The sequence below is a fragment of the Actinoplanes sp. NPDC051537 genome (assembly GCF_055586105.1).
The window spans coordinates 334940-390909 of the sequence record NZ_JBVJIU010000008.1 but is presented as its reverse complement, the minus strand read 5'-3'; the positions used below and the strand labels follow the sequence as shown (position 1 = coordinate 390909).

Annotated in this window: 57 protein-coding genes and 1 other RNA gene (2 of these 58 running past the window's edge); 39 read left to right on the top strand and 19 right to left on the bottom strand. The window is 70.8% G+C overall.

Features of this window, described 5'->3' with window-relative positions:
• Window positions 1-162, top strand: the 3' end of a protein-coding gene (locus tag ACZ6TB_RS22090) for a hypothetical protein (RefSeq protein WP_465556418.1). Its footprint begins 1356 nt before the window's first position; 162 of the gene's 1518 nt are visible here — the last part of the coding sequence; the start codon falls outside the window, past its left edge; its stop codon occupies window positions 160-162.
• A gap of 204 nt (window positions 163-366) precedes the next feature.
• Here the strand turns inward: ACZ6TB_RS22090 and ACZ6TB_RS22085 are convergent, their stop codons facing one another.
• From ACZ6TB_RS22085 to cofD, 3 genes are all read right to left on the bottom strand, one after another.
• The gene (locus tag ACZ6TB_RS22085; RefSeq protein WP_465556417.1) at window positions 367-927 is read right to left on the bottom strand and encodes an NUDIX hydrolase; all 561 of its coding nucleotides are present in this window, start codon (window positions 925-927) and stop codon (window positions 367-369) included.
• Between the two features lie 73 nt (window positions 928-1000).
• A complete protein-coding gene (locus ACZ6TB_RS22080) occupies window positions 1001-2071 on the bottom strand; it encodes a coenzyme F420-0:L-glutamate ligase (protein ID WP_465556416.1) in 1071 nt (356 codons plus the stop codon).
• Complete coding sequence (gene cofD, locus ACZ6TB_RS22075; protein WP_465556415.1) at window positions 2068-3024, bottom strand: 2-phospho-L-lactate transferase; 957 nt, start codon at window positions 3022-3024, stop codon at window positions 2068-2070. Before cofD ends, ACZ6TB_RS22080 begins: the two co-directional genes overlap by 4 nt.
• Window positions 3025-3137: 113 nt before the next feature.
• On the opposite strand from cofD, the gene ACZ6TB_RS22070 reads away from it, so the two are divergent.
• Window positions 3138-4139, top strand: a complete 1002-nt coding sequence (locus ACZ6TB_RS22070) for a hypothetical protein (RefSeq protein WP_465556414.1) — start codon at window positions 3138-3140, stop codon at window positions 4137-4139.
• Between the two features lie 152 nt (window positions 4140-4291).
• A complete protein-coding gene (locus ACZ6TB_RS22065) occupies window positions 4292-6799 on the top strand; it encodes a bifunctional FO biosynthesis protein CofGH (RefSeq protein WP_465556413.1) in 2508 nt (835 codons plus the stop codon).
• Window positions 6800-6888: 89 nt separating this feature from the next.
• Here ACZ6TB_RS22065 and ACZ6TB_RS22060 read toward each other — a convergent pair whose 3' ends face one another.
• The gene (locus ACZ6TB_RS22060; RefSeq protein WP_465556412.1) at window positions 6889-7638 is read right to left on the bottom strand and encodes a TetR/AcrR family transcriptional regulator; all 750 of its coding nucleotides are present in this window, start codon (window positions 7636-7638) and stop codon (window positions 6889-6891) included.
• An 85-nt stretch (window positions 7639-7723) separates the two neighbouring features.
• On the opposite strand from ACZ6TB_RS22060, the gene ACZ6TB_RS22055 reads away from it, so the two are divergent.
• Complete coding sequence (locus ACZ6TB_RS22055) at window positions 7724-8563, top strand: SDR family oxidoreductase (protein WP_465556411.1); 840 nt, start codon at window positions 7724-7726, stop codon at window positions 8561-8563.
• Between the two features lie 714 nt (window positions 8564-9277).
• Window positions 9278-9535: a WhiB family transcriptional regulator gene (locus tag ACZ6TB_RS22050; protein ID WP_043522029.1), complete on the top strand. Its 258-nt coding sequence runs from the start codon at window positions 9278-9280 to the stop codon at window positions 9533-9535.
• 6 nt (window positions 9536-9541) lie between these two features.
• Here the strand turns inward: ACZ6TB_RS22050 and ACZ6TB_RS22045 are convergent, their stop codons facing one another.
• Window positions 9542-9907, bottom strand: coding sequence for a metallopeptidase family protein (locus ACZ6TB_RS22045; RefSeq protein ID WP_184999260.1), 366 nt, complete (start codon window positions 9905-9907; stop codon window positions 9542-9544).
• 294 nt (window positions 9908-10201) lie between these two features.
• Here ACZ6TB_RS22045 and ACZ6TB_RS22040 point away from each other — a divergent pair, with 294 nt between their 5' ends.
• Window positions 10202-10567: a DUF3499 domain-containing protein gene (locus tag ACZ6TB_RS22040; protein ID WP_020515641.1), complete on the top strand. Its 366-nt coding sequence runs from the start codon at window positions 10202-10204 to the stop codon at window positions 10565-10567.
• 17 nt (window positions 10568-10584) lie between these two features.
• Here the strand turns inward: ACZ6TB_RS22040 and ACZ6TB_RS22035 are convergent, their stop codons facing one another.
• On the bottom strand, window positions 10585-11403 hold the full coding sequence (locus ACZ6TB_RS22035) for a polysaccharide deacetylase family protein (RefSeq protein WP_465556410.1): 819 nt from the start codon (window positions 11401-11403) through the stop codon (window positions 10585-10587).
• A gap of 172 nt (window positions 11404-11575) precedes the next feature.
• On the opposite strand from ACZ6TB_RS22035, the gene ACZ6TB_RS22030 reads away from it, so the two are divergent.
• Window positions 11576-12091 (top strand): GNAT family N-acetyltransferase, encoded by a 516-nt coding sequence (locus ACZ6TB_RS22030; RefSeq protein WP_465556409.1) that lies wholly within the window; start codon window positions 11576-11578, stop codon window positions 12089-12091.
• On the opposite strand, the gene ACZ6TB_RS22025 is transcribed toward ACZ6TB_RS22030, so the two are convergent.
• The 3 genes from ACZ6TB_RS22025 to ACZ6TB_RS22015 are packed head-to-tail and all read right to left on the bottom strand — an operon-like array spanning window position 12088 to window position 15325.
• A complete protein-coding gene (locus tag ACZ6TB_RS22025; protein WP_465556408.1) occupies window positions 12088-12474 on the bottom strand; it encodes a DUF779 domain-containing protein in 387 nt (128 codons plus the stop codon). The genes ACZ6TB_RS22030 and ACZ6TB_RS22025 overlap by 4 nt on opposite strands.
• A gap of 2 nt (window positions 12475-12476) precedes the next feature.
• On the bottom strand, window positions 12477-14000 hold the full coding sequence (gene adh, locus ACZ6TB_RS22020) for an aldehyde dehydrogenase (RefSeq protein WP_465556407.1): 1524 nt from the start codon (window positions 13998-14000) through the stop codon (window positions 12477-12479).
• A 38-nt stretch (window positions 14001-14038) separates the two neighbouring features.
• The gene (locus ACZ6TB_RS22015) at window positions 14039-15325 is read right to left on the bottom strand and encodes a GAF domain-containing protein (RefSeq protein ID WP_465556406.1); all 1287 of its coding nucleotides are present in this window, start codon (window positions 15323-15325) and stop codon (window positions 14039-14041) included.
• A 163-nt stretch (window positions 15326-15488) separates the two neighbouring features.
• On the opposite strand from ACZ6TB_RS22015, the gene ACZ6TB_RS22010 reads away from it, so the two are divergent.
• The 16 genes from ACZ6TB_RS22010 (at window position 15489) to hpf (ending at window position 33590) form a co-directional block, all read left to right on the top strand.
• Window positions 15489-16868 (top strand): phosphomannomutase/phosphoglucomutase, encoded by a 1380-nt coding sequence (locus ACZ6TB_RS22010; protein ID WP_465556405.1) that lies wholly within the window; start codon window positions 15489-15491, stop codon window positions 16866-16868.
• A 44-nt stretch (window positions 16869-16912) separates the two neighbouring features.
• Window positions 16913-17098 carry a Trm112 family protein gene (locus ACZ6TB_RS22005; RefSeq protein ID WP_465556404.1) on the top strand — a complete coding sequence of 62 codons (186 nt, stop codon included), beginning with the start codon at window positions 16913-16915 and terminating at the stop codon, window positions 17096-17098.
• Window positions 17099-17109: 11 nt separating this feature from the next.
• The gene (locus ACZ6TB_RS22000; protein ID WP_465556558.1) at window positions 17110-18327 is read left to right on the top strand and encodes an SIS domain-containing protein; all 1218 of its coding nucleotides are present in this window, start codon (window positions 17110-17112) and stop codon (window positions 18325-18327) included.
• Entirely contained in the window at window positions 18324-19283 is a 960-nt protein-coding gene (locus ACZ6TB_RS21995) for a cation diffusion facilitator family transporter (protein ID WP_465556403.1), read from the top strand. Before ACZ6TB_RS22000 ends, ACZ6TB_RS21995 begins: the two co-directional genes overlap by 4 nt.
• Before the next feature lie 21 nt (window positions 19284-19304).
• A complete protein-coding gene (gene manA / locus ACZ6TB_RS21990) occupies window positions 19305-20447 on the top strand; it encodes a mannose-6-phosphate isomerase, class I (RefSeq protein WP_465556402.1) in 1143 nt (380 codons plus the stop codon).
• A 1054-nt stretch (window positions 20448-21501) separates the two neighbouring features.
• On the top strand, window positions 21502-22974 hold the full coding sequence (gene ahcY, locus ACZ6TB_RS21985; RefSeq protein WP_465556401.1) for an adenosylhomocysteinase: 1473 nt from the start codon (window positions 21502-21504) through the stop codon (window positions 22972-22974).
• Between the two features lie 183 nt (window positions 22975-23157).
• Window positions 23158-24018 (top strand): helix-turn-helix domain-containing protein, encoded by an 861-nt coding sequence (locus ACZ6TB_RS21980; RefSeq protein ID WP_465556400.1) that lies wholly within the window; start codon window positions 23158-23160, stop codon window positions 24016-24018.
• A 43-nt stretch (window positions 24019-24061) separates the two neighbouring features.
• Window positions 24062-24259: a DUF397 domain-containing protein gene (locus tag ACZ6TB_RS21975; RefSeq protein WP_465556399.1), complete on the top strand. Its 198-nt coding sequence runs from the start codon at window positions 24062-24064 to the stop codon at window positions 24257-24259.
• Between the two features lie 147 nt (window positions 24260-24406).
• On the top strand, window positions 24407-25246 hold the full coding sequence (efeU, locus tag ACZ6TB_RS21970; RefSeq protein ID WP_465556398.1) for an iron uptake transporter permease EfeU: 840 nt from the start codon (window positions 24407-24409) through the stop codon (window positions 25244-25246).
• 9 nt (window positions 25247-25255) lie between these two features.
• Window positions 25256-26383, top strand: a complete 1128-nt coding sequence (gene efeO / locus ACZ6TB_RS21965) for an iron uptake system protein EfeO (protein ID WP_465556397.1) — start codon at window positions 25256-25258, stop codon at window positions 26381-26383.
• A gap of 5 nt (window positions 26384-26388) precedes the next feature.
• On the top strand, window positions 26389-27663 hold the full coding sequence (gene efeB, locus ACZ6TB_RS21960; protein WP_465556396.1) for an iron uptake transporter deferrochelatase/peroxidase subunit: 1275 nt from the start codon (window positions 26389-26391) through the stop codon (window positions 27661-27663).
• A gap of 67 nt (window positions 27664-27730) precedes the next feature.
• Entirely contained in the window at window positions 27731-28420 is a 690-nt protein-coding gene (mtrA, locus tag ACZ6TB_RS21955) for an MtrAB system response regulator MtrA (RefSeq protein ID WP_203728298.1), read from the top strand.
• A 53-nt stretch (window positions 28421-28473) separates the two neighbouring features.
• The gene (gene mtrB, locus ACZ6TB_RS21950; RefSeq protein WP_465556395.1) at window positions 28474-30141 is read left to right on the top strand and encodes an MtrAB system histidine kinase MtrB; all 1668 of its coding nucleotides are present in this window, start codon (window positions 28474-28476) and stop codon (window positions 30139-30141) included.
• Entirely contained in the window at window positions 30141-31946 is a 1806-nt protein-coding gene (locus ACZ6TB_RS21945; RefSeq protein WP_465556394.1) for an LpqB family beta-propeller domain-containing protein, read from the top strand. The genes mtrB and ACZ6TB_RS21945 overlap by 1 nt, the downstream gene beginning before the upstream one ends.
• A complete protein-coding gene (locus tag ACZ6TB_RS21940) occupies window positions 31947-32747 on the top strand; it encodes a ComF family protein (RefSeq protein WP_465556393.1) in 801 nt (266 codons plus the stop codon).
• A gap of 222 nt (window positions 32748-32969) precedes the next feature.
• Window positions 32970-33590, top strand: coding sequence for a ribosome hibernation-promoting factor, HPF/YfiA family (hpf, locus tag ACZ6TB_RS21935; protein WP_465556392.1), 621 nt, complete (start codon window positions 32970-32972; stop codon window positions 33588-33590).
• Window positions 33591-33594: 4 nt separating this feature from the next.
• Here the strand turns inward: hpf and ACZ6TB_RS21930 are convergent, their stop codons facing one another.
• Window positions 33595-34728, bottom strand: a complete 1134-nt coding sequence (locus tag ACZ6TB_RS21930) for a GNAT family N-acetyltransferase (RefSeq protein ID WP_465556391.1) — start codon at window positions 34726-34728, stop codon at window positions 33595-33597.
• 176 nt (window positions 34729-34904) lie between these two features.
• Here ACZ6TB_RS21930 and secA point away from each other — a divergent pair, with 176 nt between their 5' ends.
• The gene (secA, locus tag ACZ6TB_RS21925) at window positions 34905-37811 is read left to right on the top strand and encodes a preprotein translocase subunit SecA (RefSeq protein WP_465556390.1); all 2907 of its coding nucleotides are present in this window, start codon (window positions 34905-34907) and stop codon (window positions 37809-37811) included.
• A gap of 186 nt (window positions 37812-37997) precedes the next feature.
• Here the strand turns inward: secA and ACZ6TB_RS21920 are convergent, their stop codons facing one another.
• From ACZ6TB_RS21920 to ACZ6TB_RS21910, 3 genes are all read right to left on the bottom strand, one after another.
• Window positions 37998-38786, bottom strand: a complete 789-nt coding sequence (locus ACZ6TB_RS21920) for an Rv3235 family protein (protein ID WP_465556389.1) — start codon at window positions 38784-38786, stop codon at window positions 37998-38000.
• Window positions 38787-38916: 130 nt separating this feature from the next.
• A complete protein-coding gene (locus ACZ6TB_RS21915) occupies window positions 38917-39132 on the bottom strand; it encodes a helix-turn-helix transcriptional regulator (protein ID WP_465556388.1) in 216 nt (71 codons plus the stop codon).
• Between the two features lie 21 nt (window positions 39133-39153).
• Window positions 39154-39648, bottom strand: coding sequence for an Lrp/AsnC family transcriptional regulator (locus ACZ6TB_RS21910; protein WP_465556387.1), 495 nt, complete (start codon window positions 39646-39648; stop codon window positions 39154-39156).
• 93 nt (window positions 39649-39741) lie between these two features.
• On the opposite strand from ACZ6TB_RS21910, the gene ACZ6TB_RS21905 reads away from it, so the two are divergent.
• Entirely contained in the window at window positions 39742-40185 is a 444-nt protein-coding gene (locus tag ACZ6TB_RS21905) for a rhodanese-like domain-containing protein (RefSeq protein WP_465556386.1), read from the top strand.
• Between the two features lie 109 nt (window positions 40186-40294).
• Window positions 40295-40804 (top strand): DUF6912 family protein, encoded by a 510-nt coding sequence (locus tag ACZ6TB_RS21900; protein WP_465556385.1) that lies wholly within the window; start codon window positions 40295-40297, stop codon window positions 40802-40804.
• Between the two features lie 6 nt (window positions 40805-40810).
• On the opposite strand, the gene ACZ6TB_RS21895 is transcribed toward ACZ6TB_RS21900, so the two are convergent.
• Window positions 40811-41749, bottom strand: a complete 939-nt coding sequence (locus tag ACZ6TB_RS21895) for a hypothetical protein (protein ID WP_465556384.1) — start codon at window positions 41747-41749, stop codon at window positions 40811-40813.
• Window positions 41750-42071: 322 nt separating this feature from the next.
• On the opposite strand from ACZ6TB_RS21895, the gene ACZ6TB_RS21890 reads away from it, so the two are divergent.
• The 6 genes from ACZ6TB_RS21890 (at window position 42072) to smpB (ending at window position 47356) form a co-directional block, all read left to right on the top strand.
• Window positions 42072-42587: a PadR family transcriptional regulator gene (locus ACZ6TB_RS21890; protein ID WP_465556383.1), complete on the top strand. Its 516-nt coding sequence runs from the start codon at window positions 42072-42074 to the stop codon at window positions 42585-42587.
• A gap of 57 nt (window positions 42588-42644) precedes the next feature.
• A complete protein-coding gene (gene prfB / locus ACZ6TB_RS21885; RefSeq protein ID WP_465556382.1) occupies window positions 42645-43757 on the top strand; it encodes a peptide chain release factor 2 in 1113 nt (370 codons plus the stop codon).
• A gap of 143 nt (window positions 43758-43900) precedes the next feature.
• Window positions 43901-44581, top strand: a complete 681-nt coding sequence (gene ftsE, locus ACZ6TB_RS21880; RefSeq protein WP_465556381.1) for a cell division ATP-binding protein FtsE — start codon at window positions 43901-43903, stop codon at window positions 44579-44581.
• 72 nt (window positions 44582-44653) lie between these two features.
• The gene (ftsX, locus tag ACZ6TB_RS21875) at window positions 44654-45529 is read left to right on the top strand and encodes a permease-like cell division protein FtsX (protein WP_465556380.1); all 876 of its coding nucleotides are present in this window, start codon (window positions 44654-44656) and stop codon (window positions 45527-45529) included.
• Between the two features lie 226 nt (window positions 45530-45755).
• Window positions 45756-46871 carry a M23 family metallopeptidase gene (locus tag ACZ6TB_RS21870; protein ID WP_465556379.1) on the top strand — a complete coding sequence of 372 codons (1116 nt, stop codon included), beginning with the start codon at window positions 45756-45758 and terminating at the stop codon, window positions 46869-46871.
• A gap of 8 nt (window positions 46872-46879) precedes the next feature.
• Window positions 46880-47356 carry an SsrA-binding protein SmpB gene (smpB, locus tag ACZ6TB_RS21865; RefSeq protein ID WP_465556378.1) on the top strand — a complete coding sequence of 159 codons (477 nt, stop codon included), beginning with the start codon at window positions 46880-46882 and terminating at the stop codon, window positions 47354-47356.
• A gap of 27 nt (window positions 47357-47383) precedes the next feature.
• Here the strand turns inward: smpB and ACZ6TB_RS21860 are convergent, their stop codons facing one another.
• Window positions 47384-47752, bottom strand: coding sequence for a hypothetical protein (locus ACZ6TB_RS21860; protein WP_465556377.1), 369 nt, complete (start codon window positions 47750-47752; stop codon window positions 47384-47386).
• Between the two features lie 19 nt (window positions 47753-47771).
• Between ACZ6TB_RS21860 and ACZ6TB_RS21855 the strand changes: the two genes are divergently transcribed.
• Both ACZ6TB_RS21855 and ssrA read left to right on the top strand, forming a co-directional pair.
• A complete protein-coding gene (locus tag ACZ6TB_RS21855; protein WP_465556376.1) occupies window positions 47772-48062 on the top strand; it encodes a cellulose binding domain-containing protein in 291 nt (96 codons plus the stop codon).
• A 23-nt stretch (window positions 48063-48085) separates the two neighbouring features.
• Window positions 48086-48461: a transfer-messenger RNA gene (gene ssrA, locus ACZ6TB_RS21850) on the top strand.
• A gap of 208 nt (window positions 48462-48669) precedes the next feature.
• Here ssrA and ACZ6TB_RS21845 read toward each other — a convergent pair.
• From ACZ6TB_RS21845 to ACZ6TB_RS21835, 3 genes are all read right to left on the bottom strand, one after another.
• Window positions 48670-49098 carry a hypothetical protein gene (locus ACZ6TB_RS21845; RefSeq protein WP_465556375.1) on the bottom strand — a complete coding sequence of 143 codons (429 nt, stop codon included), beginning with the start codon at window positions 49096-49098 and terminating at the stop codon, window positions 48670-48672.
• A 76-nt stretch (window positions 49099-49174) separates the two neighbouring features.
• The gene (locus ACZ6TB_RS21840; protein ID WP_465556374.1) at window positions 49175-49549 is read right to left on the bottom strand and encodes a type II toxin-antitoxin system VapC family toxin; all 375 of its coding nucleotides are present in this window, start codon (window positions 49547-49549) and stop codon (window positions 49175-49177) included.
• Window positions 49549-49800 (bottom strand): type II toxin-antitoxin system Phd/YefM family antitoxin, encoded by a 252-nt coding sequence (locus tag ACZ6TB_RS21835; protein WP_465556373.1) that lies wholly within the window; start codon window positions 49798-49800, stop codon window positions 49549-49551. The genes ACZ6TB_RS21840 and ACZ6TB_RS21835 overlap by 1 nt, the downstream gene beginning before the upstream one ends.
• 124 nt (window positions 49801-49924) lie before the next feature.
• Here ACZ6TB_RS21835 and ACZ6TB_RS21830 point away from each other — a divergent pair, with 124 nt between their 5' ends.
• The 5 genes from ACZ6TB_RS21830 (at window position 49925) to ACZ6TB_RS21810 (ending at window position 53701) form a co-directional block, all read left to right on the top strand.
• Window positions 49925-50719, top strand: a complete 795-nt coding sequence (locus ACZ6TB_RS21830) for a rhomboid family intramembrane serine protease (protein ID WP_465556372.1) — start codon at window positions 49925-49927, stop codon at window positions 50717-50719.
• Window positions 50720-50781: 62 nt separating this feature from the next.
• Window positions 50782-51309: an RNA polymerase sigma factor gene (locus ACZ6TB_RS21825; protein ID WP_465556371.1), complete on the top strand. Its 528-nt coding sequence runs from the start codon at window positions 50782-50784 to the stop codon at window positions 51307-51309.
• Window positions 51290-51937 carry a LytR C-terminal domain-containing protein gene (locus tag ACZ6TB_RS21820; RefSeq protein ID WP_465556370.1) on the top strand — a complete coding sequence of 216 codons (648 nt, stop codon included), beginning with the start codon at window positions 51290-51292 and terminating at the stop codon, window positions 51935-51937. The genes ACZ6TB_RS21825 and ACZ6TB_RS21820 overlap by 20 nt, the downstream gene beginning before the upstream one ends.
• Window positions 51938-52001: 64 nt before the next feature.
• Complete coding sequence (locus ACZ6TB_RS21815; RefSeq protein WP_465556369.1) at window positions 52002-52937, top strand: ATP-binding cassette domain-containing protein; 936 nt, start codon at window positions 52002-52004, stop codon at window positions 52935-52937.
• Window positions 52934-53701 carry an ABC transporter permease gene (locus ACZ6TB_RS21810; RefSeq protein WP_465556368.1) on the top strand — a complete coding sequence of 256 codons (768 nt, stop codon included), beginning with the start codon at window positions 52934-52936 and terminating at the stop codon, window positions 53699-53701. The genes ACZ6TB_RS21815 and ACZ6TB_RS21810 overlap by 4 nt, the downstream gene beginning before the upstream one ends.
• On the opposite strand, the gene ACZ6TB_RS21805 is transcribed toward ACZ6TB_RS21810, so the two are convergent.
• A protein-coding gene (locus ACZ6TB_RS21805; protein WP_465556367.1) for an ATP-binding protein crosses the window boundary here: on the bottom strand, window positions 53660-55970 show its 3' portion. 710 nt of this gene lie beyond the right edge of the window; only the last 2311 of its 3021 coding nucleotides appear in the window; the start codon falls outside the window, past its right edge; the stop codon is at window positions 53660-53662. The two genes, ACZ6TB_RS21810 and ACZ6TB_RS21805, sit on opposite strands and share 42 nt — an antisense overlap.

Genomic DNA, 55970 nt, shown 5'->3' with positions numbered 1-55970 from the left:
CCCAACTTCGCCGAGGACCCAACCAGCCCGATCATCCCGCCCCACCGCCGCCGCCCGGCCGAGGAAGATTCCGGGAAGCGCTCGATGACCGTGATGAAGATGGAACGCCCCCCGGAGGCGGAAATCCCCGCCCAGCGCCGCCCCACCGACGACGAGAGCTGATCAGCCCCGGCCGGCGGACAGCGAACCGCGCAGGGCGAGCCGGGGGAGAGCTGGCCCGCGCAGGGCGAGCCGGGTGCAGGGCGAGCCGGGTGCAGGGCGAGCCGGGTGCAGGGCGAGCCGGGTGCAGGGCGAGCCGGGTGCAAGGCGAGCCGGGTGCAAGGCGAGCCGGGTGAGGCGCGTCCTGTCGGAGGGTGAGCCGGCGGGTCAGGCGAGCCGGCGTAGTGCGGGTGGGATCTGCCGGGCGGTGGCCGAGGCGAGCGGCGACGGCAGTGCGTCGGGCCGGAACCACTCCAGCGCCGCCGACTCGTCGCTGATCTGCTCGGTGGCGCCGGCCGGGCAGTGCACCAGGAAGCGCACGTCGTAGTGGGTCGATGGGCCGGCCGCGGAGCCATCGCCGGCGCCGCAGCGGACGTCGTGGACGTCCACGTCGATCGGCTCGGGGTCGATCGTCAGCGCGGCGATGCCCGACTCCTCGGTCGCCTCGCGCAGCGCCGCGGCCGCCAGCGTCGTGTCGCCCGGCTCGCAGTGGCCGCCGAGCTGCATCCACTTGCCGAGGCGCCCGTGCAGGCAGAGCAGTACGCGCCCGTCCCCGTCGACCACCAGCGCGCTCGCCGTGACGTGCCCGGCCCGGTGAGCGCGACTCATCGCCACCGGGCCGTCGCCGAGAAGCTCGAGCGCCCGCTTTCGCGCGAGGTCGCCCTCCTCGGTCGTGGCCCGCCACTCGCCGAGCACCCGCACGGCGTCGGCATGCAGCTCCGCGCTCATCGCCCGCCCCCGCTGTGCCGGACCCGCATCGCCTCGACGCTCACCCGCCGGAGACGGCCGGCGCGGCGGGCGCTCACGGGGCGGCCTGCGGGGCGGAGAGGTCGAGCCGGATGCCGTCCTCGTGGGGGAGCGCGATGCTGAGAATGCCCTCGGCCGCCAGCGCGGCCCGCAACCGGTGCGCGTCGGCGCCCAGGCGCATCAGACCCTCGGGCCCCCGCTCGAGCGACGTCACGTGCAGGGCGGCCGTGGCGTCGTTGTGCGGGAGGACCTCGGCCGGGCTCACCGTCGTCGTGCGGCCCAGGACGTCGGCGACCGCGGCGATCGCGCGCTGCACGGCCTCGGGATCGACCGGGACGCCGGGCAGGCGGGCCTCGTCGGGCAGGCGGGCGGCGTCGCGCAGGCCGGCGGCGCGGGCCTCGGCGGTGCCCAGGCTGAACATGTCGCTGGCGGCGTCGCGCAGCAGGACCGTGGCGCCGGGGTCGGGGGCGGGCGGCGCGGCGGGGGAGAGGCCGCGGACCACCGCCACCGGCACCTGGTCGCATTTGCCCTTTACCAGCTCGCCCGCGGCGGCCAGCTCGTCGATCACCGCCATCTGGGTGAGCTGGAGCTCGTTGCCGTACGGGTCGGTCTCGCCCCGATGGTCGCGGAACGCCGCGATGCCGGCCGCGCCCAGCGCCACGTCGGTCAGGCCGTTGCGCCAGGCCCGGCCCATCGTGTCGGAGACGACGATCGCCACGTCGAGACCGCGCGCGTGGAAGCCGTCGCGCAGCCGGCGCGCCGAGGCGTCGGAGTCGGCGGGGAGCAGCACGAGGTGGGTCTTGTCGACGTTGGACGCGTCGATGCCGGCCGCGGCCATCACGAAACCGTGGTGGGTCTGCACGATCGTGGTCGGTCCGCGGCGGGCGACCACCCGGCGGGTCTCGGCGACCAGGGTCGCGGCCCGGGCCGCGTCGCGCTCGGGGCCGTCGGCCGGCACCTCGACGAGGCGGCCCTCGGCCTTCGACACGATCTTGCTGGTCACCACGAGCACGTCGCCGTCGGTGAGCCAGGGCGCGGCGGTGGCGATCAGCTCGACCAGGTCGTCGCCGGCCGTGACGTCGCCGATGCCGCGCACCGGAAGGATCTCGAGGCTGTCGGGAATCATGCGACACCGGCCAGGGCCAGCGCGTCGGCGACCATCCGCGCCGTTTTCTCCTCGGACGTCATCCAGAGCGGCACGGCCCGGGTCGGCACCCCGGGCACCGAGGCGCCCTCGTCGGTGGTGTCGACCAGCCAGCCGTCGAGCAGGCCGCCGTCGCCGCGGGCGCCGTACAGCCGGCCGACCCCGGCCGCGCTCACCTCGGCGCCGACCGTGGCCAGGCACTTGTCGGCCATGCCGCGGATCGGGGAGTCGCCGATGATCGGGGAGACGCCGACGACCGGCGCCGGACCGCCCGTGACCGCCTCGCGGATCGGGTCGACCGCGAGGATCGGCGCGATGCTGACCACGGGGTTGCTCGGGGCGAGCAGCACCACGTCGGCCGCGGCGATCGCGTCGACGACCCCGGGGGCCGGCTTGGCCGCGTCGGCGCCGACGAAGACGAACCGGTGCGTGGGCACGTCACCGCGGTAGCGGACCCACCACTCCTGGAAGTGGATGGCCTTGCGCTCGCCGTCGACGTCGACCACCACGTGCGTCTCGAGGCGGTCGTCGGTGGCCGGCAGCATCGTGAGCCCGGGTTTCCAGCGCTCACACAGGGCGGCGGTGACCTGGGACAGGGGATAACCGGCGGCGAGCATCTGCGTACGCACGAGATGGGTTGCCGTGTCCTTGTCGCCCAGGCCGAACCAGGTCGGCTCCACGCCGTACGCGGTCAGCTCCTCCTTGACCACCCAGCTCTCGCCGACGCGCCCCCAGCCCCGCTCGGGGTCGTGCGCGCCGCCCAGCGTGTACATCACGCTGTCGAGATCGGGGCAGATCTGCAGGCCGTGCATGCGCACGTCATCGCCTACGTTCACCACCGCCGTCACGTCGGCGCCGATGGCACGGGCATGGGCGCGCACACCGACGAGGAACTTGGCGCCGCCGATGCCACCGGTGAGGACCACGATCCGCATGTCGTTCATCCTCCCGCACGGGTACGACAGAACCTGGGCCTGGGTAACCGGCGACACATGCGAAGGCGGTCTACGCTGGGCCGACCTCACCCACCATCCGTCAGGGAGAACCAGTGACCAGCCAACCGCAGCCCGCGCCGGGCGAGGGCAAATCGGCCGGCCAGTTCCTTCGCCCGCTACGCGATCTCGCCGCGTATGCCCTGGTCGGGGCGACCGCCGTGTTCCTGTTCTTGGCGCTCATCGACCTGATTCCGGACGGGGCCAACCAGTTCGGCTACCGCACGCAGGGCAGCTTCGGCAACTTCATCAACCTGGAGACGATCACCTTCCCGATCGCCGCCGTGCTGTTGTCGCTGATGATCCAGCCGCGGCACCCCAAGGCCAACCTGATCGTCCTGGCCGCGGTGATCGAGTACGCGGTGATGGCCGTCTTCGGCCTGCTCTTCGGCGTGCTGATCGGCCTGATCAACCAGGCGAGCAACAACGGCGCCCGCAGCGCGTTCGAGGGCCTGCTGGCCCGGGTGGCCTGGCTGGCCGTCTTCGCGGTCGCGGCCTACGGGACGTTCCTGATCTGGCGCAACATGTTCTACACGGCGAAGCCCAAGCCGCCGCCGGGCACGTACGGCCAGCCGTCGTACAACCAGCCCGGCACCTACCCCGGTCAGCCGGGCTACGGCCCGCCCCCGGGGCAGCCGGGCTTCCCGCCGCCCGCCGGTGGTGGCTACCCGCCGCAGCAGCCGCCGCCCGGTGGTGGCTACCCGGCGCAGCAGCCGCCGGCCGGCCCGCCGCCGCAGCAGCAGAACTACGGCCCGGGCGTGTACGGCCAGCCGGCCCCGCCGCCGTCGTGGAACCAGGCCCCGATGTCGATGCCGGCCGGCAACGCGCCGACCCAGCCCGTGCCGCAGGGCCCGTACCAGGCGGCGCCGACCTCGGGCGTGCCCGCCTCGGGTGTGCCCGCCTCGGGCGCCCCGGCGATGACCGACCCCACCCAGGTCGTCCCGCACACCGACCCGGCGCCGACCGACGACCGCACCCAGAAGTTCGACGATCGCACCCAGACGATCGACGACCGCCCCGGCTTCGGCCCGGCGGCCGAGGACCCGCCGCGCAGCTGACGCCCAGCTGATCGGCCGAGCGAGGCCGCCGCGCCGCCGAGGCAGCGCGGCGGCCGAGCCACGCGGTGGAAAGGCGGGCCGTGTCCTATTCCACTGCGCGCACCCGAGCACGACCGGCGCACCCGGTGACTTTCCGGCCTAGGCTGCACTGCGTGGTTGAGGTCAACGAGGAACCGGTTCCGACCGACGCGAGCATCCGCCGGGCGCTGCGACGCGCCGCCGATGGCAAGGCGATCAACGCCGAGGAGGCCGTCGCGCTGCTGGCCGCCACCGACGACCGGCTCGACGAGCTGCTCGCGATCGCCGGCGGCATCCGGGACGCGGGACTGCGCGAGGCGGGCCGGGCGGGCGTCGTCACGTACTCGAAAAAGGTCTTCATCCCGCTCACCCGGCTCTGTCGCGACCGGTGCCACTACTGCACGTTCGCGACCGTGCCGCACCGCCTCCCGGCCGCGTTCCTCGAGCGCGACGAGGTCCTCGAGATCGCCCGCCAGGGCGCCGCGCAGGGCTGCAAGGAGGCCCTCTTCACGCTCGGCGACCGCCCCGAGGAGCGCTGGCCGGCGGCCCGGCAGTGGCTCGACGAGCGCGGCTACGACTCCACCCTCGACTACGTGCGCGCCTGCGCGATCGCGGTCCTCGAGGAGACCGGCCTGCTGCCGCACCTCAACCCGGGCGTGCTGAGTTGGGCCGACCTCCAGCGCCTCAAGCCGGTGGCGCCGAGCATGGGCATGATGCTGGAGACCACGGCGACCCGTCTGTGGTCCGAGCCGGGCGGCCCGCATTTCGGCTCGCCGGACAAGGAGCCGGCCGTACGGCTGCGGGTCCTCGACGACGCCGGGCGGGTGGGCGTGCCCTTCACCACCGGCATCCTGATCGGGATCGGCGAGACCCGGGCCGAGCGCGTCGACGCGATCTTCGCGATGCGGCGGACGGCCCGCGAGTTCGGCCACGTCCAGGAAGTGATCATCCAGAACTTCCGGGCCAAGCCCGACACCGCGATGCGCGGCATGCCCGACGCCGAGCTGCGCGAGCTGGCGGCCACCGTCGCGGTCTCCCGCGTCATCATGGGCCCGCGGGCGCGCATCCAGGCCCCACCCAACCTGATCGACGCCGAGTTCGCGCTGCTCATCAGGGCCGGCATCGACGACTGGGGCGGCGTCTCGCCGGTCACCCCCGATCACGTGAACCCCGAGCGCCCGTGGCCGCAGATCGCGCTTCTGCGCGAAAAATCGGCGGAGGCGGGCTTTGAGCTCCGGGAGCGACTCACGATCTATCCGGAGTACGTCAAACGAGCCGCCGAGGGCTGGCTCGATCCCCGCCTCGCGGCCCACGTGGCGGCGCTGGCCGGCGAGGACGGCCTGGCCAACGAGGACGCGATCCCGGCCGGTAAGCCCTGGCAGGAGCCCGATGACGCGTTCGGCACCGGTCGCACCGATCTGTTCGCCAGCATCGACACCTCCGGCCGTACGTCCGATCGCCGTTCTGATTTCGACGACGTCTACGGCGACTGGACCGAGGTGGCCGCGCATGTGAAGTCGGCCTCGTCAAAGACGACACCGACGGATGTCTTGGCCGGCCTGAAGCTCGCCGCCGAGAACCCCGCTGCCCTTCTTGTCCCGAAAAATGAGGACAAGGCGATGGCGCTGTTCAACGCCGACGGCTCGGCCCTCGACGAGCTCGCCCGCATCGCCGACGACCTGCGCAAGGAGGTCAACGGCGAGGACATCACGTACGTCGTCAACCGGAACATCAACTTCACCAACGTCTGCTACGTGGGCTGCCGGTTCTGCGCCTTCGCCCAGCGCGAGCAGGACGCCGACGCCTATCGGCTGAGCGTCGACCAGGTCGCCGACCGTGCCGAGCAGGCCTGGCGGGACGGCGCCTCCGAGGTCTGCATGCAGGGCGGCATCGATCCCAAGATGCCGGTGACGGCGTACGCGGACCTGGTCCGAGCCGTGAAGCAGCGGGTTCCCGGGATGCACGTCCACGCGTACTCGCCGATGGAGATCGTCACCGGCGCCTCGAAGGCCGGCGTGCCGATCCGGGAGTGGCTGACGGAACTGCGCTCGGCGGGGCTGGACACGATTCCCGGGACCGCCGCCGAGATCCTCGACGACGACGTGCGCTGGGTGCTGACCAAGGGCAAACTGCCGGCGAGCACGTGGGTCGAGGTGGTGACCGCGGCCCATCAGGTGGGCATCCGGTCCAGCTCCACCATGATGTACGGGCATGTCGACCACCCGCGTCAGTGGCTGGGCCACTTCCGGGTGCTGGCCGGCGTGCAGGACGAGACGGGCGGCTTCACCGAGTTCGTGGCCCTGCCGTTCATCCACACCAACGCGCCGATCTACCTGGCCGGGATCGCCCGCCCGGGCCCGACCTGGCGGGAGAACCGGGTCGTCCACGCGATGGCTCGCATCCTGCTGCACGGCCGCATCGACAACATCCAGTGCTCCTGGGTCAAGCTCGGCGACGAGGGCACCCGGCTCATGCTCAACGGCGGCTGCAACGACCTCGGCGGCACGCTGATGGAGGAGACGATCTCGCGGATGGCCGGCTCCGAGCACGGCTCGGCCCGCACGGTCGCCGAGCTGAAGGAGCTGGCCGCCGCCGCGGGGCGCCCGGCGGTGGAGCGCACGACGGTTTACGGGCGTCGCTAGGGGTCGGGCCGGCTTTTCGGCGTCGCTCGGCCTGCCCGGCTCTCGGCGTGCGTCGCTGGGGCCCGCCCGGCTTTTCGGTGTCGCTGGGGTTAGGCGTCGCTGGGCCTAGGTGTCGCTGGGCTCGCTCGCGCCTCGGTGACGCGGTCGAGCCATTCGACCAGCAGGCGGCGTTCGGGGTCGCTGAGCGCGCCCAGCTGCGGTGCGAATGCCCGGAGGGCGACAGCCGCCGCGAACGGCCCGTCCGACGCCCCGGCCGGGGCGTCGGTGAGGATGCGGCCCAGGACGGCCTCCATCATCGCGTCGGCCAGGGCGGGATCCCGCCGCTCCGGCGGCGTCGCCAGCAAGATCTGGATCGTCCCGACGCCGGCGGCCTGGATGAGGTCGACCGCGCGTGGCTCGGTGACCCGGAGCCGCCCGGCCGCCGCCAGCCGATGGACGCGGGTCTCCAGCACCTGCCGGCCCAGGCGGGCGGCCGGCGAGCCGGCGACGCGCTCCGGATCGCTCAGCAGACGGAACACGGCCGGGTTGGCGAGACCGAACTCGATCTGCTTGCGCCAGCTCGAGCGCAGATCGTCGAGGGGATCGACCGCCGCCGCCGCGGCCGCCGCCACGCCCGCGACCTTGTCCGAGACGAACGTGGCCATGACGTGCTCGGCCACGGCCTCGAGCAGGCCGTCCTTGTCGCCGAACAGGCGATAGATGGTCGGCGCCTGAACGCCGGCCCGCTCGGCGACGCCCCGGGTCGTCACCGCGCCGGGCCCACTCTCGCGCAACAGCCCCGCGGCGGCGTCGACGATCGCCGCCCGGGTGCCGGCCCGGCTCTTGGTCACGTCGCTCACGTACCGACGATAACACTCACTTGCTATCACTGGTTACCGGCGCTACGGTGGAGCTGTTTCCGTTGATAACGCGAAAGGCGTAGCAATGATTATCGTGACCGGAGCGACCGGCGCCCTCAACGGCGCGACCGTCGACCACCTGCTCGAACGCATGCCCGCCGGCGAGATCGCGGTGGTCGCGCGCGACACCGCGAAGGCCCGGCGCTTCGCCGAGCGCGGCGTCGAGGTCCGGCGCGGCGACTACGCCGACCCCGGCTCCCTGCCGGCGGCGTTCGACGGCGCCGACCAGCTGCTGCTCGTCTCCTCGAACGACCCGGCCGCGGACGCGGTCGCCCTGCACCGCGCGGCGGTCGACGCCGCGGTGACGGCCGGCGCGAAACGCATCCTCTACACGAGTCACCAGGCCGCCGCGGCCGACAACCCGTTCGTCCCCGGCCGGCACCACTTCGCCACCGAGCGGCTCCTGGCCGACTCCGGGATCCCGTGGACCTCGCTGCGCAACGGCTTCTACGCCCACAGCCTCCGGTGGCTGGCCGGCCCGTGGCGGGAGACCGGGGTGATCGCCGTGCCCGGCGACGGACCGGTGTCCTGGACCGCTCGCGAGGACGCCGCCGAAGCCGCCGCCGTCATCGTCACCGAGCCGGGCGCGTACGACGGCCCAGTGACCATCACCGCCCCCGCGGCGCCGACCTTCGCCGAGCTCGCCGAGGTCGCATCCAAGCTGTCGGGGCGGACCATCCGGTATCAGCCGATGGACGAGGAGGACTGGATCGCCGCGCGGGCCGCCGCCGGGCAGCCGGAGAGCATGACGGGCTTCCTGCTGGGCTTCTACCGGGCGGCGCGGGGCGGGTTCTTCGCCGGGGTTGACCCGTTGCTCGGCCGGCTTCTCGGTCGCGAGCCACGCGGTGCGGGTGACGCCCTGTAGGAGCGGGTTCCGCTCTCGCCGCCCGCCGTGATCATTCGGGCCCTGCCCTCCTGCTGCGCGCCGTGATGATCAGCCCGCAGCCCGCAGCCCGCAGCCCGCAGCTAGCCCGCCCGCAGCCCGCAGCCGGCCCGCCCGCCGCAGCCCGCGCCCCGCCCGCCCGCAGCCCGGCCGCAGCCCTCGGCTCGCCAGCCGCGGCTCGCCGTCCGCCGTCCGCCGTCCGCCGTCCGCCGTCCGCCGCCCGCCGCCCGCCGCCCGCCGCCCGCCGCGATCATCCGGCCCCCGCCCTCTCGGGTGGGGGTGAGTAAAACAGCCGCCTACGACAACTTCGGCGCTTCATCCACAAGGCCCGGCACGACCCCCGTTCGGCCCATCTCCCCGGGCCGAAAAAGCAGGACCCTCCCCGAACTGCGCATCAAGGTCACAAATCGGGTTAAATTGGACGCGACGCGCCAGCGCGGCGTAACCCTGTGCGGCTCCTGAGAGATAGGGCAGGAACGGGACCACGACGCGCCGAAGGCGCGCCGGGGAAACGGGCCTATTTATCAGGTTCGGCTTGACGACGCACGTCTTACACGCGTGTAATTTCGGTGGGGTTGTGGGTAGGAAGGCTGCGCTCAGTCGCGGTGCGGCGGTTCCGGCCCGCAAAAAACACGCCGCGTGCGTGGGGGGTCAGCGCCGGCAGTGATGCCGGCGCGGAAATTGGGAGGCACGCCGATGGAAGCGCAGGTTGAAGGGGTAGACCTGCTCGGGGACGCGCCCGAGTGGCAGGAGCGGGCGCTGTGTTCGCAGACCGATCCGGAGGCCTTTTTTCCGGAGAAGGGCGGATCGACCCGCGAGGCGAAGCGGATCTGCGGGCGCTGTGACGTGAAGACCGAGTGCCTGGAGTACGCGTTGGGGCACGACGAACGCTTCGGCATCTGGGGTGGACTGTCCGAGCGTGAGCGCCGCAAGCTGAAGCGACGCGTGGCCTAGCGAAACCTAGGACAGTTCGTCGGGATCCACCCCGAGCAGGTTGGCTACCTGCTCGATGATCACATCGTGGACGAGGTCGGCGAGGTCTTCGCGGTCCATCGCCCGGAACTCCAGCGGCCGCCGGTAGAGCACGATCCGAGGGGGAAGCTCCTGCCGGCCGGGCCGCCCGGGCAGCAACCGGGCCAGCGGCACCTCGCCGTCCTCGAGCACGTCGGAGTCGTACACGTTGAGATCGGGCGGAACGTCCTCGACCGCGAACTCGACGCCGGCCAGCTCTTTCGCGTAGCGCCGCTCGAGGCTCTCGACCGTGTCGAGGACCAGGTCGTCGAAGATCTCGGCCTTCGTGCGGGCGAGCGGGACGGTGGCCGGCACCAGACGCCCGCGCAGACCGCGCCCGTGCCGATCGCGGCGGGCCGGGTGCCCGGGGCCGGCCTTGCGGGCCGCCCGGTCGCTCCGGCTGCGTTCGGGGCTCGTGGTCACCCGGCAAGCCTAGTCCTCCGCAGGCGGTACTCGGTGACAGCCACATTTCGCCGCGTGTCCGGAGGGAGATTCGTCCCAACGGGGCGGCGTGTCTGCCCGACCATGCCCGAATCGTGATGCGCGGCGGGTCGGCGTGTCGCGAGGCATCGGCCCCCGCGCGAGCCCGCGGGGCGATAACGTGCCGCCGTGAGGTCCCCACGGCGCTGCTCCCGGAACGGCTGTCCCCGACAGGCGGTCGCCACACTGACCTACGTCTACAGCGACTCGACGGCCGTCGTCGGCCCCCTCGCGGCGTTCGCCGAGCCACACACGTACGACCTGTGCGAGCCGCATGCGCGCAGCCTCACCGCCCCCCGAGGCTGGGAGCTCGTGCGGCACGACGGAGATTTCGCGCCCCCGCCCCCCACCACCGACGACCTGGTCGCGCTCGCGGATGCCGTCCGTGAGGCGGCCCGGCCGCCGGCGCCTCCGCCGCGCACCGACGAGCAGGACCTCCCCGGCCACCAGACCGGCCGCCGCGGCCACCTACGAGTGATCCCGCCAACGCACTGAGGCCCACGGACGGCCCGCTAGAGGCCGATCAGGTGGTGGCGCTTCTTGAGCCAGGGCAGAAGCGTCCGATACGCCGCGATCGTCTCCGGCTGCGCGTAGTCGTGTGACAGCACGATCGCCCCGTCGTGCGTGTTGCGCTCGATCCGCTGGATGACCCGCGCCCGATGCTGCGCCGGCGTCTCGCCCTTGGGGTGCTCCCAGTCGCGCGGGTCGACCCGCCAGTAGAGCGACGACATCCCCATCGATCTCGCGGTCGAGACGACGCCGGGCGTGAAGTTGCCGCCGGGCGCCCGGAAAAACTTGATCTTTGCGTTCGGCGCGGCCTTCCGGATCTCGGCGTTCGTACGCGCGAGGTCGGCCTTGATGGCGGCGGCCGGCTTCTTGCCGAGCCTCAGGTCGTGACTCCACGTGTGGTTGCACAGCGTGTGCCCGCCCGCCACGATCTGCCGTACCAGCTCGGGGTGCTTGTGCACGTTCTTGCCGATCAGGCAGAACGTCGCGTGTACTTTCTGCTGCTTCAGCAGCTTGAGCAGGGCCGGCGTCTGCACCGGATCGGGCCCGTCGTCGAAGGTCAGCGCCACGGCTTTGCCGCCGGTGATCATCCGGCTGCCGCCCGGGCCGATCGGTTTGTGCGCGACCGCCTTCTTCACCGCAGGCTTGGCCTTCGGTTTGGCCTTGGCCTTGACCTTGGCCTTCGGCTTGGCGGGCGCGCTGACGGCCGGCGCGGCCTTCGTCGTCGATGGAGGCGTCGTGTCCGCCGCGGCGCGCCCGGCCACGGCCACGAGGACCATCGCGATGCCGAAGAGCACCAGCTTGTTGGAGCGCGACAACCGCATCAAAACCTCCCCAGGTGGATCGAAAGGCGTCGGCTCGAACGAGACTGCCCGCATCAGGCGGTCGATCGCCAGTCGCCAACGCACCTTCGGCACACTTTCGGGACCTATCTCACTCACAGGGAGGGGTACGGACGGGGCGGCGCCCCCGGATCGATCGGGCCATGCTGGACACATGGAGATCCACCTGCGACCGATCCGCGAGGACGAGCTCGACATGGTGCGCGTCATCGCCCAGGACCCGTCCTACGCGCCCGGCAACTGGTACGGGTTCCGGCCGGTGGCCGGCCTGGCGAAGGAGTTCGCGGAGAACGGCTTCCTCGGCGATGACGTGGGGCGCCTGGCGGTCGAGGCGGACGGCGAGGTCGCGGGCATCGTCTCGTACCTGAAGGGCCACTACGGCCCGCGCGGCGAGTGGTACGACATCGGCATCGCGCTCAAGCCGGAGTTCCGCGGGCGCGGCATCGGGTGGCGCGCACAGGCGCTGCTCACCGACTACATCTTCGAGCACTGGCCGGTCGAGCGGGTGCAGGCCGGCACCCAGCCGGACAACATCGCCGAGCAGAAGGCGCTGCTCAAGGCGGGATTCCAGCTGGAGGGCGTGCTCCGGGCGGCCGAGTTCCGGGCCGGAGCGTGGCGTGACGGCCTGCTGTACAGCCGCCTACGCCACGACCCTCCCCCGGAGTACTAGGAGGCGGCGAGCTCTTCCAGCTCGGCCTCGGTGAGCAGGCGAGAACGGATCAGGAAACGTACGCCCTCGGGGGCCTCCAGCGAGAAGCCGGCGCCGCGCCCCGGGACCACGTCCACCGTCAGGTGCGTGTGCTTCCACAGCTCGAACTGCGAGGACGACATCCAGAACGTGATCGGCTCGTCCACGCCTTCGACCTTGAGCGACTCGAGCAGCACGTCGGACTGGCCGGTGCGGAACTCGCCCTCGAGGTAGCACATCGGCGAGCTGCCGTCGCAGCACCCGCCGGACTGGTGGAACATCAGCGGACCGTGCTCGCCCCGCAGCCGCCGCATCATGTCGGCGGCCGCGGTGGTGACATCAACACGGGTTGCCTTGGTAGCCATCTCTAGAAGAAGCCCATCGCCTTCGGGCTGTACGACACCAGCAGGTTCTTCGTCTGCTGGTAGTGGTCCAGCATCATCTTGTGGTTCTCGCGGCCGATGCCGGACTGCTTGTAGCCACCGAACGCGGCGTGCGCCGGGTACAGGTGGTACGAGTTCGTCCAGACCCGACCGGCCTTGATCGCGCGGCCGGCCCGGTACGCGAGGTTGATGTCCCGGGTCCACACGCCGGCGCCGAGGCCGTAGAGCGTGTCGTTGGCGATCTTGATGGCGTCCGCGTAGTCGGCGAACGAGGCCACCGACACGACCGGCCCGAAGATCTCCTCCTGGAAGATCCGCATCGCGTTGTTGCCCTCGAAGATCGTCGGCTGCACGTAGTAGCCCCCGGAGAGGTTCCCGCCGAGGTCGGCGCGCGCGCCGCCGGTCAGCGCCTTGGCGCCCTCCTGCCGGCCGATGTCCATGTACGACAGGATCTTCTCGAGCTGGTCGTTCGAGGCCTGGGCGCCGACCTGGGTGTCGGTGTCGAGCGGGTTGCCCTGCTTGAGGTTCTCGACCCGCTTCACGCCCGCGGCCAGGAAGTCCTGGTAGATCGACTGCTGGATGAGCGCACGGGACGGGCAGGTGCAGACCTCGCCCTGGTTGAGCGCGAACATCGAGAAGCCCTCGAGGGACTTGTCGAGGAAGTCGTCGTCCTCGCGGTTCACGTCCTCGAAGAAGATGTTGGGGCTCTTGCCGCCGAGCTCCAGCGTCACCGGGATCAGGTTCTCCGACGCGTACTGCATGATCAGCCGGCCGGTGGTGGTCTCGCCCGTGAACGCGACCTTGGCCACCCGGTTCGAGCTGGCCAGCGGCTTGCCGGCCTCCACGCCGAAGCCGTTCACGATGTTCAGCACGCCGGGCGGGAGCAGGTCGCCGATCAGCGACATGAGGTAGTGGATCGAGGCCGGGGTCTGCTCGGCCGGCTTGAGGACGACCGCGTTGCCGGCCGCGAGGGCGGGCGCGAGCTTCCAGGTCGCCATCAGGATCGGGAAGTTCCACGGGATGATCTGGCCGACCACGCCGAGCGGCTCGTGGAAGTGGTACGCGATGGTGTCGTCATCGATCTCGCCGACGGTGCCCTCCTGGGCCCGGATCGCGCCCGCGAAGTAGCGGAAGTGGTCGATCGCGAGCGGGATGTCGGCGGCCAGCGTCTCGCGGACCGGCTTGCCGTTCTCCCAGGCCTCGGCGACCGCGATCTTCTCGAGGTTGGCCTCGATCCGGTCGGCGATCTTGTTGAGGACGTTGGCCCGCTCGGCGACCGAGGTGCGTCCCCACGCGTCGGCCGCGCCGTGCGCCGCGTCCAGCGCCTTGTCCACGTCGGCGGCGGTGCCGCGGGCGATCTCGGTAAAGGTCTCGCCGGTGACCGGCGTCGGGTTCTCGAAGTACTGCCCCTTGGCCGGCGGCACGTACTCGCCGCCGATGTAGTGGTCGTACCTGCTCTGGTAGCTGACGATCGATCCGTCGGAACCGGGCGGTGAGTATGTGGTCATGGCAGCCTCCGCACCGTTGGGGGTAGGTGCCGCCGACGCTAGTTACGGGGACGTTGCAACCGCGTTGCAAGGCCGTATTCCACGGCCAGCTGGCGGACCCGGCTGACGGCCAGCGGGCGGGCGGGGGAGCCGTGCGGGAGCAGCCTCGTGTAGGCCTCCCACATCTCCAGGTCGTCGGCGCCCCACGGGGCCCGCAGCCAGGTGCGCATCAGCGAACGCTCGCCGGTGGCCAGCACCGAGGCGCGCAGCTGGCCGTCGATCAGGCGCCGCAGCCGGGTGACGCCGGGAGCGTCGGAGCCGGGCAGCAGCGGTCCGGCGTACTCCTCGAGGGCCTCCGCCACCCGCCCACGCTCGAGCAGCCGGGTCACCGTGCGGAAGTCGGAGTCGAGCTCGGCGCGCAGCCGGTAGGGCCTCGACTCGAGCAGCTCCGGGCCGAGGGCGCGGCGCAGGCGGGAGAGCTCGGCGCGCACGGTCACCGGGCTGACCTCGTCGCCATAGAGATCAAAACCTAGTTCCTCGCCCGTACGCCCTTCCGGATGCGCCACGAGCAGAACGAGCAGTTCCGAATGACGCCGGCCGAGCCGCTGCCGCCGCCCGCCGAAGGTCAGCGTCGCCTCGTTGCGCCCGAGCGCCGCCACCCGGCCCGCGCTCGCCGGCGGCGGCAGGTGGCTGCCGAGGTAGGCCTCCGCCGCCAGCGCCGTGGCCCGCACCAGGGCGAGGCTGTGCGGGTTGGCCAGATGGTCGCCGCCGGTCACGTCGATGGCGCCGAGCAGCCGGCCGGTCGCCGGGTCGTGGATCGGGGCCGCCGCGCACGTCCAGCGCTGCACCGTGCGGTTGAAGTGCTCGGTCGCGAAGATCTGCAGCGAGTGGTCGATGGCGATCGCGGTGCCCGGGGCGTTCGTGCCGGCGTGCTCCTCGTCCCAGCGTGCGCCCGGCACGAAGTTCATCCGCTCGGCCCCGCGCATCACCGAGGCGGCGCCCTCTACCCAGAGCAACCGCCCGTACGCGTCGCAGACCGCCATGAGGTGGTCGCCGTCCTCGGCGAGCCCACCGAGCAGATCGCGAAAGATCGGGAGAACTCGGGCCAAAGGATGGGCCGCGCGGTACTGCTCGAGCTCGCCGTCGCTCAGGTCGATCGGGGCGGTGCCGTCCGCCCCCGGGAGGGCGTCGGCCGAGCGCTTCCACGAGTCGGCCACGACCGAGCGGATCTGCGGCGGGAGAATGGGCTCGTCGCCGGACAAAAAGCGCTCGTGAGCACGCCCGACCTGTCTGATCCGTTCGGCCGGATCGGCGCCGAGGTCGAGGGCGAGCCACGGGTTGGGCACAGGGCACCTCCAGTCCCCACCATCGTGACCCGCATCACCTGTCTCGACAAGCCGAAGTCCCGAGCATGATCGGTTCACGTAACCGTGGCGGTGCCCGTTTGCCACCCGTTCGTTGCCCACTCTCCGTTACTCTCAGCGGGTGTCCGGAGGTATAGGGGGAGCGTTGTCCGATCTGTCCAAGCTCGTGAAGGCCTACGACGTACGCGGTGTGGTGCCCGACCAGTTCGACGAATCGGTGGCCCGAGCTCTCGGCACCGCCTTCGTCGAGATGCTGCGCGAGTCCGGCGACGACGCCGATCGGATAGTGATCGCCCATGACATGCGCGAGTCCGGTCCCGGGCTGGCCGCCGCGTTCGGTCGCGGCGCCAACGCGGCCGGCGCCGCCGTGGTCTCCATCGGCCTCGCCTCGACCGACGAGCTGTACTACGCCTCCGGCTCGCTGCGCCTGCCCGGCGCGATGTTCACCGCGAGCCACAACCCGGCGCAGTACAACGGCATCAAGCTCTGCCGGGCCGGCGCCAAGCCGGTCGGGCAGGACAGCGGCCTCGTCGTCGTGCGCCGCCGGGCCGAGCAGCTGCTCAGCGACCTGAACGCCGGGGCCGACGGCCCGTCCCGGGTGGAGACCCGCGACCTGCTCGCCGACTACGCCGCGCACCTGCGCTCGCTGGTCGACCTGTCCGGCATCCGGCCGCTCAAGGTCATCGTGGACGCCGGCAACGGCATGGGCGGCTTCACGGTGCCCGCCGTGCTCGGCGACCAGGTGCTGCCGGCGCTGCCGCTGACGATCGTCCCGATGTACTTCGAGCTCGACGGCTCGTTCCCGAACCACGAGGCGAACCCGCTCGACCCGGCCAACCTGGTCGACCTCCAGCGGGCCATCCGCGAGCAGGGCGCCGACCTCGGTGTGGCCTTCGACGGCGACGCCGACCGGTGCTTCATCGTGGACGAGAACGGCGACGCGGTCTCGCCCTCGGCGGTGACGGCCCTGGTCGCCGTACGGGAGCTCAAGAAGTTTCCGGGAAGCACGATCATCCACAATCTGATCACCTCGGCCGCGGTCCCGGAGATCATCACGGAGAACGGCGGCAAGCCGGTCCGCAGCCGGGTCGGGCACTCGTTCATCAAGGCCGAGATGGCCCGCACCAACGCGGTCTTCGGCGGCGAGCACTCGGCGCACTACTACTTCCGCGACTTCTGGTTCGCCGACACCGGCATGCTGGCGGCGATGCACGTGCTGGCCGCGCTGGGCGGCCAGGACCGGCCGCTCTCCGAGCTCGCGGCCGAGTTCGAGCGCTACTGCGCGTCGGGCGAGATCAACTCCACGGTGGCCGATGCCAAGGCCAAGACGGCGGAGGTACGCGCGGCCTTCCCCACCGCCACCATCGACGAGCTCGACGGCATGACCGCCACCCTGCCCGACGGCTCGTGGTTCAACCTGCGCGCGTCCAACACCGAGCCGCTTCTCCGGCTCAACGTGGAGGCGGCCAAGCCGGACAAGATGGCTTCTCTACGCGACGAAGTGCTCGCCATCGTCCGCCGTTAGGATCAGGGGGCTCACTGTTCCGTAACCCCGTAAGGAGTAGTTCGGTGGCCCTCGATCCGCAGTTGTTGGACATCCTGGCCTGCCCGGACACGCATCACGCGCCGCTGACATACGACGCGGACGCACAGACGCTTACCTGTACGGAGTGCGGGCGGATCTTCGAGATCCGTGACGACATCCCGGTGCTGCTCCTCGACGAGGCGCGTCAGCCCGCGGCGGAAGGCAACTGATGGCGGCTCCGATGGACGGCTCGGCCGGGGTGCACGGGCACCGGGTTCCCGACCAGTCGCTGCTCGACGACGAGAAGTCGATGCTCGACAACGACCCGGGCGGCATGCTGCGGGCGACGGCGTCGGCCGGCGCCCAGGTACGCGAGTCGGCCGCGCTGGCCGCCGAGGCCGACCTGAGCATGCTGTCCGACGAGGGCCGCCCCCGGGCGGTCGTGGTCGCCGGCATCGGCACCGCCGGCCTCACCGGCAACATCCTGGCCACGGTGGCCGGCCATCGCTGCCCGGTCCCGATCATCGGGCACCGCAGCGCCGGCATCCCGGGCTGGGTCGGCGCCGCCGACGTCGTCTTCGCGGTCTCCGCCTCCGGCCGCAGCCCCGAGGCGCTCGCCGCCGCCGAGGCCGCGGTCCGCCGGGGCGCCCGGCTGGTCGCGATCGGCAACCCCGACACCGAGCTCCAGGCGATGGCCGAGCGGGCCCGCTCGCCGTTCATCCCGGTGCCGCGCCGCGCGCCGGCCCGGGCCAGCCTCTGGGGCCTGACCGTGCCGGTGCTGCTCGCGGCCCGCGCCCTCGGGCTCGTCAAGGTCAACGAGGCCGACCTGGCCGAGACCGCGACCCGGCTCGACGCCGACGCCGAGCGCTGCCGCACCGGCGCCGACTCGTTCGTGAACCCGGCGAAGTCGCTGGCCCTGGGCCTGGCCGGCTCGATCCCGATCGTCTGGGGCTCGTCCCCGCTGGCCACCGTCGCCGCCCGCCGCTTCGGCGACACGCTCGCCGCCAACGCGCGCTACCCGGTGATGGCCGGCGCGCTGGGCGAGGCCGGCCGCGGCCGGGTGGGCCTGCTCGACGGCGTCTTCGGCGGCCTCGCCGAGTCGTCCCGCGACATCTTCGCCGACCCCGACGAGGCGGAGGAGGAGGGCGCCACCACCCGGCTGCGCCTGGTGCTCTTCCGCGACGGCGGCCTCAACCCCGAGGACGACGCCGACGAGCCGGTGGCGGTCGAGGAGCGCCGGGCCGACGCCGTGCAGACCCTGGCCGAGCGGCGCGGCGTGCGCTGCGACGTGCTGACCGCCGAGGGCGGCTCGGCGCTCGAGCGGCTCGCCTCGCTCACCGCCGTGCCCGACTTCGCGTCGCTCTACCTGGCGCTGGCGCACGGGCTCGACCCGATGGCCGTGCCCGCGATCAGCGAGATGAAGGAGCTGTCCAACCCCATGCCCGAGGGAATTCAGTGAGCGCCGAAGGCGGCACCCGCGCGATCATCGCCGCGTTGGCGGCGAACCTCGGCATCGCGGTCACCAAGTTCATCGCCTGGCTGCTGACCGGCTCGTCCTCGATGCTGGCCGAGGCGATCCACTCGGTGGCCGACTCGGGCAACCAGCTCCTGCTGCTGATCGGCGGCAAGCAGTCCCAGCGCAAGGCCACCCCGGAGCACCCGTTCGGCTACGGCCGCGAGCGCTACATCTACGCGTTCATCGTGTCGATCGTGCTGTTCAGCGTCGGCGGCCTGTTCGCGCTGTACGAGGCGTACCACAAGATTCAGCACCCCGAGGCGATCCACTCGTGGAAGTGGGTGCCGGTCGTCGTGCTGGTCATCGCGATCGGGCTCGAGGGCTACTCGTTCAGGACCGCGATCAAGGAGTCCAACCACACCCGGGGCAAGACGACCTGGGTCAACTTCGTGCGCCGGGCCAAGGCCCCCGAGCTGCCGGTCGTGCTGCTCGAGGACAGCGGCGCCCTGATCGGCCTGGTGCTGGCCCTGTTCGGCGTGGTGCTCACGCTGATCACCGACAACGGCGTGTGGGACGGCATCGGCACCGCGGCGATCGGCGTCCTGCTGGTCGCCATCGCGGTGGTCCTGGCGATCGAGACCAAGAGCCTGCTGATCGGCGAGGGCGCGAACCCCGAGGACGTCAAGAAGATCGAGAAGGCGATCCTCGCGGGCGACGGCATCGAGCGGATCATCCACATGAAGACCCTGCACCTCGGTCCCGAGGAGCTGCTGGTCGCCGTGAAGATCGCGGTGCCGCGGGCCGAGCGGGCCGACGACCTCGCCCAGCGCATCGACGAGACCGAGGTGCGCATCCGCGAGGCGGTGCCGATCGCCCGGGTGATCTACATCGAGCCCGACATCTACCACGAGCGCAAGGCCCCCACGGTGACCGAGGGCGCCTCGGCCGCCGCCGGCTGACAGATTGGTATTTTGTCCGCTATGACCGTGTATCCGCTGACCGGCGTCGTCCGCGATTACGCGTGGGGCTCCCACACCGTGATCGCCGACCTCCAGGGCCGTCCCACCCCGACCGAGGGCCCCGAGGCGGAGCTGTGGCTGGGCGCGCACCCCGACAGCCCGTCCCGGGTCGGCGGCGCCACCCTGGACGCGCTGATCGCCACCCATCCGGTCGAGCACCTGGGCGAGCGGGTGGTCGCCGACTTCGGCCCCCGCCTGCCCTTCCTGCTCAAGGTGCTGGCCGCCGACGCCCCGCTGTCGCTGCAGGCGCACCCCGACCTGGAGTACGCGCGGGAGGCGTTCGACCGCCAGCGGGCCGACCCGTCGTTGCCCCGCAACTACACCGACGCGAACCACAAGCCCGAGATGCTGGTCGCGCTGACCCCGTTCGAGGCCCTCTGCGGCTTCCGCGCACCGTCAGCCGCCGCCGACGACATCGAGGCGCTCGGCGTGGCGTCGCTGACGCCGGTCGCCAAGTCGCTGCGGGACGGCGACCTGCGTACGGCCGTCGAATCCTTGCTCTCCTGGCCGCCGGAAGACCGCAAAGCCCTGGTCGAGTCGGTTGTCGTGTCCGGCGCCTCCGACCTGGCCTCATCCCTGGCCGCCCATTACCCCGGCGATCCCGGCGTCCTGGTGGCGTTGCTGCTCAACCACGTGCGCCTGGAGCCCGGCGAGGCGATCTGGATGCCGGCCGGCAACCTGCACGCCTACCTGCACGGCGCCGGCGTCGAGCTGATGGCCGCAAGCGACAACGTCCTGCGGGGCGGCCTGACCCCGAAACGCGTCGACGTGGCCGAGCTCCTGAAGGTCCTGCGTTTCGACGTCCTCGACGACCCGATCCTCCACGCCACCGAGGTCGCGCCCGGCATCCTGACCTGGCCGGTCCCGATCCCCGATTTCGTCCTGTACCGCCTGGAGCTGGACGGAACCCGCCCGCCGCTGGAGATCCCGGTCGAGGGCCCCCGAATCATCCTGACCGTCTCCGGCGACCTCTTCGCGGGTGAGTCGGTGGATGGGACGCCGGTCGAGCTGACGCGGGGTTCGGTGGCCTATGCGCCGGCCGGAGCTGGGAAGGTCAAGCTGGCGGGTACGGGGCAGGCGTTCGTCGCCGCTGTTCCTGGCTGACGCCTCTTGCGGGTCGCGGCCCGCTGATTCCGCCGTCAATGTCCGCGCGGGGCCTGCTGGGGCCATGAGGGACGTTTGGCGCGTCGCAGCCTTGTGGTTGGCAGCTTCGTTGCGTGCCGCGTTGGGGACGCGGTGCTCGCCGCCTGCGGTTGCCCACCGCGCCTGCGTTTGCCCACCGCGCCTGCGTTTGCCCACCGCGCCTGCGTTTGCCCACCGCGCCTGCGTTTGCCCACCGCGCCTGCGGTGGCGCCGCGCCTGCGGTGGTGCCGCGTCGGGTTGGCGGCCTACTGCCTGCCGCGCCCGGCTCTTGTGGGTCGCGCCCGGCTCTTGTGGGTCGCGCCCCCCTCTTGTGGGTGTCGCCGGGCTCTTGTGGGTCTCGTCTGTAATGCCCAGCGCGCTCGTGAGTCCACCGTGCTCGTGTCTGGTCCCTACCCGCCCACCCAGGGGGGCCGACCATCCCGGAACTAGTGTGCGGCGTTCCGCTGGGGGAGTGTCAAATCGCGCCTGTGGACAACCGCTTCGATCGCAGATCGTCGGCCGGCAGCTGAGGCTCGACGGGGCCTGAGCCAAGTCCAGTCGGAGCGGTGTGTGACGGCCGAAGCGACACGCAGGCGGGGCAAAACCTGAAATTTCCGGATTTGCTTGACAATGGTGACTGCGGAGTGTGAATCTATAACCACGCAGCGTCATTGGTGATCGGGGGGTCCCACGGACGCGCGCGGTACCAAACCGGGGGGATGAACGGGGCGGCGGGTCTAGGCCTGTCGCCCCGTTCGCTATTGGCCGCCTTTCGCGGAACGGCGCGCGGCCTGGGCAGACCTGAGCCGGACAGACCTGAGCCGGGGGCAGACCTGAGCCGGGACAGCCGCGGCGGAGCAAGGCTGCGGCGAGCAGGCCAGGACAGGACCACGGCGGAGCTGAGCCGGCCAGAGCGGTCCCGCGCCGAGCGGAACAAAAAGCCAATCGGGAGCGGTCCCCCCAACCACCACCCCCAGCAACCGCCCCCAGGCGTACGGTAAATCGCCGCCAAATTCCGCACACCAGGAGCAATCGAATGACCAGCACCCTGCCCAGCCGTCCGCGGACGGTTGCTGACGGTGACTTCAAGGTTGCCGACCTCGCGCTCGCCGCGTTCGGGCGTAAGGAGATCGAGCTGGCGGAGCACGAGATGCCCGGCCTCATGTCGCTGCGTGCGGAGTACGGGCCTGGGAAACCGCTGCGCGGCGCCCGGATCACCGGCTCGCTGCACATGACGATTCAGACCGCCGTGCTGATCGAGACGCTCACCGCTCTCGGCGCGGAGGTCCGGTGGGCCTCCTGCAACATCTTCTCGACCCAGGACCATGCCGCCGCCGCGATCGTGGTGGGGCGCGAGGGCACCCCGGAGAAACCCAAGGGCGTTCCGGTGTACGCGTGGAAGGGCGAATCACTCGAGGAGTACTGGTGGTGTACCGAGCAGGTCCTGCTGTGGCCGGACGGCGAAGGTCCCAACATGATCCTCGACGACGGCGGTGACGCCACCCTGCTCGTGCACAAGGGCGCCGAGTTCGAGCGCCGCGGGGCGGTCCCGAGCGCCGACACCGCCGACTCCGAGGAGTACGCGGTGATCCTCGGCGTGCTCGCTCGCAGCCTCGAGGAGGACGACCGGCGGTGGACCCGGGTGGCGGCCGGCATCAAGGGCGTCACCGAGGAGACCACCACCGGCGTGCACCGGCTCTACGAGATGCAGCAGAGCGGCACACTGCTCTTCCCGGCGATCAACGTCAACGACTCGGTCACCAAGTCGAAGTTCGACAACAAGTACGGCTGCCGGCACTCCCTGATCGACGGCATCAACCGGGCCACCGACGTGCTGATCGGCGGCAAGGTGGCGGTCGTCTTCGGCTACGGCGATGTCGGCAAGGGCTGCGCCGAGTCGCTGCGCGGCCAGGGCGCCCGGGTGATCGTGACCGAGGTCGACCCGATCTGCGCGCTTCAGGCGGCGATGGACGGCTACCAGGTCGCGACCATCGACGATGTCGTGAAATATGGGGACATCTTCGTTACGGCGACCGGCTGCTTCAACGTCATCACCCACGAGCACATGGCCCAGATGAAGCATCAGGCCATAGTCGGAAATATCGGCCACTTCGACAACGAGATCGACATGGCCGGACTGACCAAGCGCGCCGACGTGACGCGGGTGAACATCAAGCCGCAGGTCGACGAATGGCGCTTCGCCGACGGGCACTCGATCATCGTGCTCTCCGAGGGCCGCCTGCTGAACCTCGGCAACGCGACCGGCCACCCGAGCTTCGTGATGAGCAACAGCTTCTCGAACCAGACGATCGCGCAGATCGAGCTGTTCACCAAGACCGGGGACTACCCCATCGGCGTGTACGTGCTGCCGAAGCACCTGGACGAGAAGGTGGCCCGGCTGCATCTCGACGCGCTCGGCGTGCGCCTGACCGAGCTCACCAAGGAGCAGGCCGCGTACCTCGGCATCGCCGTCGAGGGTCCCTACAAGCCCGACCACTACCGATACTGAACGGGCCCGAACCCCCGTCCGCCCGCTGGACGGGGGCTCGGTTTCCGCCGGGAGAACGGCGGTTGCCGCCACCGTGAATCCCGTCGTTCATCTTCATTACGGCATGCCCCCTGACCTGCGTGCAAGTGCATAGTGTGCGATGCAAGTTGCAGACAGCCACCGATCCGCGGTTATGGTGGCGGCGTGGCGAGGCCGACTTCCACCGCGCGGCGCGAGCTGGGCAGCGAGCTGCGCCGGCTTCGTGCCGATCGGCGTGCGGTCGATGTGGCGACCGTCCTCGGCTGGTCCGAGTCCAAGCTCAGCCGCATCGAGACGGCGCACACGTCCATCACCGACGATGATCTCGATCGGCTCCTGGCGGTCTATGCCGTACGGACGGAAGAAAGCGACCGCCTCCGTGACCTGGCCCGCCGAGGCCGCGCCCGGGCGTGGTGGACGCCGTACCGGTCGTCGGTCCCCGACCCGTACGACGAATATGTGGCCCTCGAAGCCGAGGCCGTGCTGATCAGCGAATGGGAGGCGCAGGTCGTCCCCGGCCTGCTCCAGACCGACGAGTACGCGCACGCCGTGATCGAGGTCGGCGCCGACGTGGCCGACCCGGCCGTCCTGCAGCGCCGCCTCGCCCTGCGGATGGCCCGCCAGGCCGTGCTCACCCGCGAGCCGCCGCCCACCTTGCTCATGGTGCTGGACGAGGCCGTGCTCCACCGCGAGGTCGGCGGCCGCGCGGTGTTGCGCCGCCAGCTCGCCAAGCTTTTCGCCGACTCCCACCGGCCCGGGCTCGACCTGCGGATCCTGCCGTTCTCGGCGGGAGCGCACGCCGGGCAGACCGAGTCGTTCATGGTGCTCGAGTTCGAGCCGGGCTCGCGTAGTCCGATTGTGCACAGTGAGGGGCTGACCGGTGGTCTCTTCCGGGTGAAGCCGAGCGAGATCACGGTCTATCGCGAAGCCCTCGATGACCTGCGGGAACGTGCCTTACCTGCAGAAGCGAGCCGAACGGCCATCGCTGAAAGGGAGGAAGCGCTCGGCTACGAGTCGGCGTCCTGAGCCAAGAATGGACGTGCTTTTCAATCCTTGGAAGGGGACAGCCATGCAGGACGCCAACATCACCTGGCGTAAGAGCACTCGAAGCGGTGCCGCCGGGCACTGCGTCGAGGTAGCGGACGTGCCGGCGGCCGTGCTGGTGCGCGACTCGAAGGACGTCGACGGTCCCGTGCTCACCTTTGCCACTACCCAGTGGACCGGCTTCATCGCCGGTGTCCGGGCCGGCGAGTTCGACCGGCCGTAGCTTTCCCTCGATCAGGGCGGCCCTCGACGGGGGCCGCCCTTTCTTGTGACCTACCTACGAAAGGTAGGGGGCACTTGACGAGCAGGACACCCGCTTGGCTAAGGTATGCCCAACCTAACTTAGGCACGCCTTAGCTAACGGAGTGACATGCTCGCCACCTACCTCATCGGCTTGCGCGAGGGGTTGGAGGCCACGCTGGTGGTCAGCATCCTCATCGCCTTCCTGGTCAAGTCGGAGCGCAAGGACCGTCTGAAGCTGGTGTGGGCCGGTGTCGCCGCCGCGGTGGCGCTCTCCGTGCTCTTCGGCTGGCTGCTCAGCTACACCGAGACCACCATCCTGAAGGACTACAAGCAGCAGGAGCTGTTCGAGGCGGTCACCTCGATCGCCGCCGTCTGCTTCGTCACCTGGATGATCTTCTGGATGCGCCGGGCCGCCCGCGGCATCGCCGGCGAGCTGCGCAACAAGCTCCAGGACGCGCTGGCCGTCGGCTCGCTCGCGGTCGGCTTCATGGCCTTCCTCGCGGTGGTCCGCGAAGGCCTCGAGACCTCGCTGATCTTCTACGCCGCGGTCCAGGGCGCCGACCTCAACGGCGGCCCGCTGATCGCCCTGCTCGGCGGCATCCTGACCGCGATCGCGATCGGCTACCTGATGTACGCGACCGCGGTCCGGATCAACCTGACCGTGTTCTTCCGCTGGACCGGCGTGCTGCTGATCCTGGTCGCCGCCGGCATCTTCAAGTACGGCGTCCACTCGCTGCAGGAAGCCGCGATCCTGCCCGGCATCAACAACGTCGCCTACCACGCGGGCAGCGTGCTCGACCCCTCCACCTGGTACGCGACGCTGCTGGCCGGGATGTTCAACATCACCGCCGAGCCGACCGTGCTCGAGCTGATCGCCTGGGTCGCGTACGCCCTGCCCGTTTTGATCCTCTTCCTCTGGCCGGCGCGCAGACCCGCCCCGGCTCCCGCCCCCGCACCGCAGGCATAGGAGACCCCCGTGCGCCGTTCCGCCCCTCTGGTCCTTTCGCTGGTCGCGATCAGCGCCGTCGCCGCGTGCGGCGGCAAGAAGGACGACAGCACGGCCGCCTCCGGTGGCCCGATCACGGTCAAGGCATCCGACACCGGCTGCGAGGTCGCCAAGAACACCCTCGACGCCGGCACGCACGTCTTCACCGTCTCCAACTCGGGCTCCAAGGTCACCGAGTTCTACGTGTACGCCGCGGGCGATCGCGTGATGGGCGAGATCGAGAACATCACCCCCGGCCTCTCCCGTGAGCTGCGGGTCGAGCTGCCGGCCGGCACCTACCAGACCGCCTGCAAGCCGGGCATGATCGGGGCCGGCATCCGGAACGCGCTGACCGTCTCGGGCTCGGCCGCCGCGCTCTCCGAGGACGCCGCGCTGGGCCAGGCCGCCGACAGCTACACCCGCTACATCACCTCGCAGAGCGAGGCGCTGGTCCAGAAGACCACCGAGTTCGCGGACGCGGTCAAGGCCGGCGACATCGAGAAGGCCAAGACGCTGTTCCCGGTGGCCCGCACCTACTACGAGCGGATCGAGCCGGTGGCCGAGATCTTCGGCGACCTCGACCCGAAGATCGACGGCCGCGAGGACGACGCCACCGCCGAGCTGCCCTTCACCGGCTTCCACAAGCTGGAGAAGGACCTCTGGGTGACCAAGGACGTCAGCAAGGACGGCGCCATCGCCGACCAGCTGGTCAAGGACGTCAAGGAGGTCGTCACCAAGGCCCAGGCCGAGAAGCTGTCCCCGCTCCAGCTGGCCAACGGCGCCAAGGAGCTCCTCGACGAGGTCGCCACCAGCAAGATCACCGGCGAGGAGGACCGCTACTCGCACACCGACCTGTGGGACTTCGCCGCCAACGTGGACGGCTCCCAGGCCGCCGTCGCGGCGCTGCGGCCGGCGCTCGAGCAGCGCAACCCCGAGCTGGTCAAGCAGATCGACACCGCGTTCACGGCCGTCGACAACGAGCTGGCGAAGTACCGGGTCGGCGACGGGTGGAAGCTCCAGAACGAGCTCACCCAGGAGCAGCTCAAGGGCCTGTCCGACGTCATCAACGCGCTCGCCGAGCCGATCAGCAAGATCGCCGGCGTGATCGCACAGAAGTAGGGGTCATGGCGGACAACAAGGTTTCCCGCCGGCGAGCCATCGCGCTCGCCGGCGTCGGCGTGGCCGGGATCGCCGGGGCTTCGGCCGTCGGCGGCGCGCTGGTCACCTCGGACCACTCCGGCGAGGCGGCGGCGCCGACCTCGGACGCGGTGCGGTTCTACGGCGCGTCGCAGGGCGGCATCGTGACGCCGGCGCAGGACCGGCTGCACTTCGTGGCCTTCGACGTGGTCACCAAGGACCGGCAGCAGCTCATCCAGCTGCTCAAGGACTGGACGGCGGCGGCCGCGCGGATGACCGCGGGGCAGGACGCCGGCCCGGTCGGCGCCACCGCCGGCATCCTCGAGGCGCCGCCCGACGACACCGGCGAGGCGATCGGCCTGCCGGCCTCCGGGCTGACCCTGACCGTCGGCTTCGGCCCGGGCCTGTTCCGCGACGCGTCCGGCAAGGACCGCTTCGGGCTGGCCGCCCGCAAGCCGGCCGCGCTCGCCGACCTGCCGCACTTCCCGGGCGACACCATCGACCCGGCCATCTCGGGCGGCGACATCTGCGTGCAGGCCTGCGCGAACGACCCTCAGGTGGCGGTGCACGCGATCCGCAACCTGGCCCGGATCGGCATGGGCGTGGTCAGCGTCCGCTGGTCGCAACTGGGCTTCGGGCGTACGTCGTCGACCTCCACCAGCCAGACCACCCCGCGCAACCTCTTCGGCTTCAAGGACGGCACCGCCAACCTGAAGGCCGAGGAGGCCGACCTGCTCAAGCAGAACCTCTGGGTGCAGCCCGGCGACGGGCCGGACTGGATGACCGGCGGCTCGTACATGGTCACCCGGAAGATTCGGATGATGGTCGAGACCTGGGACCGGACGTCGCTCGGCGAGCAGGAGGACATCATCGGGCGCACCAAGGGCGAGGGCGCGGCGCTCGGCCAGGCCAAGGAGTTCGACGAGATCGACCTGGTGAGCAAGAACGGCGACGGCGACCCGCTGATCCCGGTCGACGCGCACGTGCGGCTCGCGCACCCGGACACCAACAAGGGCGCCCACCTGCTGCGCCGCGGGTACAACTTCGTGGACGGCTCGGACGGGCTGGGCCGGCTCAACGCCGGGTTGTTCTTCATCGCGTACCAGCGTGATCCCCGGACGCATTTCGTGCCGATCCAGCTCAATCTCGCCCGGCACGACGCCATGAACGAGTACGTCCGGCACGTCTCCAGCGGCCTTTTCGCCTGTCCGCCGGGCGTCACGGGTCCGGACGACTACTGGGGTCGCGTGCTCTTCGCGTAGGCTCCGGCGAACAGAGATCGGTACCGGGGTACGCGGGGTCTGGGAGGACAGTGCAATATTGGACCGCATGAGAGCCCGGGTACTCGTCGTCGATGACGATCCAGCGCTGGCCGAGATGCTCGGCATCGTTCTGCGGAGCGAGGGTTTCCTGCCCTCCTTCGTCGCCGACGGAGAGCGCGCCCTGGCCGCCTTCAGGGAAAGCCGGCCGGACATCGTCCTGCTCGACCTCATGCTGCCCGGCATGAGCGGCATCGACGTGGCGCGGGCCATCCGCGCCGAGTCCGGCATCCCGATCGTGATGCTCACCGCCAAGAGCGACACCGTCGACGTCGTGCTGGGCCTCGAGTCCGGCGCCGACGACTACGTGGTCAAGCCGTTCAAGCCCAAGGAGCTGGTGGCGCGCATGCGCGCCCGGCTGCGTCGCGGCGAGGACGCCGCGCCGGAGATGCTCACCATCGGCCCGCCCGGAAACCAGATCACCATCGACGTCCCGGCCCACACCGTGAGCCGCGACGACGAGGAGGTCAAGCTCACCCCGCTCGAGTTCGACCTGCTGGTGGCCCTCGCCCGCAAGCCGCGGCAGGTGTTCACCCGCGAGGTGCTGCTCGAGCAGGTCTGGGGTTACCGGCACGCGGCCGACACCCGGCTCGTGAACGTGCACGTCCAGCGGCTGCGCGCCAAGATCGAGCCGGACCCGGAGCGGCCCGAGATCATCCTGACCGTGCGGGGGGTCGGCTACAAGGCCGGCACGGGCTGATCGACTCGAGCGGCTAACCTTGCCGCGAGATGCGCGCTCCGAGCTGGCTTCCGATGCCCGTCCGCCGCACCCTGCGGGTGCTGCGGCGGTACCTTCGCGTGCTCGGGCGCCGGTTCGAGCACTGGTCGGCGCCCGGCCGCCGGCAGTGGCGCCGCTCGCTGCAGCTGCGGATCGTGGCGCTGACCCTGGTCGCCTCCAGCCTGCTGGTCGGCGCGTTCGGCTTCTTCGTGGCCGAGCGGAGCGCCAAGATCTTGCTCAACCGCGCGCAGGACGAGGTCGAGTCGTCCATGGCGGGCAAGCTGAAATACGCCGCGTCCCAGCTCAGCGTGCACCGGCAGGCCCGCGACCCGAAGCTGCCGCAGACCATCAAGACGACCGTCGACACGCTGGCCGACGGTGACCGGGCCGAGTCCGGCGGCTCGATCGTCTCGATGCGGGCCGACCAGTTCTCCGACATCGCGGCGTACACGGCGGGCAAGACGCCGACCGACGACCTGATCACGCCCGAGCTGATCCGCGCGGTCTCCCGCGACGGCAAGAAGGCCGAGCAGGTACGCACGGCCGACGTCGGCGGCCAGAAGATCAAATTTCTGGTGTACGGCACGCCGGTCCCGACCAGCTTCGGTCACGTGGAGCTGTATTACATGGTCCCGCTGACCACCGAGGACAGCGCGGCCAACCAGATCCGCACGACCGTGCTCGTCACCGGCCTGGCCCTGGTCATCCTGCTCGGGGTGGTGGCCGGCCTGGTCACCCGCCTGGTCGTGCTCCCGGTGCGGGACGCCTCGCGCACCGCCCAGCGGCTCTCGGCCGGCCTGCTCGACCAGCGCATGCGGGTCGACGGCGAGGACGACCTGGCCCTGCTCGCGGCGTCGTTCAACCAGATGGCGGCCAACCTCCAGCGCCAGATCGTGCGCCTCGAGGAGATGTCCCGCCTCCAGCGCCGCTTCACCTCGGACGTGTCACACGAGCTGCGCACCCCGCTCACCACGGTCCGGATGGCGGCCGACCTGATCTTCTCCGAGCGCGACGAGTTCGAACCGGCCGTGGCGCGCAGCGCCGAGCTTCTGCAGGCCGAGCTCGACCGCTTCGAGAGCCTGCTCACCGACCTGCTCGAGATCAGCCGCTTCGACGCCGGCTTCGCCGCGCTCGACGCCGAGCACACCGATCTGGTCCCGATCGTGATGCGGGTCGCCGACCGGCTGACCGGGCTCGCCGAGCGGGTCGGCGTCACGCTCGAGCTGCGCCTGCCGGAGACCCCGGTGATCGCCGAGGTCGACCCGCGCCGGGTCGAGCGGGTGCTGCGCAACCTGGTCGGCAACGCGGTCGAGCACGGCGAGGGCCGGCCCGTGCAGATCACCCTGGCCTGCGACGAGTCGGCGGTGGCGGTGGCCGTGCGCGACCACGGCATCGGCCTCAAGCCGGGCGAGGAGCGCCTGGTCTTCAACCGGTTCTGGCGCGCCGACCCGTCGCGTGCCCGGCAGACCGGCGGCACCGGGCTCGGCCTGTCGATCAGCGCCGAGGACGCGCGCCTGCACGGCGGCTGGCTCGAGGCGTGGGGCGCGCCCGGCGACGGCGCCCAGTTCCGGCTCACCCTCCCGGTCCGGGCCGGCGATCGGCTGCTCTCCGCGCCGTTGCCGCTCATCCCGCGCGACCGGCTTCCCGCGATCGAGGCGTCCGTCGTCCCGGCCGCTCCCGACGAGACGGCCGAGGTGGTCTGATGCGCCGGACGATCGCCCTGCTCGTCACGATGACCGCGCTGCTGGTGGGCGGCTGCGGCATCCCCGACGACACGAACGTCTCCGTCCTCGGCGAGGGCCCGTCCAACGGCGCCGCCGTCTCCGACGACTCGATCCCCGCCGTTCCGAACTCACGCGGCTCGGCCACCGACGCGGGCCAGCTCGTCCGCTATTACCTCGAGGCCGCGGCGGGCGAGCAGGAGGGCGCCATCGACCGGGTCAAGGCGTTCCTCTCCGACCGGGCGCAGGCCAACTTCGAGGCGGGCCCCGACGTCCGGGTGATCCGGCTCAAGGGCAGCCCGCTCGTCAACCAGGACGACCCCAACATCACCTTCAACGCGCAGACGGTCGGCACCCTGCGCGCCAACGGCTCGCTCGAGCCCAGCACCGACACCGCCACCACCGAGTACACGCTGCGGGTCGGCACGGTCTCGGGGAAGAGCGGCCTGTTCATTACCGAGGCGCCGCGGGTGCTGCTGCTGACCGACACCGCGCTCGACGACTTCTACCAGCGCCGCACGATCTACTTCTGGAACAGCGCGAACACGGCGCTGATCCCCGACCTGCGCTACATGCCGCGGGCGGTGCCGCAGGTGCAGCAGCCCACCACGATCCTGACCTGGCTGGTGAAAGGGCCGGCCGCCTGGCTGGTCGACGCCGCGCACGGTCTGCCGGACGGCACGCAGGCGCCCGACAACGTGCCCGCGGCCACCGACGACACGCTCGAGGTGACGCTCAGCGGGCAGGCCGTGCCCTCCGGCGACACCCAGGCGCTCGACCGGCTGCGCCGGCAGCTGCAGTGGTCGTTCCGGCAGCTCGGCCCCCACACGCTCGCGCTCAAGATCGGCCACGCCGACCCGGTCCGCTACTCGAGCACCGACTACTACGACAGCAACCCGACCGACCGCCTGGTCGACGTGCCCGATCGCTTCGCGATCTACAACGACGCCATCCGGCGGCTGGCCCGGTCCCCGCACGCCGGCGACCCGATCCCGGTCCTCAAGGACGCCGACAACAAGGGCATCTCGTCGGCCGCGATGAACACGTCCGCGACGCACACGTACGCGGCGGTGGTGACCGCGGGCAAGACGCCCAAGCTGCGGGTGGCGGCGGCGCGCAACGGCGAGCAGGCCGACCTCAAGAACGTGCCCGGGATCGTCGGCGCCCTCGGCCGCCCGGTCTGGGCCGTCACCGCCGGCGGCGACCCCTCGAAGGCGATCGGCCTGATCATCGCGGGCGGCCGGCTCTACAGCTTCACCGCCGACGGCGCCCGGGCCAAGCCGGTCGACTGGCCGGGGAACCCCGGCAAGATCACGGCCGTGTCGGTGGCGCCCGACGGCTACCGGGTGGCGATCGTCTCCGGCGGTCACCTCTACCGGACGGTGCTCGACACCGACGGCGACACGATGACGATGGGCTCGCCCGAGCAGCTCCTGCCGCCCACGTTCAGCTCGGTGACCGCGGTCGCGTGGAGCAGCGAGACGTACCTGGCGGTGGCCGGCGTCCGGGAGGACGGCGCGCGGTACGCGGTGGTGGACGTGACGGTCGACGGCGCGTTGCAGTACACGCGCCTTCCCGACATCGGCAACCGGGCGGTCACCTACCTCACGGCCTACCCGTCGAAGCCGGACCGCGAGGAGAACTCCGACTGGGAGTGGTTCGAGGCGCCCGGCGGCGCCTGGGATGTGCTCACCGATCCGCTGAAGATCGCTCCCGCCGATCTGGCCGGGCCGACGCCGAGCCCGGCGGCGGGCATCAGCCCGACCGCGCCGTTCTTCCTGAACTAGGTGCTCGCGCTGCTCGGCGATCTCGCCGATCTGGTGCTGCCGGCCGCCTGCGCCGGCTGCGGGGCCGAGCGTCTCCCGATGACGTACGGCGTGTGCCGTGACTGCGCGACCGGGCTGGAGGCGCTACGGCCGTTCCGGACGGCGCCCGCACCGCCTCCGCCCGGCCTGCCCCGCTGCGTGGCCGTGGGGCCGTATGAGGGCCCTTTGCGAGGCGCCCTGCTCGCGTACAAGGAGCGCGCCCGCCACCGGCTCGCCCGGCCGCTCGGCAGCCTGCTCGCCACCGCGGTCGTCCCGCTCGCGCCGAAGGGCCTCCCGGTCGCGCTGATCCCGGTGCCGTCGACCCGGGCCGCGGCCCGCGAGCGGCACGGCGACCACATGGCACGCCTCGCCGGACAGGCGGTGCGGCGGTTGCGTGCCGCCGGTTGGGACGCTGACGTCATCCGGCCACTCGAAGCGTTACCTCGCCCGGACTCAGCGTCACTTAGCGTCGCCGAACGCCGTGTGGCGGCTGAGAATTCGCTGCGAATCCGCTCCGGGCGAATCGGGTTTTCCCGACACGCGACGCTGAGGAAGTGCACGCTGGTGGTGGTGGACGACATCCTCACGACCGGCGCCACTCTGGCCGCGGTGAGACGTCGTCTCGAGGAGGCGAACATGCAGGTCGCGGGCGCTGCGGTACTGGCCGCCACTCAGCTGCGCAAGGCCGTTTCGCGTGATTACCGCCCAGGGGTACCGAAAAGGCGGAACCTCGGCGATCAGCTATCCGAAACGAGGGGTGACGCGGGAGCATCGGCACGTTAGCGTCTTGGTGACGAGGGTAAGCGTCATCGCCTATCCGCCACCGGGAGCGTGTGGAGCAGACCGCCACCGGAAAGGAGTCGTCTCATTCGCGATCGGTCACGCCACGTAGCCAAGATCCTCGGCACGGCCTGACCGCAACCGGCACACCGCGTCGCAGTTCGGCGCCCCCGGCACCCATCGTCGTACGGGCGCCCGAAGAACAAACGTTGGGGGAGGTCACGAGTGGACATTGTCGTCAAGGGCCGCAACGTAGAGGTTCCCGACCACTATCGGGAACACGTCGCCGACAAGCTGAGCAAGGTCGAACGGTATGACCAGAAGCTGATCCGGGCCGACGTGGAGCTGTTCCACGAGCGCAATCCGCGCCAGTCCGACACGTGCCAGCGGGTCGAGATCACCGTCATGACGAGAGGCCCGGTCATCCGCGCCGAGGCCTGCGCCAAGGACTTCTACGCAGCCCTGGACTGCGCCATCACCAAACTCGACGGACGGTTGCGCCGATCGGCCGACCGCCGCCGTGTCCACCGCGGGCGGCATGCGCCCGTCTCGGTGGCGGCCGCGACCGCGGGCCTGCCCACCGACCTCAGCCTGGCCGAGCAGCAAGCCGAAGAGTCATCCGTCGCCACCGCCCTGGTCGAGCACGACGGGGACCAGCCGTGGCGCATCGTGCGGGAGAAGGAACACCCCGCCGATCCGATGACCGTCGACGACGCCCTCTTCCAGATGGAGCTCGTCGGCCACGACTTCTACCTCTTCCTCGACAAGGAGAGCGGCCGGCCCAGCGTCGTCTACCGCCGGCGCGGCTACGACTACGGCATTCTTTCGCTGGAGGGGACCGCCTGACCCGCTAGCCGTCCAGCCGAGGGCCTTCCGCGAGGAGGTCCTCGGCGAGGAGCACGAACTGGACGTCGTCCGTGCGGGCGCCGTCCGGTCCGGGCAGGCGCGAGCGCAGGTACGCCTCTCGGCGGAAGCCCGCCTTCTCCAGCACCCGCTGGGAACCCGTGTTCGTCGGCAGCGCGCCCGCAATGAGGCGGGCGATGTCCGTCTCGGCGAACGCCCACAGCGCGACGAGCTGAGCCGCCCGGGTCGCGAAGCCGCGACCGCGGAACGCCGGCATCACGCTGTAGCCGATCATGCCCTGGCCCGTCGCCGGCTCCTGGTAGAACAGGCCGATCTCACCGGCCGGCTCGCCGGTGGCCGCGTCGACGATGACCAGGTCGGCCCGGGTGCCCTCGAGCCAGTGCGCCGCCGCGCGCGTGCAGCGGCGCCGGATCTGCTCGTGGGTCGGCGGCGTCGCGGGCACGCTGGTCGACCACACCTCGGGCAGCGACCGCAGCGTGGTGAGGAACTCGATGTCGTCCGGGTCGAGCGGGCGCAACCGCACGACGCCGTCGGTGAGCTCGCCGCCGGGCAGGTCGGGCAGGGCCCGCTCGATCGGGAGGCCGTCGTCGGTCGCCAGCCGGGCGAAGACGACGAGGTCGTCCCGGCCGCCGTCACGATCGGGCAGCGCCGCCCGGCGTACGCCCTCTCGCTGGAAACCCGACGCCAGCGCGACTCGCTGGCTCACCGCGTTCTCCCAATGGGTGAGAAGCTCGAGGCGCTCGAGACCGGAGCCGAGAGCATGCGCGCTCAGCGCGCGGACCGCCGCCGTGGCGACCCCGCGGCCGCGCGCCCAGGAACCCACCCAGTAGCCGATCTCGGCCTGCCCGCGGCTCGGCACCACCTTGTCGAAGCCGATGCCGCCGAGCAGGTCGTCGGTCTCGGGATCGGCGATCGCGTACAGGGCGCCACCCTCCGCGAAGACCGCGGCGACGCCCTCGCTGAGGAAGCGCTCGGCCTGCGCGAGCGTGAACGGCGAAGGCAGCGGCGGCAGGAAGCGATAGCTGAGCGGATCGTCGTAACCGGCGGCGACCGCGTCCGCGTCCTCCGGGCGATATGCCCGGAGTCGCACACCGGTACCGTTGATCTCGGCAGGGCTCAAGAATCCTCCTGTGGATGTGGCCGTTTCGGGGTTGATCCTGCCGGAATGGCTGCGCCCAGAGCGAACTTCATGCCCTGTTTCGTACCCTTTGTGCGGTTAACCGGAGGCTCGGGTCACAGGTTCCGCGGAAGGGTGCCTACGATGGTTCGGCAGACTGTCTAGGGGAGCGCTGACCCGTGTCGATATTGGAAAAGGTCCTACGCGCCGGCGAAGGCCGCATGGTGCGCCGGCTCAAGGCGATCGCGGACGCGGTCAACTCGATTGAGGATGACTACGTCGATCTTACCGACGACGAGTTGCGAGATTGGACCCAGCAGTTCAAGGAGCGGTACGAGGACGGCGAGTCCCTCGACTCGCTGCTGCCCGAGGCGTTCGCCGTCGCCCGGGAGGGCGCCAAGCGGGTGCTCGGCCAGCGGGCCTACGACGTGCAGCTCATGGGCGGCGCCGCCCTGCACTTCGGCAACATCCCCGAGATGAAGACCGGTGAGGGCAAGACCCTGACCGGCGTGTTCCCGGCCTACCTCAACGCGTTGAGCGGCAAGGGCGTGCACATCATCACGGTCAACGACTACCTCGCCCAGCGCGACGCCGAGTGGGTGGGCCGGGTGCACGTGTTCCTCGGCCTCACGGTCGGCGTGATCCTGCCGAACCGGCCGTCCTCGGAGCACCGCGAGGCGTACCACTGCGACATCACGTACGGCACCAACAACGAGTTCGGCTTCGACTACCTGCGCGACAACATGGCGTGGTCGAAGGACGAGCTGGTTCAGCGCGGTCACAACTTCGCGATCGTGGACGAGGTCGACTCGATCCTGATCGACGAGGCCCGTACCCCGCTGATCATCTCCGGCCCGGCCGAGCACTCCGCCCGGTGGTACGGGGAGTTCGCCGCCATCGTCGGCCGCCTGCAGAAGGGCAAGGACGGCGAGGGTGACTACGAGGTCGACGAGGCCAAGCGCACCGTCGCGATCACCGAGCGCGGCGTGTCCCGGGTCGAGGACCGCCTCGGCATCGACAACCTCTACGAGTCGGTGAACACCCCGCTCGTCGGCTACCTGAACAACGCCATCAAGGCCAAGGAGCTGTACAAGCGGGACAAGGACTACATCGTCAACGAGGATGGCGAGGTCCTCATCGTCGACGAGTTCACCGGCCGCATCCTGCACGGCCGCCGCTACAACGAGGGCATGCACCAGGCGATCGAGGCCAAGGAGGGCGTCGAGGTCAAGCAGGAGAACCAGACCCTGGCGACCATCACGCTGCAGAACTACTTCCGGCTCTACGAGAAGCTCGGCGGCATGACCGGTACGGCGCAGACCGAGGCCGGCGAGTTCAACAAGGTCTACAAGGTCGGCGTCGTGTCGATCCCGACGCACCGGCCGATGATCCGCATCGACCACCCGGACGTCATCTACAAGACCGAGAAGGCCAAGTTCGAGGCCGTCATCGAGGACATCGCCGAGCGGCACGTCACCGGCCAGCCCGTTCTCGTCGGCACCGTCTCGGTCGAGAACTCCGAGATCCTCTCGCAGCTGCTGCGGCGCCGCGGCATCCCGCACAGCGTGCTGAACGCCAAGTTCCACGCCCAGGAAGCCACGATCATCGCGCAGGCCGGCCGCAAGGGCGGCGTCACGGTCGCGACGAACATGGCCGGCCGTGGCACCGACATCCTGCTCGGCGGCAACCCCGAGTTCCTGGCCTCGGCCGAGCTGCACCAGCGCGGACTCGACGCGGTCGAGAGCCCCGAGGAGTACGCGAAGGCGCTCGAGGAGGTCCTCCCCGCGTGGAAGGACGCCTGCGACACCGAGGCCGAGGAAGTGATCGCGGCCGGCGGCCTCTACGTGCTGGGCACCGAGCGGCACGACTCCCGCCGCATCGACAACCAGCTGCGCGGTCGTTCCGGCCGGCAGGGCGACCCGGGCGAGTCCCGGTTCTACCTGTCGCTGCAGGACGACCTGATGAAGCGGTTCCGGGCGGGCGCGGTCGAGGCGGTCATGGAGCGCTTCAACATCCCCGAGGACGTGCCGATCGAGTCCAAGATGGTGACCCGGCAGATCCGCAGTGCCCAGACCCAGATCGAGGGCCAGAACGCGGAGATCCGGAAGAACGTCCTCAAGTACGACGAGGTGCTCAACAAGCAGCGCCAGGTCATCTACGCCGAGCGCCGGCGCGTGCTCGACGGCGAGGACATGCACGACCAGGTCAAGAGCATGATCGATGACGTGGTCGGCGAGTACGTGCTGGCCGCCACCTCGGACGGCTACGCCGAGGACTGGGACCTCGATCAGCTCTGGACGAACCTGCGCCGCCTCTACCCGGTCGGCCTCACCATCGACGACATCGTCGAGGAGTCCGGCGGCGAGCGGAACGCGATCGACCAGGAGTTCCTCACCCAGCAGATGAAGGACGACGCGGCGGCGGCGTACGCCAACCGCGAGGAGGAGCTGGGCACCGAAGCGGTTCGCGAGCTCGAGCGCCAGGTGCTGCTCGCGGTCATCGACCGTAAGTGGCGCGAGCACCTCTACGAGATGGACTACCTCCAGGAGGGCATCAGCCTTCGGGCGTACGCCCAGCGCGACCCCGTGGTGGAGTACCAGCGCGAGGGCTTCGACATGTTCAACCAGATGATGGACGGCATCAAGGAGGAGGCCGTCGGCTTCGTCTTCAACCTGGAGGTCCAGGTCGAGGAGGCGCCGACCGTCACGGTCGACCCGAGCAAGGCGGTGCCGCTCTCGGCCGTCGGCGCTCCCGGCGACGCGAACATGGCCGACTCCGACCGCGTCGAGGTGCGGGCCAAGGGCCTGGGCGGCGGCCGTCGCCCGCAGAACCTGCAGTACACGGCCCCCGCAATCGACGGCGAGGCCGGCGACGGCGCGCCGGTCATCCAGCAGGCGCCGGCCCTGGGCATCGGCGGGGGCGGTTCACCGGTCCCGGCGTCCCCCGCGCACAGCGCCGCCAACCGCCGCGGCGGAGGCGCCCACCAGGCGGCCGAGTCGTCGAACGGCCCGTCCCGCAACGCCCCCTGCTACTGCGGCTCGGGCAAGAAGTACAAGCGCTGCCACGGCGCCCCCGGGGCCGCCTGATCCAGCCCGCTCACCACGGCCCGCCGGCGTTCTCGCCGGCGGGCCGTTCTGTTTGTCTGGAGCCGGGACGCCCGCCCGGCGGGCCGTTTCGACTGGGCCCGGGACGCTCGCCCGGCGGGCCGTTTCGATTGAGCCCGGGACGCCCACCGGCCATCGCTCCGGTGAGCGCCCCGGGGGCCGGGCCGGCTAGATGAGCCGGAGCAGGGTGGCCGACCAGTTCTGCTGGTGCAGTTCCATCCGCAGCGCCATCGCCCAGGTGCGCTCGCCGGTCACCAGGGCCACGGCGGCCTCCACCGCGCCGGGGCGGGGCTCGCACAGCCGCAAGCGGATGACCGCCGTCGGGGCCGGGCGCTTCGGAGGGCGGCGGCCGGGCGGGGAGGCCTTCCGGCGCAGCTCGGCCACCCGTCGCGCGCCGGCCAGGCCCTGCGTCACCACGCTTGCGGCCTCGCTCGGCAGCGACAGGGTTCGCAGGTGGGCGGGTGGCCGATGACCGTTGAGCACCTCGACGCACATGCGGACGAAGCGGTGCACCGCCAGCTTCGCGTCGTGCGATGCCCCGGCCACCGCCGCCCGATGAACCGGCACTGGCGGCGACGCGGGCCTGGTCGGCGACGCGCGCCCGGCGGGGGATGACGGCCCGGCGGGCGAGGACAGTCCGGCGAGAGAGGGCGGCCCCGCGGGGGAGGGCGGCCGGGCGGGGGAGGGCGACCCGGCGGAAGGCGCGGGCGATGCGGACCCGGCGGAAGACGCGGGCGATGCGGGCTCGCCGGGCCACCCGGGCGAGGCGGCCGCGCCCGGCGACCCCGCCCGGGCCCGGCGGAGCGCCTCCGGTGACCAATCGAGCGCCAGCTGGTGGGCGGTTGCCCAGACGGCCGGCTCGATCTCGTCGTCGAAGGGGGGCTCGCACGGCGGCGCGGGGCGGAGGCTGATCGAGGGCCGCGGCCCGCCCGGAGCGATCTCCACCGTCCGTCTCATGCCAGCACCCTCGACTTAATCTTGCGTTTGCCTTCGTTTGCCTTCGACCGCCATCTTGGCCGAGCGCGCGAAGCACCGTCAACGGCGCCGTCCAAGAGCACCACCGATGCGGGAAGAGCGATAAACCGGGCTACTCGGTCAGCGGGTTCTGGGCGACCCACTCGGCGGTCTCGGCGTACCTCTGCTGGATGTATTCCTCCAGTTTGGCCCGCTCGACCCGCCATTGGCCGCGCCCACCGACCTTGATCGCGGGCAGCTCGCCGCTGCGGACCATGTGGTAGACCTGCGAATCCGAGACGTTCAGCTCGGCGGCGACGTCGGACAGCAGCAAGAACCTGGGCTCCACGCGATCGACCTCTCGACCGGCCTAGTTTGCCACCGATTGCTTGCGGTCGCTTGACGGGTCATAAGACGGCTCGGCGATGGCTCGATCCGAGAGCGGGCTGGAGTAGACGACGCTCGTCGTCACCGGGCCGAGGCCCGAGATGCGGCCCGACACCTCCTCGAGGTGGCGCATCGAGCGCGCCAGCACCTTGAGGACGAAGCAGTCCTCGCCGGTCACGTGGTGGGCCTCGACGATCTCGGGGGTCGCGTCGAGCAGGGCGTGGAACGGGCGGTAGTTGCCGGTCGGGTAGCGCAGGCGAATGAAGGCCATCACGGTCAGCCCGACCCGCTCGGGGTTGACCGTCGCCCGGTAGCCGGCGATCACGCCCGACTCCTCCAGCCGGCGGATGCGCTCGGCCACGGCGCTCGCGGACATGGCGACGGCCCGGGCGAGTTCGGCGTACGAGGCGCGGCCGTCCCGCTGGAGCTCGGCGAGCAGGTGCCAATCCGTCCGGTCGAGTGGGGAGTCCACGGTCATGGCGGCAATGTACCGGGCAATCCTCGGTGATCCCTGGGAGTGGCCGTGGAATGGGCATGTTCTGCGTCACCGGGCCGCCGTAGCGTGATGACCATGACGATCACCAGCGCAAACACCCAGACCGCGGCGGCCTTCTTCGCGGCGCGCCTCGAATTTCAAACCGACGTCTCGGACGTACGCGCGGGGATGCTCGACGCCGACGCCGGTTTCGTGCTGATCGACACCCGCAGCCGCGAAGCCTGGGAGCAGGGGCACATCCCGGGCGCCGTCCACCTGCCGACCGCCGAGATCCCGGCGCGTGCCGCCGAGGTGCTCGACCCGGGCGTGCCGGTCGTCGCCTACTGCTGGGGGCCGGGCTGCAACGGGTCCACCCGCGCGGGGCTCGCGCTGGCGCTCGCCGGGTACCCGGCCAAGGAGATGATCGGTGGCGTCGAATACTGGGTTCGCGAGGGCTTCCCGTTGCGTACGTCCGAAGGCGACGTGGTGGCCCCGACCGACCCGCTCACCGCGCCCATCGCGGCTGCTTGCGGCTGCTGAAGAAGAAGGGCCCCGACACGCCACGATCCGGACACGACTGGTGGAATGGGCCTTCCCGGTAACGCCGCGGCGGTGTACTACGGGGACGGTCCATACCCCAGGAGGAGACGTGCCGATCACCGAGCTGGTCCGGGTCTACGTGCCGGCCACCGTGCCGCTGCTCGCGGCCCTGCGCGACTCCGGCAAGCTGGGCGGTGGCGGCCTGACCGCGCACGCGGTGACTCCCGCGCTCCGCGAGTGGTATGCGGAGGGCGACGAGGAGGAGCTCGAGTACGTCGCCTTCACCCGCGCCGCCCAGGCCGCGCTCCAGCTGCTCCGGCACGATCCGGCGGCCCCGCGGCGGCGGGTCGTGGTCTCGGCCGACGTGGCGGCGAGCGCGCTGGTGCGTGAGGACGTGGAGCTCGGCTCGAGCGCCGTGCTCCTGCCGCAGCCGGTGTCGCTCACCGAGGTGGCCTCGATCCACGTGGACAGCGCCGACGCGGCCGAGCAGGTCGGGGCGGCGGCCGATGTGGTCGAGGAGGCGCTGGCCGGCGATCCGGACGCGCAGTTCACCGTCGACGGCGCCGAGGATCACGAGCTGGAGTGGTACGCGGTCTCCGAACTCGACGATCTGGCCTGAGCCGCCCTATTCGGCGGCGGCGGCCGGCGCGGCCTGGGTCTCGTCGGATGGCTCGGCGGCCGGCTTGATCGTGCGGCCCACGGCGATCGCGGCACTGATCGCGCCGACGAAGAGGACGATCAGCGCGTTGTTGAAGCGGGCGCCGCTGAGCATCTGCTGCACCGCCAGCTCCAGCTCGCTCACCTTGCCGGCGAGGTCGAGCACGCGCGCGCCGGCCGTCCGGGTGAGGCCCTCGCCGATCACCAGCAGGAGACCGGGCCCGGCGCCGGCGACCGCGTAAAGGGGCCAGGGCACGTCCGGGCCACCAGCCCGACCACGGAAACGGCGCAATATCCCGTACGAGATGAGGCCCGCCGCCAAGCCGGACAGAATCGCCTGGAGGAAGGTGAACCAATGCGCCGCGCTCGCCTGTGAGGAGTCGGTCGAGCCCGAGCCCAGCGCCTTGAGCACCGGATTCTGGAAGATGTTGAGCAGGAATCCGACCAGGAACACCCCGATCGAGCCCCAGCAGACCGCGGTCAGCACCCGTGGCCGGCGGAAGCCGGCCAGCGCGCCGCCGATCGTGGCCGCCGCCGCGACGGTGCCGCCGACCACCGCGTAGATCCAGCCCTCGGTGTTGATCGTGATGATCGAGAGCGCGCCGAGCAGGCCGAGCACGAGTCCCGCGCCGGTGGCGACCGCGAACCGGGCGGTCGAGCCGAGCTCCCGCCGCCGGGCGATCAGGGCGAGCAGCGCCAGCCCCACGGCGGCGCCGGTTGCGAGCGAAGCGGTCACCGCACCGGGCAACGCGTACGCCGTCGAGGTCACCTCCATCTCGGCGTCGGTGCGCCCGGTGATGGTGGCGCGCGCCGACCAGAGCATGGCGGCCATCCACAGGAGCGCGACGAGCGCGAGGAGAAGACCGTTCGACGAGGGCTGCTCGTCGTGCGGAGCCTGGGCACTCATGGGGCTCAGGGTACGCGGCGGGCGACCGCCGGGTGGCCGCGGTGGCGCCACCCCAGATGAGCCGATCGTGCGGTTTTGCGGGTGCCTGCGGCGTTTATGGCCGCCGTTCCGCACCTTTTCGGGTGGTTGCTGCCCGGCATCGCCGTCTGACCGGTTTGCTAGGGCCATTTTAGCTGGTCACACCACTGCTTGCCGGTTAAACGCGCCGTCTCGACCCTCGTGGTCGGACTGTCTGTGCGGGACAGTCGTTTGTGGAGACGCAAACTGGACGGATCGGGCGAAATCCTGGACGTGGGCGCGACAAAGTGGCAGCTTAGAAGGCATGCCCGACACTCAAATCAATCCCACGGCTGCCGCTCTGCTCGGCCTGCTTCACGAGGGGCCGATGACCGGCGGACAGCTCATGGCGGCTGCCGAACGCCGCCTCGGGCCCTACTGGTCGATGACGCGGAGCCAGGTCTACCGCGAATTGCCGGTTCTTGCCGACATGGGGTTCGTCCGACTCGGCAAGCCCGGCCCCCGTTCCAGCCAGCCCTACGCCATCACCGCCTCCGGCAAGCGTGCCTTCAGCCGGTGGCTCGCCGAGGCCCCCGGCCGCGACGCCCTGCGCAACCCCGTCGCCCTGCGTGTCGCCTTCGGCGAGCAGCACAGTGGCGGCCAGCTTGCCACTCTCTACAGCGGCGCCAGCGAGTATCACTCGGAGGCGCTCGCCATGGCCAAGGAGCAGGCGAAGGAGGCGAAGAAGAACGGCGACGCGTACGGGTCGGCCGCGCTCGAGTTCGCCGTCGCCTACCACAAGGCCGCGCTGAGCTGGCTGAAGACCGCACCCGCGAATTGATGGTCCGACCTGACCGCCCGGCCGGAACGCTGGCCGGGCGGCGTAGTCTTGAGTGTCGTGACCGCTGCCGACTTTCCTGAGCAACTCAAGGCCCTCGACGCCACCCTGCGCAACATCGAGAATGTCCTGGACGTCGACAAGCTGCGCCGGGACAAGGCCGACCTCGAGGAGCAGGCCTCCGCCCCCGACCTGTGGGACGACCAGGCGCGCGCGCAGGAGGTCAACAGCCGTCTCTCGTACGTGTCCGGCGAGATCAGCCGGATGGAGCGCCTGCGCACCCGGCTCGACGACGCCGGACTCCTGCTGGAGATGGCCGAGGCCGAGAGCGACGAGGGGTCGATCGCCGAGGTCGGCGACGAGATCGGGTCGCTCGGCAAGGCGATCGAGGAGATGGAGGTCCGCACCCTCCTCTCCGGCGAGTACGACTCCCGGGAGGCGGTCGTGGCCATCCGGGCCGGCGCCGGCGGGGTCGACGCGGCCGACTTCGCCGAGATGCTCATGCGGATGTACCTGCGCTGGGCCGAGCGGCACGGCTACCCGACCGAGGTCTACGACACGTCGTACGCCGAGGAGGCCGGCCTCAAGTCGGCGACGTTCGCGGTAAAAGTGCCTTATGCGTACGGAACGCTCAGCGTCGAGTCCGGCACCCACCGCCTGGTCCGCATCAGCCCGTTCGACAATCAGGGCCGCCGGCAGACCAGTTTCGCCGGCGTCGAGGTGATGCCGGTCGTGGCGCAGACCGACCACATCGACATCCCCGAGAACGAGGTCCGGGTCGACGTCTACCGCTCGTCGGGGCCCGGTGGACAGAGCGTTAACACCACCGACTCCGCGGTGCGCCTCACCCACGTCCCCACCGGCATCGTGGTGACGTGTCAGAACGAGAAGTCGCAGCTGCAGAACAAGGCCTCGGCCATGCGCGTTCTGCAGGCCCGGCTGCTCGAGCGCAAGCGCCAGGAGGAGGAGGCGAAACTCGCCGGCCTCAAGCACGACACCACCGGATCGTGGGGCGACCAGATGCGGTCCTATGTCCTGCACCCGTATCAGATGGTGAAGGATCTGCGTACTGAGCAGGAGACGGGCAACCCGTCTGCGGTGTTCGACGGTGAATTGGACGAGTTCATCGAGGCCGGGATCCGCTGGCGCAAGCAGACGCAGATCGCCGGCTGACGGCAAGATCGCCACGTACGGCGACGGCGCTTGAACGTTCGGTCAGGCGCCGTCCCCCGGAACGCCTGTTCCGGCATGGGGAGTGCAGATTGGCGCACCCGCCGGGGTTGGCGTTTTCGTTACACCGCGTAGACTACCGTCCCGTGATTCAGCTCGAGAACGTGACGAAGACGTACCCCAAGGCGTCTCGCCCGTCGCTGGACGACGTGAGCGTGGGCATTGAGAAGGGTGAGTTCGTCTTCTTCATCGGCCCCTCCGGTTCCGGCAAGTCGACGATCATCAAGCTCCTGCTGCACGAGGTCGCCCCGACCCGCGGCAAGGTGATGGTGAACGCCAAGGATGTGACCACACTGCGGTCGTGGAAGGTCCCGCATTTCCGCCGTTCGATCGGCTGCGTGTTCCAGGACTTCCGCCTGCTGCCCAACCGCACGGCGTACGAGAACGTGGCCTTCGCCCTCGAGGTCATCGGCAAGACGAAGGCCGTCGCCCGGCGCGTCGTGCCCGAGGTGCTGGAGCTCGTCGGCCTCGGCGGCAAGGAGCACCGCTACCCGCACGAGCTCTCCGGCGGTGAGCAGCAGCGTGTGGCCGTGGCCCGCGCCTTTGTGAACCGTCCGCTGATCCTGCTGGCCGACGAGCCGACCGGAAACCTCGACCCGGACACCTCGATCGAGATCATGCGCCTGCTGGACCGGATCAACCGGACCGGCACCACGGTCGTGATGGTCACGCACGACTCCAACATCGTCAACCAGATGCGCCGGCGGGTCATCGAGATCGAGAGCGGACAGATCGTCCGTGACCAGGCCCGTGGCGTCTACGGCTGAGCCCTTGTCTCCTGGCTCCGTCCCATCCCCAACTGAAGTTGCAAGACGCGGAGTCCCGGAAGGAACCCCCCGATGCGCTTGAAGTACGTCTTCAACGAGGTCCTGGTCGGCTTGTGGCGAAACGTCACGATGACGATCGCCATGATCATCACGATGTCCGTCTCGCTGTTCATGCTGGGCGCCAGTGTCCTGCTCTACCTGCAGGTCGACCAGATGAAGAACTACTACTACGGCGAGATCGAGGTCTCGATCTTCCTGCGCTCGGATGTGACCGAAGCGCAGCGGAGCGCCATCGACCAGGCGATCACCAACGACCCGCTGGTGAAGGACAAGACGTACGAGTCGCGCGAGGAGGCGTTCGCCCGCTTCCAGCAGCTCTGGGCGGACTCGCCGGACTTCGTCAAGTCGGTCGGCCCGAACAGCCTGCCCGAGTCGTTCCGGGTCAAGCTCAAGGACCCGGAGAAGTACAAGACCTTCGCCGACAAGATCAACGGCATGCCGGGCATCCAGGACGTCATCGATCAGCGGACGCTGCTCGACAAGGTGTTCAACATCTTCAACGGCTTCCAGTTCGGCTCGTTGGGGGTGGCGGCCTTCATGGCTGTCGCGGCGCTGCTCCTGGTCGGTAACACGATCCAGGTGGCGGCGTACAGCAAACGGCGAGAAGTCGCGGTCATGAAACTGGTCGGCGCATCCAACTGGTTCATCCAGGCGCCATTCGTGCTCGAGGCCGTCGTCGCCGGCGTCATCGGCTCGGTCATCGGTTTCGTGGTGCTCTTCGTCGGCAAGGTGGTGCTGCTCGACCACAAGCTGCATGCGCTGACGAGCATCCTGACACCCGTGCACAACAGCAACGTGTGGCTCATGTTGCCGCTGCTGGCGGGCGTCGGCGCGGTGGTCAGCGCGGTCACCGCGTGGGTCACGCTGCGCTTCTACCTCAAGGTTTGACGTTCCATAGCTGATCACAAACAACGGCCGCGATTCCCGTACGGGGTTCGCGGCCGTTGGGCGATTTAGGCGATATCAGGGGGATTCGCGGGTACGGTGGGTCCCCGTGTGGTCAAAATGCCGGCATAGGCCGTTAATCGCGGTATTCGCGTGCCTTGTCAGCCTGGCTGCCGCTCCGTCGCCCGCGTCCGCCGACAGCGGAGATGCCGGGAAGGCTGCTCGGGCCGTGGACCGTGCTTCGGCCGTACTGGAAAATGCCACCACCCAGGCGCGCCTCGCCGCACTGCGCCTGCAGGCCGCCACCGCCGCGATGCCCGCCGCCCAGCGCAACGTCGCCACCTCGCGCGGCGCCGTGGCCGCCGCGATCACCGCGGCCAACACCGCCGGACGCCGGGCCAACGCCGCCCGCGCCGCCTACGCCCAGGTCGCCGGCGACTTCCGGGAAGCGCAGGGCCAGTTCACCGACGCCCGCGCCCGGGTCGACCAGATCGCCCAGGCGACCTACATGGGCAGCACCTTCTCGCGGATCAACGTGCTGGTCGACGCCACCGGGCCGGCCGACATCATGGATCGGCTCAGCCTCGTCGACCAGCTCATGCGCACCCAGAACGAGGACGTCGACCGGCTCCTGCGGACCCGTGCCACCGCCCGCAGCGCCCAGGACCGGGCCGGGCTCGCCAAGCGCGAGGCCGAGGTGACCGAGGCCGAGGCCAAGGCCAAGGTCGACGCGGCCCGGGGCGCCCAGGCCGCCGCCGTGCGTGCCCAGCAGGCCCTCACCCGCCTCACGCTCAGCCGGCAGGCCGCCCTCCGGGTCGCCACCGCCCAGCGTGCCGCCGTGCTCGCCCGCTACCGCGCCGCGGTCGCCGAGGAGCGGCGGATCCGGTCCGCGCTGCGCGGCTGGTCGATGAAGTCGGGGGACGGGCGGTACGGCGGCGGGAAGCTGCTCATGCCGGTGAACGGCTGGAAGTCCAGCGACTTCGGCGAGCGGTACGACCCGTTCTACCGGGTCTGGCAGCTGCACGCGGGCACCGACTTCGCGGCGCCGCGGGGGATGCCGATCCACGTGGCCGCGTCCGGGCACGTGATCCGGGCCGGCTGGAACGGTGGCTACGGCAACTACACCTGCGTCAGCCACGGCCGGATCGACGGCGTCGGCTTCCAGACCTGTTACGGGCACCAGTCGGCGATCCTCGTGCACGTGGGGGAGTACGTGCGCCGGGGCGAGGTCATCGGCCGGGTCGGGACCACCGGCGCGTCGACGGGGAACCATCTGCACTTCGAGACGCGCTTCGACGGCGTACCGCGGAATCCCCTGCAATATCTCCCGTCCTGTCTTTGTTAGCTTTGTTCATGCCACGCGAACAGGGCCGAAAGGTCGTCGCCTCCAACCGCAAGGCCCGTCACGACTACGCCATCCTCGACACCTACGAGGCCGGCATGGCGCTGACCGGCACCGAGGTCAAGTCGCTGCGGGCCGGGCGGGCCTCACTGACCGACGCGTTCGGGCAGGAGAGCGACGGCGAGATCTTCCTGCATTCGCTGCACATCCCCGAGTACACGCAGGGCACGTGGACCAACCACGAGCCGCGGCGCATCCGCAAGCTGCTGCTGAACCGGGAAGAGATCCGGAAAATTCAGGGAAAATTGCGCGATGAGGGCATAACTCTGGTGCCGCTCCAGGTCTATTTCCACAACGGGTACGCGAAGGTCGAGCTCGCCCTGGCGCGGGGCAAGAAGAGCTACGACAAGCGGCAGGACCTGGCCACCCGCGATGCGCAGCGGGAGATCACCCGGGCGATGGGTCGGCGCAGCAAAGGCATGTCCTGATCAGGTACTGTGCCGGGCGGTCCTAGATCACCCGGAGGGATGCCCGTTGGCAGCGAAGCACTCGGCGCGCCCACTCGGTCCCGCCCGAATCGTCCTGAGCGGCGCCGCCGCGGTTCTCGTCATGCTGGTGGTGTGGGTCGCGGTGCGGGCGGTCGGTCCGGCCGAGGCGTCGCGGCAGCCTACGGTCGTGCTGCCGTCGATGCCGCAGGTGACGGTCTCGTTGGCGCCGTCGCCCTCTGCGTCGCTTTCTTCTGCGTCGCCGTCCTCTTCGTCGCCCTCGGCTACTCCGTCACGGACCTCGGCCCGGCCCTCCGCGCGCGCCTCCGCGACGTCGCGCGCGGCCGTTCGGGTTACCAGCCGCCCGACGCCCAGCCGCACCACAGCCGCGCCGGACACCTTGGCGGCGACGCTGTCGGTGGGCGCCAGCTGGGAGCAGGGCTACGTCGCGATGGGCCGCATCCGAAACACCGGAAATGTCGCCCGAAGCTGGACTATTACGGTAAGTCATTCCGGCCAGGACAACCTGCGCTACATGGGCGCCTGGGGCGCGCGCGGCTCGCAGAGCGGCTCCACCATCACCCTGACCGGCGGCCCGCTGGCGGCCGGCGCCTCGGTCAGCTTCGGCTACCAGGTGAGCAAGACCGGCCGCGGCGACGCACGGCCCGCGGGCTGCACCGTCGTGGGCGGCAGATGCTCGGTGAGCTAAGATTGCAAGGTTGATTTCAACTGGGGGGTGACTGGTTTCGACTTCGTACGTGGAGACAGGGGAAGCGAGCCGAGGAAGCCGACGTCGTCTCGAGAATCGGTCGTCGGAAACCAATAAGCGCCGATAACAATCAGCGCGACTTCGCTCTCGCCGCCTGAGGCGAGTAGCGGGTCTGTCGGACTGGGAGCACCTCCGTCCCAGACTTCCGGCATCAGCTAGGAGGTTGGCCAACCGGCCCCGGTCGCGGGGGCCGCACGGCGAGATTAATCAGCGACTGGCCCCGTCATACCGACTTGCTCATGTGATCGGTAGGGGCGAGTAGAGGCATAGTGAGCTGCGCTCGGAGAAGCCCTGACAAAACAACGAAGGACCCGGGTTCGATTCCCGGCACCTCCACGAGTGGCTGGGGCCCTGTGTCCGCAAAATGCGCGGACCGGGGCCCCTCGTCATGCCTGCCGGGGGGCCGAGCCCCCCGAACCCCCCACGGTGCGGCGGTTGCGCTCGGACGACGGTTGCGGTCCGCTTGCTGGGGCTCCGCCCCTTGCCCCCTTGCCCCCTTGCCCCTTGCCCCCTGCCCCTGCTCGGCTGGCCGCCGGGGATTGTTCGTTTAGAAGAGGCGTCCGCGGTATGGGTGCGTGCGGCCCCACTTCTCCTCCCATCGGAGCAGGTCGGCTTGCCATTTCGGGAGGTCGGGGCGGTACTCCCGGACGGCTGGTCGTTCCGGCTGAGCGACCAGGAAACGCCAGTAGTCTTCGATCGCCGCCCGGGCGACCTCGGCCGGGAACTCGCCCTCGGCGCCGGGCGTCCACAGGTTGGTGATCAGCAGCGCCGACGGCGTGAAGGAGACCGCGTAGTTCTCGCTGCTCCACTCCTCGAACGGCGGCCCGCCGCGAGCCACGTCATCTGCCATCGCCAGCGCGTCCAGGGTGACCAGAAAGAACCTGTCGAGGTCGGCGGTCAGCCACTGACCCAGCAGGTCGTACCGCTGGTCCTCGACCTGGTACACGGGCAGGCCGTACGTGGGATCGATCCCCAAGCTGACAACACCCACCGCGAGCCTCTCGATGCGCTAGGGAACGCAGCAATGCGGTGATTTCCGTGGGTCGGTGTGGTCACGCCGCCAAGATTTCGAGATCGTATTTTGCGATCTCGGCGTCGCGGGTCACCAGCGTCAAGTCTTCGGCTTTCGCCTGGGCTATCAGCATTCGATCGAACGGGTCGCGGTGGATGAGGGGGAGCCGGCCCGCTGCGATGGCGTGTCCGGCGGTGATGTCCAGGTGTCGGAAGCCGCTGTCGCGTACGCGCTCGGGAAGATCGTCGGGCTTTTGGAGCTTGCCGATCGAGTGTTTGATCGTCACTTCCCAGATCGTTGCGGCGCTGATGTAGACGTCTGGCTCGTGGTCGAGACGGTCTTTGATCCCGGCCGCGAGGGTGGGGTCGTCCGACAGCCACCACAGCACGATGTGAGTGTCGAGGAGCAGGCTCATCAGGCGAGTCCGAAGTCCCGGGCAATGGCCTCGTTCACGTCGGGGGAATCCCAGTCGTCGGTCATGGTGAGTTGACCGTTGAGGCTTCCGCGGCCAACCCGATCGACCCTGCGGTTCAGGGGGATCACCTTGGCGACCGGTGTGCCGGAGCGGCTGATGATGATCTCTTCACCGTGCTCGACCCGATCGATGATCCGGGAGAGGTTTGTCTTGGCGTCGTGGATGTTGAACTGTGCGGATGCCTCGGACATGACGACCTCCTTAGCTAAGAGGTTAGTCCAGTGTCGGGCCGGTCGGCCAGTTCTCCAGAGGATGCCGCCCCCTGCTCGCAGAATGCGCGAGCTGAGAGCCAAGCCGTCGATCAGGACGAATGTCATGCGTTTGCCTGACCCGTTCGGCACGGCGTCGGCGCGCCGGGGAGTGGGAGGCTGGCGTCGGGTCGGCGATCGGGGGAGCGAGATGGGCGTGGTGCTGTATCTGTGTGCCGCCGCGGTGATTGTCGCGGGTAGCCAGGTGCTGCTCGAGCTGACCGAGCCGGGAGGGCGGAAGCCGCCGTGGGAGGTGGCACGGGCGATGTGGCGGCGGCCCGTTCCGCCGGTGGCGGCCGGGTTGGTTGCGGTGATGGCCGTGATGGCCGTCGCGCAGACCGTGCACCCGGCACTCATCGATGCTCTTCAGCGCGACCCCGACGGCGGTTGGTGGCGGTGCCTGACCGCGGTGCTGGTCAACTCGGACGGCTGGTTCCAGGTGCTCTTCAACTTCGCCGCGCTGGTTGTGGTCGCCCCGGTCGCGGCGCGCGTGCTCGGGAATCTCTGGACACTGGTCGTCTACCTGGTCGCCGGGGTGGTGTCGCACATCGTCAGCACGGCCGGCTGGTCGCCGCACGGCGCCGGCAACTCGGTGGCGATCTGCGGTCTGGTCGGTGCCCTGGCAGTGGGATATGCCCTCCGGGGTGCACGAAGAGATCTGCGCCGGCTGGCCGTTCTCGTTCCGGTCGCCACCGTGATCTTGTGCGCGCTGACCAACAACCACGGCGTCGGTCTCGCCGTCGGGTGTCTCTTCGGCCTGCTCTTCGCCTACCTTCCGGCGCAGGCCACGATGCTGGCCACGGGCGGGACACGTCCCGGTCAGCTCGGGCCGAGGGACTCCGCTCCCGATGTTCGCGCGTAGGCGCCCGCGAGAATTTCGCCAGCCGGTGTAACCGGCAGGCCCGATGCGGTGTGTTTATAGGTGTGCGAGCACCGACGGGCAGCGACAGCGCCGACTTTGACGCCTTCTACTCAGCGGCGGTTCGGCGCGTCGTGCTCTACCTCTATGCCGCCTGCGGTGACCGGTCCGAGGCTCAGGACGTCGCGCAGGAGGCCTTCGCCCGCGCCTGGCAGCACTGGTCTCGGGTGGCCGGCTACGACGACCCGGAGGCTTGGGTTCGCGCGGTCGGGTGGCGGCTGCTGGTCAACCGGTGGCGTGGCCTGGGGCGGTGGGTTGCCGCTCGGGCCCGGATGGGGCCGCCGGCCGAGACGACCGCCGGGCCGTCGCCGGACCGGGTGGCCGTCGTCGACGCGCTGCAGCGGCTGCCGAAGCCGCAGCGGCAGGTCATCGCGCTGCACTACCTGCTGGACATGCCGGTCCAGGCCATCGCCGCGAGCCTCGGCGTGCCGGAGGGAACGGTCAAGGCGCGGCTGTCGAGGGCTCGAACGGCGCTCGCCCGGCTGCTCGACGATCACGATGAGGAGATCAGCGATGTCACCTTCCGTGCCTGAACGCCTGCGCGACCTGGAGGCCGAGGTGCGCGACCTGCCGGTCCGGCCCGCCGCCGCCGTACGCGCCCGCGGCCGCACCCGGGCCCGCCGGCAGCTCGCCGCCCTGACCGCGGCCGGCGCCGTCGCCGCGACCATCGCGCTCGCCGTCTCGTGGCCGCATTTCCGCGCCGCGCCGGCCGCCGACATCCCGCCGGTCAGCCCGGCCAGGCCCGCCGTCAATCCCGCCGTGAAGTGCGTCCTCGCCCTGCCGGACGATCCGGCCGACGTGCATGTCCGCGTCGTCGACGGCGGCGCCCCGGCCGGAGCGGTGGACACCACGGCCGCTCAGCTGGGTACCCGTCGGTTCCGTGTGGTCGGCACCACGACCGGCCAGAACGTCGCGGGCGCGGCCGCCCTGCGCTACGGGCCGGCCGCGATCGGCACGGCGGCCCTGCTGCGCGCGGAGGTGAAAGGCGAGGTCACGATGCTGTTCGATCCGGTCCGCCGGGACGACACCATCGACCTGATCGTCGGGCCGTCCTTCACCCGGCTCGCCACCACCACCGAGACCAACGAAAACCTGGTGGCCGCCGGCGAACCGACCGCCCCCGCAGAATGCGGCGATGACACCGGCGTGACACCGCGATGAATCCGGCTCAGTGCACGCTTCCCCCGTCGTGGCCGCCAGGGCCGCGGTCGCGAGGGGAGCGGGCATGCAAGCGGCGATATCGGTTGCTGGGCTGCGCAAATCGTTCGGGAGCGCCGTCGTGCTCGACGGGATCGACCTCGAGGTGCCGGAAGGAAGCACGTTCGCGCTGCTGGGGCCGAACGGGGCGGGCAAGACCACGGCGGTGCAGATCCTGTCGACCCTGATCGGGTTCGACGGCGGCCAAGCGCGGATCGCGGGGCACGACCTGGTCGGCGAGGCCGGGGCGGTGCGGGCGGCGATCGGGGTCACGGGGCAGTTCTCGGCGGTGGACGGGCTGCTCACCGGCGAGGAGAACCTTCTGCTCATGGCCGACCTGCATCACCTCGGGCGGGCCGAGGGGCGCCGGCGGGCCGGGGAGCTGCTCGACCGGTTCGATCTGGCGGAGGCGCGGCAGAAGCTGGCGTCCGCCTACTCCGGCGGCATGCGGCGCCGGCTCGATCTGGCCATGACGCTCATCGGGCGGCCCCGCGTGATCTTTCTCGATGAGCCGACGACCGGGCTCGACCCGCGCAGCCGGCGGCTCATGTGGCAGATCGTGCGCGACCTCGTGGCCGGCGGCACGACGATCTTCCTGACCACGCAGTACCTGGAGGAGGCCGACCAGCTCGCCGACCGGATCGCGGTGCTCGACGGCGGGCGGATCGTCGCCGAGGGCACCCCGGAGGAGCTCAAGCGGGCCATCCCGGGCGGCCACGTGAGCCTCCAGTTCGGCGACGCGACCAGCCTCGACGCGGCGGCGCGCGCACTCGGCGACGGGACCCGCGACGACGAGACGCTCACCCTTCAGGTGCCGAGCGACGGCGGGGCGCAATCCTTGCGCGCGCTGCTGGACCGGCTCGATCGGGCCGGCGTCGAGGTCGGCGAGCTCGCCCTGCACACCCCCGACCTCGATGACGTGTTCTTCGCGCTGACCGGAAAGACCAAGGAGGCCGTCCGATGAGCGACGCGATGACCATGGTGTGGCGCAACGTCCGGCACACCCGTCGCAACCCGGGGGCGATCGTGATGACGATCGGCCTGCCGGTGCTGCTGCTCCTGCTTTTCGTCGGCGTCTTCGGCAGCACCCTGAGCGCCGGGTTCGGCTCGTCCTGGCGCGGCGCCGACTACATCGACTACGTGCTGGCCGGCGTCCTGCTGATGACGGTCGGATATGGCTCGACCACGACGGCGCTGGCGGTCAACCGGGACATGACCGAGGGGATCATCAATCGGTTCCGGACCATGGCGATCTCGCGCACGTCGGTCCTCACCGGCCACGTCGTCGGATCTTCCGTCCGTACGCTGCTCAGCGCCGTCCTCGTGGTTCTGGTGGCACTCGGCCTCGGCCTTCGTCTGGACAGCGGCCCGCTCGGCTGGCTCGGCGCGGCCGGCGTGCTCGCGCTGCTCACGATCGCCATGACCTGGCTCGGCGTCGCCGTGGGTCTGGCCGCCAAGACCGCCGAGGCCACCGCCCCGTTCACCCTGATCACGCAGCTTCTGCCGTTCCTGAGCAGCGCGTTCGTGCCGCCCGAGGCGATGTCCGGCGCGGTCCGCTGGTTCTCGGCGCACGAGCCGTTCACGCCGATCATCGACACGCTGCGCGGCCTGCTGCTCGGCACCCCGGTCGGCCACACCTGGATCGTCGCGGTCGCCTGGTGCGTGGCCCTCGCGCTCGGCGGCTACCTATGGGCGCGAGCCCTGTTCCGGCGCGATCCCCACCGCTGAGCGGGCAGCCGCCAGCAACCCCTCCTCGTCCAGGCCGGCGTACGACGAAACCGCCTCGGCGTACGCCTCCGGATCGGTCCGCGCCGCGACGTCGCGGAGGCGGGCGAGCGACATGGTCGGCTGGAAGTCCTGGCGGAAACCGAGCCGCTCGGCGAGCGCGATCACCCGTACGTCGGAAGGATTTGTCGCCAGCAGCACCGACCCGCAGGCCGGCAGATCCGCCGCCGTGGCGGTGGCCAGCATCGCCGCGAGCGTCCCCGGAAGCGTGGCCGCGAGGTCACCGACCAGGTCGAGCCGCCCGAACCGGGCGTGCGCCACCACCGCGACCGCGCACACCTCCCGGGCCCACGAGTCGTCCCCCGCGCGCAGCCGCCCGGCCGCCTCCCGCCAGAGCCGCAGGCCGCCGTCCACGTCGCCGCGGCCGAGCAGGATCTCGGCCCGGGCGCACGTGTCGAACATCTGCCGGCCGGCCTCCTCGAGCAGGCTCACCTCGGCCAGCTGGTCGAGCCCCCGCTCGGCCTCGTCGAACGCGCCCCGCTGGAGGTGCGCCAGCACCATCGCCCACCGGGCCCGGGCCGCGCTCGACACGGCGCCGAGCTCCTCCATGAGCGCCATGGCGGCGCCGAGGTGGTGCAGCGCGCGAGCGGGATCGGACTGCAGGCAGAGCTCGCCGATCCGGGCGTGGGCGAGCGCACGGATCCACGGCGTGGCGCCGGCGGGAAGGCACGCGAGCATCCGGCGCGCGGCGGCCAGCGCGAGATCGAGGTCGTTGCGGACCTCGGCGAGGAAGCTCAGCGCGTAGCCGGCCAGCGCGGCCACCAGCGGCCGGTCACTCTCGGCGAGCGCGCGCATGGCCGGCACGTCGGTGGCGGCGAGGGCACGCTGCGCGGCGCCGACCACGGTGTCGTCGTCGGGCGACGGGAGACGGCGGAGCGTGACGAGCGCACGCCGCGGAGGATCACTACGGGTGAGGTACGCGCCGACGGCGCACACCACCGCCGCCATCCGCACGTGCTCGACGATCTCCGCCTCGGGCCGCACCCGGGACAGGATCGGCTGCACGTCGCCGGCCAGTGCCGCGAGGCGGACCAGGTTCGACTCGGTGAGCCACACGAGCCCGAGCAGCGAGGCCGCGACGGCGACCGACGGCCCGTCCTCCCGGTCGAGCGCGTACCGCAGCGCCTGAAGCAGATTGTCCTGCTCGGCCCGGATCGCCCCGACGACCGGCGTGAGATCGGTGGCGATGCCGGCGTCCTGCTGGCGCGACCCGAAGTCACGGGCCCAGGCGAGGAAGCGGTCCACGACCCGCGGCGTCTCGCCCGCCTCCTCCCGGCGGGCCACGCTGAACTCACGGACCGTCTCCAGCATGCGGAACCGGGTGTCCCCGTCGCCGTCTTCGTCTCCGATCTTGAGCAGCGACTGCTCGACGAGCCGCTCGACCACGGTGTCATCGCCCGAGAGCGCGAAGCCGGCGGCCGCGGTGAAGCCGCCGGGGAACACCGAGAGCGCCCGCATCGCCGCACGGTCGTCCGGGCCGAGCAGGTGCCAGCTCCAGTCGATCACCGCGTGCAGCGTGCGGTGCCGCTCGGGGGCGTCCCGTCCGCCGCCGCGCAGAAGGGCGAAACGGTCGTCGAGGCGGCGCGTCATCTCGCCGACCGACATGACCCGGACGCGCGCCGCGGCCAATTCGGCGGCGAGCGGGAGTCCGTCCAGACGCGCGCACAGATCCCGTACGGCCGCGGGAGGAAGACCCACATCGGGGCGCGCCGCTCGCGCCCGCCGTTCGAACAACTCGGCCATGGTCGAAAGCCCCAGCTCGGGAAGCGGATAAACCGCCTCCGAGGACAAATCGAGCGGCGCACGGCTGGTGGTCAACACGCGCACATCGGGGGTCAGGGACACCATTTCCCGTACGAGGTCAGCGGCCCCCTGAAGCAGATGCTCGCAGTTGTCGAGCACCAGCAACGCGGAACCGGGCCCGAACGCCTCGACGATGCCGGCCGTCCCGGCGTCGCTCACGCCCAGCGCCGCGGCGACCTCACCGACCACATCCCGGTCGTACGCGACGCCGGCCAGCTCGACGAAGTGCACCACCCGCTGGCGCGCGCCGCGGGCGACGGCGTGCGCGAGGCGCGTCTTGCCCAGCCCGCCCGGACCGACCACCGACACCACCCGGGAGGCGTCGAGCAGCGCGATCACGGCGGCGATGTCACTGTCTCGGCCGAGCAACTGGTTCGGCTCATGACGTACGCCATGGTGCTCGGCCGGG

What these genes read in the sequence shown, in the direction of transcription:
- ACZ6TB_RS22085 (WP_465556417.1), bottom strand. Translation starts at nt 927, where the DNA reads ATGAGCGCGGAGCTGCATGCCGACGCCGTGCGGGTGCTCGGCGAGTGG.
- ACZ6TB_RS22080 (WP_465556416.1), bottom strand. Translation starts at nt 2,071, where the DNA reads ATGATTCCCGACAGCCTCGAGATCCTTCCGGTGCGCGGCATCGGCGAC.
- cofD (WP_465556415.1), bottom strand. Translation starts at nt 3,024, where the DNA reads ATGCGGATCGTGGTCCTCACCGGTGGCATCGGCGGCGCCAAGTTCCTC.
- ACZ6TB_RS22055 (WP_465556411.1), top strand. Translation starts at nt 7,724, where the DNA reads ATGATTATCGTGACCGGAGCGACCGGCGCCCTCAACGGCGCGACCGTC.
- ACZ6TB_RS22050 (WP_043522029.1), top strand. Translation starts at nt 9,278, where the DNA reads ATGGAAGCGCAGGTTGAAGGGGTAGACCTGCTCGGGGACGCGCCCGAG.
- ACZ6TB_RS22035 (WP_465556410.1), bottom strand. Translation starts at nt 11,403, where the DNA reads ATGCGGTTGTCGCGCTCCAACAAGCTGGTGCTCTTCGGCATCGCGATG.
- ACZ6TB_RS22030 (WP_465556409.1), top strand. Translation starts at nt 11,576, where the DNA reads ATGGAGATCCACCTGCGACCGATCCGCGAGGACGAGCTCGACATGGTG.
- ACZ6TB_RS22025 (WP_465556408.1), bottom strand. Translation starts at nt 12,474, where the DNA reads ATGGCTACCAAGGCAACCCGTGTTGATGTCACCACCGCGGCCGCCGAC.
- adh (WP_465556407.1), bottom strand. Translation starts at nt 14,000, where the DNA reads ATGACCACATACTCACCGCCCGGTTCCGACGGATCGATCGTCAGCTAC.
- ACZ6TB_RS22000 (WP_465556558.1), top strand. Translation starts at nt 17,110, where the DNA reads ATGGACGGCTCGGCCGGGGTGCACGGGCACCGGGTTCCCGACCAGTCG.
- manA (WP_465556402.1), top strand. Translation starts at nt 19,305, where the DNA reads ATGACCGTGTATCCGCTGACCGGCGTCGTCCGCGATTACGCGTGGGGC.
- ahcY (WP_465556401.1), top strand. Translation starts at nt 21,502, where the DNA reads ATGACCAGCACCCTGCCCAGCCGTCCGCGGACGGTTGCTGACGGTGAC.
- ACZ6TB_RS21975 (WP_465556399.1), top strand. Translation starts at nt 24,062, where the DNA reads ATGCAGGACGCCAACATCACCTGGCGTAAGAGCACTCGAAGCGGTGCC.
- efeU (WP_465556398.1), top strand. Translation starts at nt 24,407, where the DNA reads ATGCTCGCCACCTACCTCATCGGCTTGCGCGAGGGGTTGGAGGCCACG.
- efeB (WP_465556396.1), top strand. Translation starts at nt 26,389, where the DNA reads ATGGCGGACAACAAGGTTTCCCGCCGGCGAGCCATCGCGCTCGCCGGC.
- mtrA (WP_203728298.1), top strand. Translation starts at nt 27,731, where the DNA reads ATGAGAGCCCGGGTACTCGTCGTCGATGACGATCCAGCGCTGGCCGAG.
- mtrB (WP_465556395.1), top strand. Translation starts at nt 28,474, where the DNA reads ATGCCCGTCCGCCGCACCCTGCGGGTGCTGCGGCGGTACCTTCGCGTG.
- ACZ6TB_RS21945 (WP_465556394.1), top strand. Translation starts at nt 30,141, where the DNA reads ATGCGCCGGACGATCGCCCTGCTCGTCACGATGACCGCGCTGCTGGTG.
- ACZ6TB_RS21920 (WP_465556389.1), bottom strand. Translation starts at nt 38,786, where the DNA reads ATGAGACGGACGGTGGAGATCGCTCCGGGCGGGCCGCGGCCCTCGATC.
- ACZ6TB_RS21910 (WP_465556387.1), bottom strand. Translation starts at nt 39,648, where the DNA reads ATGACCGTGGACTCCCCACTCGACCGGACGGATTGGCACCTGCTCGCC.
- ACZ6TB_RS21905 (WP_465556386.1), top strand. Translation starts at nt 39,742, where the DNA reads ATGACGATCACCAGCGCAAACACCCAGACCGCGGCGGCCTTCTTCGCG.
- ACZ6TB_RS21895 (WP_465556384.1), bottom strand. Translation starts at nt 41,749, where the DNA reads ATGAGTGCCCAGGCTCCGCACGACGAGCAGCCCTCGTCGAACGGTCTT.
- ACZ6TB_RS21890 (WP_465556383.1), top strand. Translation starts at nt 42,072, where the DNA reads ATGCCCGACACTCAAATCAATCCCACGGCTGCCGCTCTGCTCGGCCTG.
- ftsX (WP_465556380.1), top strand. Translation starts at nt 44,654, where the DNA reads ATGCGCTTGAAGTACGTCTTCAACGAGGTCCTGGTCGGCTTGTGGCGA.
- smpB (WP_465556378.1), top strand. Translation starts at nt 46,880, where the DNA reads ATGCCACGCGAACAGGGCCGAAAGGTCGTCGCCTCCAACCGCAAGGCC.
- ACZ6TB_RS21840 (WP_465556374.1), bottom strand. Translation starts at nt 49,549, where the DNA reads ATGAGCCTGCTCCTCGACACTCACATCGTGCTGTGGTGGCTGTCGGAC.
- ACZ6TB_RS21835 (WP_465556373.1), bottom strand. Translation starts at nt 49,800, where the DNA reads ATGTCCGAGGCATCCGCACAGTTCAACATCCACGACGCCAAGACAAAC.
- ACZ6TB_RS21830 (WP_465556372.1), top strand. Translation starts at nt 49,925, where the DNA reads ATGCGTTTGCCTGACCCGTTCGGCACGGCGTCGGCGCGCCGGGGAGTG.
- ACZ6TB_RS21820 (WP_465556370.1), top strand. Translation starts at nt 51,290, where the DNA reads ATGTCACCTTCCGTGCCTGAACGCCTGCGCGACCTGGAGGCCGAGGTG.
- ACZ6TB_RS21815 (WP_465556369.1), top strand. Translation starts at nt 52,002, where the DNA reads ATGCAAGCGGCGATATCGGTTGCTGGGCTGCGCAAATCGTTCGGGAGC.
- ACZ6TB_RS21810 (WP_465556368.1), top strand. Translation starts at nt 52,934, where the DNA reads ATGAGCGACGCGATGACCATGGTGTGGCGCAACGTCCGGCACACCCGT.